The sequence below is a fragment of the Embleya sp. NPDC020886 genome (assembly GCF_044333915.1).
Lineage (GTDB): Bacteria > Actinomycetota > Actinomycetes > Streptomycetales > Streptomycetaceae > Embleya.
Map to the genome: position 1 here is coordinate 1 of NZ_JBIRRX010000009.1, position 55,429 is coordinate 55,429.

Consider the following 55,429-nt stretch of genomic DNA (forward strand, 5'->3'; position numbering starts at 1 on the left):
CAAGCAGCACGAACCGTTCGACGAACATGCGGCCTTCCCAACCCCACTCGCCGCTGTGGCTTGACGACTTAGCACCGTGAGGTGTCTGCGTGGGGACTTCGTCCCCTGGGGGAATTTCGGGAGTCGCGGGAGCAAGCCCGCACGCTCATCGTCCTCACGAACGGACAGTACGTCTTCCGTCTCGGCACAACCCCGTTCGTGGCGCGGCGGACAACGATCGTGCGCGCGGAAGCGGGCTCGGTCGTCGGCATGGCGTCGTGGCGGTCCGAAGGATGCCTTGCGATCACGTGAGGGGGCTGGTGAGGCTTGGGCGGATGCTCGCGAGATCACGTTGGTGAACGTCGCCCAGGACATCGGTGACCACGAGCCTGATGTCGACCACGGACAGACGCTCCCGGCCTTTGGCGTTCACCGCGAGGAGCTCCATGCCGTCACGCCAGTTGCTCGACATCGGTATTGCCGCACCGGCCCCGAGATGCAGGAGGAAGAAATCCCGATCCCGCTCGAGCCCGAGCGCCTCGAAGAAGTCGACAACGGCATCGACGTGAACCCACTCCGGTGGCTGTGTGACCCGACCCGCGTACGCCTCGGCCGCCCGCACCCGATACGACACGGACGACGAGTGTGAGGCCATCCTCGCCCGGCCGGCACAGCGACACATCCGCGCTCCGAGCCTGCCCACCCGTCCGATTCTCCAACGCGGTTCACCCCCACATGCGTGGGGACTTCCCTTGGTGAAGCCGGTATTCGAATGGTGGAACTTTTCATATGGAAAAGGGAGTGTCACGTGTGTGGGGTAGGGGTGCGGCGGTAGGCGTCGGGGGTTTGGCCGGTCCAGCGGTGGAAGGCTCGGCGTAGGGCTCGGGCGTCGGTGTAGCCGAGGCGGCCGGCTATGGATTGGACGGGGAGGTCGGTTTCGCGGAGCAGGGTGCCGGCGCGTTCGTGGCGGACGGATTCGATTTCGTCGCGCCAGGTGGTTTCCAGGTCGCTCAGCCGGCGTTGGAGGGTGCGTGGGCTCATGGCCATGCGTTGGGCGACGAGTTCGAGGCTGAGTTCCTCGCCGAGGGCTTGGGCGACTTCGGAGCGGAACCTGCCGTGCCAGCCTGCTGCGGGGCGGGCGTTCTCCAGGACGTTGTCCGCGTATCGGCGCAGGATCAGGGCGAGTTCGTCGTTCGGGCCGGCCGGGCGTGGTGGTTCGGTGTCAAGGTCGAGGAAGGTCACCGAGTTGGTGCGGGCGCCGAAGTCGATGGCGCGGGTGCCGAAAGCCTCGATCAGGTGTCGGTGGTTCTTCGGGGCCTCGTGGGCGAGGGCGACGTGGACGGGAACCACCCCCGGCCCGCGTGCGTCCCGGGCCCGCCTGAGCATGAGCGCCATCGCGAATTCGTCGATCACGGTCACCGCCGCCGGCGAGTAGGGCGCGATGCCGTACGTGATGGTCAGCCGCCGGTCCTCCTCGATCACCGTCATCTCGGCGCCCGGGTCGGTCATGGTCGGCAGGTAGCGGGCGGCGTCGCGGCAGCCGTCGGCGAACGTACCGCCGGTGGTGAACAGGTAGTCCCAGACGTGCAGTCGCCCCTGCGCGGCGGTCTCCGCGGCTCGGACGCCCGCGCCCGCCGGACTGCCGTGTGCGACCAGTTCCCAGAGTCGGACCAGGGTCGCGGTGGGCACACGCAACAGCGGATCCGCGAGCGTCTCCGGCTCCAGGCCCGGCAGATGCGCGAGTTCGCTGTGGGCCACCCCGGCCCCGAGCGCGGCATCTCGCACAAGGCGTGCCATGTGCGATGAAACCGTGTTGTCGATCACTGCCGGAGCATATCCGGATGGTCAAGCGCAATACAGATCCGGGAAGTGGCGTGGATGGTCCCCTGCTCGGCGTGAAGTGTCCCCCCGGTTTCGGGCAGCCGGATACGACTCGGCGGCGGTCGGGATCCGGGCCCGAAGGGCGGCTCGGATCCGCCGCCGCCGTGGGTCGCGCGGCCAAGGCAGGGCGAACGGGCCGACCGCGGCCATCGATGCCGCAGTCGGCGGGTGGGTCAGGGGCCGACCGTGCCGTCGATGCCCTCGCGGAGGAAGTCGGCGTGGCCGTTGTGTCGGGCGTACTCGTGGATCAGGTGCAGCATGACCAGGCGCAGCGACACTTCCTCGTCCCACTTGGCGTTGTGGCCGGTCACGTCGAGGGATTCGGCGGCGGCCTCGATCCGGCGCGAGTGCTCGATCTCGGCCTCCCAGGCGCCGAACGCCTCCGCGCGGGTGGACGTACTCGCGTCGTAGGCCACCTGGAAGTCGCCCTGGTCCGACCACACGAGCGGGATGTCCTCGCCGTTGATCACCCGTCGGAACCAGTTCCGTTCGACCTCGGCCATGTGTCGGACCAGGCCGAGCAGGGAGAGGGTCGAGGGCGGCATCGACTGGCGGCGCAGGTCTTCGTCGGAGAGGTCGTCACACTTCATCGCAAGCGTCGCCCGGTGGTAGTCGAGGAAGCTGCGGATCATCTCGCGCTCGCCGGCGATCACGGGCGGCTCGGGGCGTTGGGTGGGCATGGGGGTGGCTCGCTTTCGGTCGGGGCGGGGGCGTGGGGCGGGCTTTTGGTGGGTGGGCGCGCGTAGACCACGGTCGGGCCGCGCGGGAGCATTGATTCTGCGCGATGTGGTCGGCCGGGAGTAGGCGGGGGCGGCTCGGGCTTCGGCGTGGTGGGTTGTTACGGGGTGTACCCCTGGCCGAAGTCGCGCAGGATGCGCTCGACGGCGCGCCGGGCGTAGGTGTCGGTGGTACCGGCCGGCCCTCCTGTTCGCGTCGCCGAGAATCTCGCGCAGCGTCCGGGCCGTGAGATCGGCGTGTTCGGGACCCAGGGCCGCGATTCCCGTCGCGGCGTCGACCCGGGCCAGGACGTCCGTCGCAGCCGAACAGGCGGCGGTACGCAGGGCCTCGGTCGCCGGCGCGACGTGCTCGGGGCCGCACCGGGCCAGGGCGCAGACGGCCGCGATCCGCACGCACGGGTCCGTGTCGGTCGCGGCCGGCACGTCGTTTCGGCGGACAGGATGCGGACCAGGCGCGGGACCAGTGCGCTGCGATCGGCGGCGAGCCGGCCGGCCGTGACGCGAAGCGGCAACAGCCGTTCGGGGCGGACCGTTCGAGCGGCGCCCGTCGGGTCGGTCGCGGTGTCCGTTGCTCGCGTCGCGTCCGTCGCCCGTGTCGAGCCCGTCGCGTAGGCGGCGGCCGGCGACGCCGCCAATTGCAGACTCAGCGTCGACTTGCCCTGGCCGGCACCGCCGGTGATCAGCACATGGCGGTGCGGCCCGAGGGTCTCCTCGGCGGCCCGGGCCGGGGTCACCGGTTGTACGGCCGACTCCATCGGTACGAACTGTCGCCTGTGGCGCTCCGCGTCGGGGCGGTTGCGCTCGTGCTTCCGGAACTCCTCGCGGACTTCGACCGCGGTGCCGGTGGTCGGCGCGCTGCGGGCCTGTTGACGTACGTGGACGGTGGCCAGGCCGTCGAGTGGCGCGTCGACAGCCGGTAGGTGAAGTTGCGGGCGGCGATGCCCTGGGCGTGCAGCAACTCCCTTATGTGTGGCGCCAATCGAGGCGCCTTTTCGGTCGTCGCCGAGGGGTGTCGGTTCCAACCCAGCACGATCCGGGCACCGTGGTCGTCGTTGCGTCGTTGCGTCGTTGCGTCGTTGCGTCGTTGCGTCGTTGCGGTGCGGGGAAGCCCGACTCCGCCAACACGCGGTGCAGATGGGCGTGCACGGTGGCCAGGTCCAAGGCCCGCGGCCCGCCCGGGACACCGTGCTCCAGGACGTCGATCAACCGGCCGGTGAAGGCGGTGAATCGCTCGCCGACCGGGGCGACCGCCTGCCGGGTCGCAGACGCCGCGGCCAGGACGTAGGTGCCCTCCACCCGGGAGAGTTCGGCAAGTCGGCTGTCCTCCGTGCCCATTGCGCCGGTCAGGGCGCGGCCGGCGAAGCAGCAGTCCAGGATTACCGCCTTGGCGGGGACGCGACGGGCCGAGCGCAGCACGTTGCGCACGTCCTGGAACGGCAGTGTGGTGTAGGCGCGGTCGGGGCGGCAGTGCGGCAGGGACAGGAGCAGGTCCTCGGTGTCCGGCGAGATCAGGCCGTGGCCGGCGTAGTACAGCAGCACCAGGTCGGTCGCGGCGGCGGCCGCGTCGGTCAGCGCGTCCAGGACCTGGTCACGGTGTTCGGGTTGTTCGATCACCACACAGTTCTGCGCCGACAGCCCCCACACCTGCTGATCGGTGAGCAACTCGCGCAGGCGGGCCAGGTTCCGGGCCACCGCCGGCAGCGGTGTCAGGTGCGCGAAGTCGTGCGAACCGACCAGGACCACCCGGGAGCCGTGCGGATCGTGTGGCGCGGCACTCACGTTGCCCCGGCCCGGCCGCCGCTTCGGTCGCCGATCCGCACACGCATCCATCCCCCTTGGCCGGCCGAGCAGTTCGGCGTAGTGGGAGTGGGACGGCCGGCAGGTACGTTCGTGGGACCGGGCGGCCGAGGGCCCGCTGTCGACGACCGCTCCGCAAGCGCCGATTCGTCGGTCGGGGTGTTCGGCGGGCGGGCCGAGTCACCTTCCGCGGACTCCACTCGTACGGGTGGTCTTCCCCACGTTTGCGCAGGCTTCGGACGAAGTCGGAGCCGAGTCGGCCGGATGCCGCCGGAGAGTGCCGCCGAATCGGCGTGGGCAATGCCGGGCGAGGTCCGTCGCGAGTGTGTCCCGGGCATGCTGCGGGCGGGTCACAGGCCGGATCGAGGCGTGACGTCCGTCCGAAGGCGATCGTTTCTTCAACCGAACGTTTGCAGCCGCAAGCAGGCTCTTGTCCCCGTTCGAGTTGGAGGCTGTCGTGTGTGGTTCCCAGGTGCCCGGACCCCGCCCGTTCGCCGCGTCGACCTGGCCGGAGCGGTACGCGCAACCCGACGCCGGCGCCGGTTGTTCGATGTGCGCCAAGGACTTCACCGCGCCCGACATCGGCTGGGGGCTGTTGCTCAAGCGCGGCGTGTACGGCAACGCGTATCTGTGGCGCGCCGGTCGGGTGCGCGGCTACGTCGTGGTGGTCTGGACCGGGGGACACGTCGCCCGATTGACCGCGTTGTCCGCCCGCCAACTCGCGGGCTTCATGGCCGAGGTGACCTCGGCCGGCCGCGCGATCGAGGCGCACTATCGGCCGGTGCCCAAACTCAACGTGTCCCTGCTCGGCAACGACATCCCGCACCTGCACGCACACCTGATCCCACGTCGCCCCGACGAGCCGACACCGGAACGCGTCCCGGCCTTCGCCCACTTGGACCACGACCGGCAGGACGAGGACCGGATCCAGTCCGACGCCGCGGCGTTGCGCGCGCTGCTGGCCCATACCGGCGCAACCGATGCGGCCGGCCTGGCGGACGACGCGATCGGAGCCGACCCGCCCGACCCGGGCGCCGCCGATCGACCCTGAACGTGCCGGAGGCGGGTCGGCGCGGACCACGTACTGCGGCTCGCGTCGGACGAGGCCACCTCCCGACGCCGACGGCGCGAGGCGGCCCTGCCGTGACCTGGTCCGTCCCGTCGTCGGCGTCGAGCTGCCGCGGTGAGCATGGACGCCGGGCTCGCCTACTCCCTGGACACCCGGCCGCGCGGTACCTCCGGCGAACTGCGCCGCCGGGTCTCCCGACGCGACGAACCGAACCCGGCTCGGACGCCGGGCGGCCTGACCGACCTGCCCCCGGGCGACGCCGCCACACTCGGCTTACCCGTGGCCCGGGCGACGCCGCCGCGCTCCGCCTGCCCGTGGCCGCGCCGCGGTCGACGGCGAGTCTGCGCGCGTCGGCGTCGCTCGGGGCAGCCGGCTCACGGCGTACGCCCCGATGTCGTGCGGGCGGAGGGTCGCTGGTCGGAGGCTAGGGTCGGAGCGTGGACGCAACGCAGGTGCCGAAGGCGCCCTGCTCGCCGCGGTCGACGGATCCGGCGGGCTTTCCCATCCTCCCCGTCCCGATCAGGTAAGGACGTTCGCTCATGGGTGTTGTCGACGTGAACGCCTCAGGTGACGCAGGTTCCGGTGACGCAGGTTCTGCCGACGCAGGTGCCGCGGGCGCCGGGCAGGCCGGGTATCGGCGCTCGGCCGGCTCACCGCGTGGCGAGGCACGCCGGCGCGAGCTGCTCGATCGGGTGACCGAGGACCTCGCGGTCAACGGCCTCGTCGACTTCTCGTTGCGCCGGGCCGCCCGGGCGGCGGGGACCACGCACAAGGTGCTGCTCTACCACTTCGACGGTGCCGACGACCTGCTCAAGCAGGCGATTCTGCAACTGCGCGATCGGCGCATAGGCAAGTCGTCGGCCGCTGCCGGCGGCGGGTCGACCCGGTTGTCCCTGGGCGAATGGGTGCGCGTGGTGTGGCCCATCCTGGTCGGCGAGGAGGCGCGGGTCCTGGATCAGGCGATCGGCCTGGCGATGTACGACCCCGAGCGTTACGCGGAACTCGGTCGCGGCGCGTCCCGGCAGTATCTGCCCACCCTGCTGGCCGTCTGCCCCGAGCACTGGGCGGACCGACGCAAGCTGGAGGTGGCCGAGATGATCCTCGCGGTATTGCGCGGCTTCCTGGTCGACGCACGCACCAGCGGCGACCTGGACGGCGTCGCCGCCGGATTCGACGCGCTGACCCGAGCGCTGGAGCGCGAGGAGGCCGCCGACGCGTAGCCGCGACGGCCACCCGCGCAGCGCGCCGAAGGGCCGGGGAAGCGGTGTGGACAGTTTGCGAACCGCGTGGTTCACTTTTTCGAAGGATGAAGCGTCGTCCATGCGGAGGTCGGTGTGCCAACGTCCAGGGAACGCGAGAAGGTCCACTTCGTCAGCGGCGGGACACGGTGCGCCGCGTGGCACTATCCGGGAGACAACGGCGCCTGCGTGATCATGGCCGGCGGCTTCGCGGTGACCAAGGAACCGGGCACCGACCCGTTCGCGAAGCGGTTCCACGAGGCCGGGTTCGGTGTACTGGCCTTCGACTACCGCCGGTTCGGCGAAAGCGGGGGGCAGCCGCGCCAGGTGGCCTCGATCCGCGGGCAACTCGCCGACTGGCAGGCCGCGATCGAGTTCGCCGGGACGCTGCCCGGAGTCGACCCGGCCCGGCTCGCGGGCTGGGCGTTCTCCGTCTCCGGCGGCCACGTCCTGCGCGTCGCGGCCCGCTCGCCGCGCCCGGCCGGACCGGGCCTCGCGGCGGTGATCGCCCAGACCCCGAACGTGGACGGCCCGATCGTGCTGCGCGCCGCCGCGCGGTACCAGACGTCCCTCGCGTTGTTGCGCCTCGCCGGTCGCGGAATCCTGGACGCGCTCGGCGGCGCGGTCGGCCGCCCGCCGCTGCTGGTGCCGCTCGCCGGTGCACGGGGCACGGTCGCGCTGCTCGCGACGCCGGACGCGCCGGAGGGGGACCGGGCACTGAACCCGGACAACATCCACCCGGACTGGCAGCAGGCGGTCGCCGCTCGTTCCACGCTCGCCCTCGGCTGGTATCGACCCGGACGGGACGCCCACCGGGTACGCTGCCCGATCCTGATCGTGGTGTGCGACCAGGATCGCACCGCGCTCGCCGAACCGGCCGTCGCGGTGGCGCGTCGGGCCCCGCACGCCGAACTGCTCCGGGTGCCCGGTGGACACTACGCCCCCTTCACGAGCGCGCACGAGCAAGTGGTCGAGGCCGAACTGGCCTTTCTACGAGGGCACTTGTCGAAGGCCGTCCCAACGGCCGCCGATCCGGCCGCCGACTTCGATCCGGCCGCCGCCGAGTTCGCCCCGGCCGCCGCCGACCCGCGAGGCCGAGCCCGATGACCCTGCGCGAGATCGAGCTGTCCGCCGGGACGATCGAATATCGGGACACCGGTGACACCCGAAGCACCGGTCCCACCATCGTGCTATTGCACGGCCTGCTGATGGACGCCTCCCTGTGGGACGGCCCGATCGCCGCCCTGTCCGCCGAACACCGGTGCGTGGCGCCCACGTTGCCGTTCGGTGCGCATCAGCACGCGATGCGGGCCGACGCCGACCTGTCGCTGCCCGGAATCGCCCGGCTGGTCGCGGAGTTCCTCGACCGCCTCGACCTGGACGACGTCACGCTGGTCGGCAACGACACCGGCGGCGCACTTGTGCAATTGCTGATCCGCGACGGCGCGACCGAGCGGGTGGGCCGGATCGTACTGGCCTCGTGCGACGCGTTCGACAACTTCCCGCCCGGCCTGACCGGCCGGACGCTGCTGCTCACCGGGAAGCTCTCGCCTCGGCTGTTCGGGCTGTTCATGCAACAGATGCGGCTCCGCCCGGTGCGCCGCCTGCGGATCGCGTTCGGGTGGCTGACCAAGCGCGGCGACGCGGTGACCGCCCGCTGGCTCGCGCCGATCCTGACCCGGGCCGAGATCCGGCGCGACGCGGTACGGATGTTGCGCGCGGCGGGCGCGGACACCGACCTCCTGCTCACCGCCGCCGAGTCGCTGCCCGCCTTCGACCGCCCCGCCCTGGTGGTCTGGGCGAGCGAGGACCGCGTGATGCCGCCCGACCACGGCCGCCGTCTGGCCGAACTCCTCCCCCGGGGGCGACTGGTCGAGATCCGGGACAGCTACACCCTCATCCCACTCGACCGTCCCACCGAACTCGCCCGAGCCATCCACGAGTTCACCGACACACCCGAGACGGCCAGATGATCCCGCCCCGGCACCCGCGCGCACCGGCGGCGTGCCGGGCCCACCCCCGTCTCAGTGCCCGGCCGACAACGGCGACCGACCACGACCGTCGCCGCCCATCCCGGCGCGATCGCGGCCCCGATCCCCATCCCGACCTCGATCCGGCAGCGCCCCCCGCACCAACACGCGCACCATCGCCACCCCCGTCCCCACCGCGATCACGTGCAGGATCGCCGCAGCGGCAAGGTTCTCCGGCAACGTCGTGCCCGGCGGGCTCGCGAGCGCCACATACAGGGTGAGCGGCAATTTCCAACCGCTCCAGGCGAACAGCGAGCCCGACCCGATCCAGCCCAGCGCGATCGGGAGCCGGCGAGCGAGCCTGCCCGGTCGGCCGCAGGCGATCATCGCGGTGGCAACGGCCGCCACCAGGGCCCAACTTCCCCAGAGGCCGGTCAGGATCCGCCAATCCGCGTCCCGCGTCTGCGGATGCGCGATGCCCCACGTGCCGCCGATCGCCCAGTACAGCCACACCACGCCGAGCCCGCCGCCCGACACCGCCGACCATGGGACGTGCCGCAGGCTCGACCGGCCGGCCGCGCCCCGATCCCGGACCGCATCACCGACCCGCCCGGCGAATACGTCCGGCCGACGTCGACGCAGATACGCGGGCAGCGCGAGCGCCAACCCCAACCCCATCCCGACGAAACCGAGCTGAATCAGGGCCGCCTCCCACCCCGGCATCGTCGCATCACCCGCACCGTCACCGGCCCCCACCGCCGATCCGTCGGCCGACTCCGAGTCGCCACCCGAGGACGCCCACAGCGAACTCAGCACCGCATACGGCAACGCCGAAACCAGAAACCCGGTCCCCACCCACGCGCAGAACGCCAATGGAGCGCCCGGTACCCGCATTCCCCACGGGCGAACCAGCGCCAGGGCCACCGCGATCCCGATCGCCGCCATGCCCACCGTCGCCGTGTTGAGCACCACCCACTCGGCCGGACCGAACCCCGCGCCGGTCGGCAACACGCCGATCAGCGAACCGATCACCCACGACGCCTTGATCACCGGATAGGGCGTCATCGCGAGCGCCGCTCCGTACGCCGCGACCCGGCCCACCCGGTCCCACCCGATCCATCGCCACACCGGAATTCCCCCTTCGATGGCAGGAATTCCAGCCTCCGTCGCAGCGCCGGCCGTCGGCATCCCTCGGAGGTGTGCGGCCGTCCCCCGATCGGGGGACGGCAACGACCGCCCCGAGGACGACTATTCGCGAGGTTCCCCGTACCAGCGCCAGCTCGTGCGCCGCTCGTGGCCCGGCAGGTCCGCGCGGCCGGTGGCCCACAACATCGTCGGCCACGGGTCGGTGTCCTGCGGGACGTCCGGGAAGAGCCGGGCCAGGACGCGTGCGCACAGGTCGGCGGGCGGGGCCCAGGTCACCCCGACGTCCTCGGCCAGGTCGTGGGTGTGCACGAGCGTCTCCACGATGCCCATCGCGGCGAAGCCCTCGGGGTCGGCGGCACCGAAGGTGTGGTGGGCCCGTACGCTCGACGGCGTCGTCCGCACCATGGCGACCAGCAGCGCGCCGCTTGCCTCCAGCACCTGCAACAGCCCGTCCGGGCCCGCCGTGTGGTCCGCGTGGATCGCGTTGGCCGGGCCGCCCGGTCGCCGACTCGCCCAGACGAACGGCACCTCGCCGGACATCGGTGTGACCCTGGGGCCCAGTTGGGCGGCGTACGCGAAGAGATCGTCGCTCAGGTGCTCGACCGTCTCCCAACGATCCCACTCCAGCGCACCGGCCTTCGCCTCCCACGCCGCGGCCGGCACGCCCCGCAGCGCGGCCACCGCGAGTTGCACGGCCCGATCCAGGTCCTCGGCGGTGACCGGCCCCGGCCCGTGTTCGGGCGGCACGGTCCGGGTGCCCGGCGGGGTCGCGGGCGCGTCGTCTTCAGATGATTCGAACATGTCCGGACCGTATCGCCACGCACACCTCGAACCACCGAACCATCGAACCACCGACGGCGACATCGGCTCCGCGGTGGCGCACGAGCCGGTCGGCGGTGCACGGACGGTAGCGTGGCGACATGACCGTTGATCAGGAACTCGTCGATGCAGCGATCGAGTTGGCGCGCAACCGATTCCCCGGGCAGGACTGGTCCGGTGCGGCGGCACTGCGGCTGGACGACGGGTCGATCGTGACCGGTACCGCTCCGGAGGTGCCGAACAACGCGGTGCGGCTGTGTCATGAGACCGGCCCGATCTGCGAGGCGTACAAGCTGGGGCGGCGCGTGGTCGCCTCGGTCTGTGTGACCGCCGCCGACCAGGATCGCGGCTACTGGGTGTTGGCTCCCTGCGGGGTGTGCCAGGAACGTTTGTTCGCCTACGGGCCGGATGTGGCCGTCGGCGTACCGGAAGCGGCCGACCCGCGTCGTTGGCGGTCGCTGCGGCTGCGGGACGTGCAACCCCATTGGTTCGCGCGGGTGTTCTCCGACGACGTCTGGCCTTATCGGCAGCCGGGCGACACGGATCCGGCCGGGTGGTCGGGCGACACGGATTCGGTCGGGTAGTCGCGCGGCAGCGCCGCCCCGTGGCGAACGTGCTTCCGACGGTTCGGGCGTGACGTCCGTCCGTGGCCCGTCGTTGGTCCGGGCGGAGGTGTGTGTCCCGGCACGCGGGCCGGGTTCCCGGGTCGACGCGGGCCGGCGGGCGACACCGCCGTGCAGCCGGGGGCGACGCCCGAAGCACCCGGATCGACCATGGGGAGAGCGACACTTGAGCGACCACCGCCACAATGCCATCGCCTATGCCGCCATCATCCTCGAACGCGCGGACGGCGCGGTGTTGTTCATGGAACGCAAGGACACCGGCTTCGCCGACGGCCTGCTCGCCCTGCCCGGCGGACTGGCCGACCCGGGCGAACTCCTCATCGAGGCGTGCGCCCGGGAGACCAAGGAGGAGATCGCCACCGACGTCGCCACGGCGGACCTGCGCACGGCGTACGTGTCCCAGGTGCTCGGTGAGACCGGCGCACCGGTGATCGGCTGGTACTTCCACACCACCGCCTGGTCGGGCGACCCGGTCAACGCCGAACCCGACCAATGCGCCCGGCTGACCTGGCTCGACCCGGCCCACCTGCCGCCCGATGTGGAACCCACCGACGCCACCGCGGTCACCGCCTGGCATCGCGGTACCGCGCCGACCCGGTGGGCCTGACGGCCCTCGGATCCTTTCCACCGATCGACGACCGCTAGGCGGGGCCCAGGCCCGCCTGATAGGCGGTGATCACCAGTTGTACCCGGTCGCGGGCGCCGAGTTTGGTGAGCAGGTGACCCACATGGGTCTTGGTGGTGCCCTCGGTGATGTGCAGGGTTCGGGCGATCTCGGCGTTGGTGCGACCTGCGGCGATCAACACCAACACCTCGCGTTCGCGCGTGGTGATCGCCCGCAACGCCGCCGGCGGTGACGTCGGGTCGGGCGCGGCCGGTCGGGCGGCGAACTCGGCGATCAGCCGCCTGGTCACGCTCGGCGCGAGCAGTGCCTCGCCGGCCGCGACCACCCGGATCGCGGCGAGCAGATCCTCGGGCGCGGTGTCCTTGAGCAGGAATCCGGCGGCCCCGTTCCGCAGTGCCGCGTAGATGTGCTCGTCCAGGTCGAACATGGTCAGGATCAACACCCGAACCCCCGGCACCCCGCCCGTACCGGTGATCAGCCGGGTCGCCTCCAGGCCGTCCATGTCCGGCATACGAATGTCCATCAGCACCACGTCGGGCCGCTCCCGGCGGGCCAGGTCCACCGCCGCCGCACCGGTGCCCGCCTCGCCGACCACGGTGAAGCCCGGCGCCACGTCGATGATGCCGCAAAAGCCCGCGCGCACCAGAGCCTGATCGTCTGCGACCAGCACCCGCACGTTCATCCGACCCGCTCCCGCAACGGCAGCACGGCGGCCACCCGAAATCCCCGCCCGGGCAACGGGCCCGCGCTGAACTCCCCGTCGTAGAGCCCGACTCGCTCGCGCATTCCGGCCAGGCCGTGCCCGTACGGCGGCTCGTACGCCTCGACGCCCGCGGTCGCCGGACCCGAGCCCACCCCGTCGTCGAGGATCTCGATCGCCAACGCGTCCGCGCGGTAGTCGATCGCCACCCGGCCGGTCGTGGTGCGCGCGTGCCGAGCGATGTTGGTCAGCGCCTCCTGCACGATCCGATACGCCGACAACTGGATCCCGGCGGGCAACTCGCGCACGTCGCCCGACGAACTCGACTCCACCCGCAACCCGGCCTCGGCGGCGCGTGCCAGCAGGGCGGGCAGATCCGCCAGGCCCGGCGCGGGCAGCCGATCCGCCGGGCCGTCCGCACGCAGCACGCCGAGCAGGCCGCGCATCTCGCGGATCGTCTCGCCGCTGATCCGGCGGATCGCCGTGAGCGCCTCCCGGGCCTGCTCGGGCCGTTCGTCGAGCACGAATCCGCCGTACCCCGCCTGCACGTTGACCACGCCCAGGCTGTGTGCGATCACGTCGTGCAACTCGCGGGCCAGCCGCAGCCGTTCCTCGGCGAACTCGGATCGGGCCAGGTCGGCGTGATGCTCGCGCAGCGCGGCGGCGTAGGCGCGATGCCGCCCGACCGCGTAGCCGATCGCCCACGCGGTGCCCACGAACAGCAGCGCGAGCCACGCGTTGCGACGCAGGTCGGCCGAACCGAGCAGCCACAACGCGCCGCCGAACAGGCCGACGCCGAGCGCCGCGAGGCCGGCCCGGGGCGGGTAGGCCACCGCCGCGCTGTACACCGCGGCCATCGAGACCAGCACCACGAACGGGCCGCCCAGTGCGAGGGCGATCGTGGTCTCCCCGGCCGCGCCCACCACCACCGCCCACGCCGCGAGCACCAGGCCCACCGCCCACCCGGGCCGGGCGCGGCGCAGCACCAGGGCGACCGCGAGCACGGCGACCGCGAGCAGCGCGACGGTCGGCTGGGTCGAGGTCGGCTCGGGGTAGCCGCGCCGATGCGGGTCGTAGTCGTGGTAGGCGTTCAGCACTCGCATCGTGGCGATCCAGCCCCCGACCAGGGCCGCGACCACGTCCAGCGCGACCCAGTGTCGGGTGCGCAGCCTCTTGGTCAACGGGCGCAGCGGCTCCGATTTCATGCGTCGATCGTAGGGAGCGAGCCCGGTTCGGCTCATCGCCCCGGAGGTCTATGACCACGGTCGGAGACGGCACCCCGAATCGGGCCGCGCACTCGACCCGCGGTCCGACGACGGCGCGTCCGCGAACCGACACGGTGGAGCACATGGTCGGCGGCATCGGGTTCGTGCCGGTGTCGGCGGCGCGGATCGAGCGAAGGGCGGAGCAGGGCGGATGATCGAAGTGCGCGGACTCACCAAGAGATACGGCGCGCGGGTGGCCGTGGACGACGTGACGTTCACCGTCGAACCGGGGCGGGTGACCGGGTTCCTGGGGCCGAACGGAGCGGGCAAGTCGACCGTCATGCGGATGATCCTGGGGTTGGCCGCGCCGAGCGCGGGCCATGCCTGGATCGAGGGGCGGCCGTTTCGCTCGTTCGACCGGCCGCTGTGCCGGGTGGGCGCGCTGCTGGACGCGGGCGCCGTGCCGGGCGGGCGCGCCGCGTACCACCATCTGGCGAGCATCGCGGCGAGCAACGACCTCCCGCGCTCTCGGGTCGACGAGGTGTTGGTCCGGGCCGGTCTGCGGGACGTGGCCCGGCGGCGGGTGGGCGGATTCTCGTTGGGGATGAAGCAACGGCTCGGGATCGCCGCCGCGCTGCTCGGCGAGCCCGGGGTGCTGCTGTTCGACGAGCCGGTGAATGGTCTCGATCCGGACGGGGTGCGCTGGATCCGTACGCTGATGCGCGACCTGGCGGCCGAGGGACGCACGGTGTTCGTCGCCGGGCACCTGATGAGCGAGATGGCGCTGACCGCCGACCACGTGATCGTGCTCGGCCGGGGGCGGGTGATCGTGGACACCGACATGGCCGAGTTCATTCGGACCGGGTCGCGGGGCGACGTGCTGGTGCGTTCGCCGCACGGCGCGGAGTTGGCCCGGGTGCTCACCGGGCACGGCGCGACGGTGACCGCCGAACCGGACGGCGCACTCGCGGTCGCGGACCTCGCGTTCGCCCGGGTCGGCGAGTTGGCCGCCGCACACGGCCTGGTCGTGCACGAGCTGGGTGCCCGGCAGGGTTCGTTGGAGGAGGCGTATCTGCGGATCATCGGGGACGAGACGGATCATCGCGCGGTCGGCGCGATCGGCGAGGGGGCGGGCGCATGAGCGGCTTTCCGGTACCGCGTGGGGTGCTCGTGGCCGAGTGGATCAAGCTGCGCACGCTGCGGTCCACCTACTGGACCGCCGCGCTCGCCGCGGTCGCGGCGCTCGGGCTCGGCGCGTTCGACCTGGGGAATCTGGTCGCCGACTGGGACGGCATGTCGGCCGAGAAGCGTGCCGTGTTCGACCCGGTGCGGTTCGGCTTCAGCGGCGGGTACTACGTGGTGGTGCTCGCGGCGGGCACGCTGGGTGTGCTGGTGAGCAGCTCGGAGTATGGCTCCGGGCTGATCCGGACCACGTTCACGGCGGTGCCCCGGCGGCGTCGGGTGTTCGCGGCCAAGGTGTTGGTCACCGGCGTCGTGACGCTCGTGATGGGGGAGGCGATCGCCTTCGGCACGTTCTTCCTGGGGCAGGCGATCCTGGCGGACAAGCACCTGGACGTGGGCCTGGGTGCTCCGCACGTGCTGCGCGCGGTGGTTGCCACCGGCGCGTTCGTCACCGTGATCGCGCTGATCGGGCTGGCCCTCGGCACGATCGTGCGGCACTCGGCGGGCGCCATCGCCGGGCTGTTCGGGCTGTTCTTCGTCGCTCCGATGCTCACCGAGGCCGCCGGCGACGGGGTCCGGCGCGGCACCCTGCAGCCCGCCTTCCAGGCGCTGAGCAGCACCACCGGGGCGGCCGACGCGGGTCGCCCGTCGACGGTGACGGCGGTGGTGGCGTGCCTGGTCTGGCTCGGCGTCGCGCTGGCCGTCGCCGCGTGGTCGATCGAGCGTCGGGACGTGTAGCAGACGTGTAGATCTTTGGACGGGCAGCGGGCCGGGAGGGTTGGCGTGCGCGGGGAGTGTGGCCGGTCGTGTCGATTTCCACGTGGGCGGCCGTGCTGCCCGTGCGGGATCGGGTGCGGGTTCCGGTGCGGATTCCGCACGGATTGCCATGCAGTCGGCGATGCGTATGCTCATGCAGCTTTCCATGCAGTTCACCGTGCAACTCTCCGTGCAGTCTGCCATGCAGCTCGCCATGCAAGTACCAGGTCAGAGGGCCTTTTCGGCAATACTCCATCCCGTTCCACCGGGACCCACCGGGACGGACACGATGCTCTCACGGATGTTCAGGTCGATGCCGCCGCGCACCACCTCGTGCCACTACGGCAGATCGGCTTCGCCCACCATCACGCTTCGCCGCAGGGCGACGGCGGGCCGTCGGCGTGTCGGCCCGGTGGATCGGGCGTGATCGCCTCGTGTCGGCGGCCGGCACCGGCTCTAGAGTGATCATGACGGGGTGGCGCGACACGGTGTGCGGCGAGGGGCTTGGGGACGTGGCGATACGGGATCAACTGCGGGGCATCGGCGGGGCGATGGGGGCCGCGGCGGCTTCGGGGCGCGCGGCGGTGGGCGGTCGGATCGGAGCCGGTCGGGCCCGGGTCGCGTCGGGGGACTGGGTACACGGGACGCTGGACGCGCTGCCGGCGCCGGCCGCACCCGCCACCGCCGCCTGGGAGTTCTCGTTGGGTGCGCTGGTGTGTCGGCATCCCAAGGTGCCGGCCGTCACCGCCCGACCCCTGAAGCTGCTCGACGGCCTGGGCGCGGTGCGGTTCGGCCCGGAGACGGTCGGCTTCGACGGGGAGGACATCCCGTGGGAGAAGGTGCTCCGGCTCACCCTGCACGACGCGTTCGCCTCGATGACCACGGCCGCGCTCGATACCGAGGTGGACCGGATCCGTGACGTGTTGCCGCCGCTGCCCGGCCGCAAGTGGGCGGTGACCAAGGTGGTGGAGGGCCTGCTCACGGTGGTTCTCGCGTCGCTGGAGCAGGCCGACGATCGTCGCCTGGACAGCGCGGAGGTGGCCTGCGAGATCACCTACCGCGGGCTGCTCGGCCGGGAGAAGACGCTGCGCGCAAGCCTGTTCGCGACCGCCCTGCTGGCTCGGCAGACCGCCGTCGCGGACAGCCTGGTGGCCACCGCGCGAGCCCACGGCGTCGAGGTGGTCGCGGCCGTGCCCGCGGGCGGCGCCGGCGATGCGGCGGCGGCCGAGCGGATCCGCGCCCTGCGGGCCCGGACCGACGTGGTTTCGGCGAAGCTGCGGGCCCAGCGCGAGCAGGACGCGGCGGACCCGACGCCGGCGTCGGCTGCTCCCACCACCGGCCCCGGCACCTTCGTCCACCCCAGCGACACCGTGGATCCGACCGACCCGTTCGCCTGCTGATCGGCAGGGAATCCGACCCGGCGAACCGGCACAGCGTCCGAAGGTCCAAGGGCCTAGGCGTGCGCCTCCATGCCATAGAGACGCAGGCCCCGGGCGCGGTAGTTGACGAGGGCGTTGGGGTGGTCTTCGGAGGACGTGTGCAGCCAGACCCGACGGACCGGCTCGGTGCCAACGACGGGGGCGGTGTGCCAGGCCTGGCGGAGCAGCAGGGTCAGCGCGCAGCCGCCGAGACCCTTGCCGACGTATTCGGGAAGCAGGCCGAACGTGACCACCTCCACGTTTCCGGCGGGTTGTGGCTCCAGGTTGCCGATGCCCGCGGTTTCGCCCGTGTGCGTGATCAGCCAGGGTTGCCGCAGTGGGTGCGCGGCGTGAAGTTCGGCCCAGTCCTGCTCGGTTCGGGTCACGCTGCGCCAGCCGTACGGCGCGCCGATCCGCGCCTGGAGGTCCTGCACGAGGGGTGTGGCCGGGTCGACGCGGCGTAGTGCGAGCGACGGCACGGGGCGGGACGGCCGGAGGTCGTCGAGCGAGGTCATCTCCAGGTACATCAACGTCTTACCCATCGCGCCAGGCTATCCCCGACGACCGACACCCGCCCCGGCCCACCCCGCTCCGGCGCGGGGCGGGGGACCCGGGGTGGGTGTGGCGGTCTCGGCTAGACGACCTCGTTCAGCTTGCCGGTGGCCACGTCGAAGACGAAGCCGCGGATCCGGTCCTTGTGCACGACGAACGGATCGGCCTTGATCCGCTCGATCGACTGGCGTACGTCGGTGTCGAGGTCGGTGAACGCCTCGCTGGCCCAGGTGGGTTTGATGCCCGTCTCGGCCAGGATGGCGCCCTTGAATCCGTCGTCGTCGAACGTCAGCATGCCGCAGTCGGTGTGGTGGACGAGGATGATCTCCTGGGTGCCGAGCAGGCGTTGGCTGATCGCCAGGGAACGCAGTTCGTCCTGGGTGATCACGCCACCGGCGTTGCGGATGACGTGTGCGTCGCCCTCGTTCAGGCCGAGGATCGCGTATACGTTCAGGCGGGCGTCCATGCACGCGACGACGGCGACGTGTTTGGCGGGCGGGAGGGGCAGGGGACCGGTGAAGGCCGCGACGTAGGCGGCGTTGTTGGCCAACAGTTCATCGGTGACGGACATGCGAAGTCCTTCGGCTGGTGTGGCGAGGACCCACCCGGGATCGGGATTGCCGCGTGAACCGGGCGGGTTCGGACGCGGGACGGCCACGCACACGGCGACGACACGCGGCGTGACCTACCGACACGCCTCGTCGAACAGCCGGACGCGCCGGGTCGGCCAGAAGCCTTCCAGCGAAGTCGCGCCCACAGCGTCCCTGTTCCCCACGCGAACAGTGAACTCAAACCGACCCGACTGTGCAAGTGACGGCGGCGCCCCGATCGCCCGCCGGGCCCGTGCGGCCGGGTGTCGTCGGTGGTCGGGGGTAGGGTGCCCGGTCGTGATCGAAGCCGATTTCCTCCGCGCCACCCGGACGTCCTACGACGCCTTCGCCACCGAGTACCCCGAATACGTTCGGTCCGACCTCCCGAACAAGCCGATCGACCGGGCCCAACTCGCCGCCTTCGCCGAATTCGTGCGCTCGGCCGACACCGGACCCCGGTCCGTGGCCGACGTCGGGTGCGGGACCGGTCGGATCAGCGCGCATCTGCGTGACCTCGGGCTGGACGTGTTCGGGATCGACCTGTCGCCGGGGATGATCGAGGTGGCCCGCCGCGAGCACCCGGACCTGCGGTTCGAGGTCGGTTCGATGACGGACCTGGACCTGCCGGACGACTCCCTCGGCGGTCTGCTGGCGTGGTACTCGATCATCCATGTCCCGGTCGAGCGACTCCCGGGTGTGTTCGCCGAGTTCCACCGGGTGCTGGCGCCGGGCGGGCGCCTCCTGCTGGCCTTCCAGGTCGGCGACGAACCGCTGCGGCTGACCGAGGCGTTCGGCCGATCGGTGGACCTCGACTTCCACCGCCGCCGACCGGAGCGGATCGCCGACCTGGTGATCGACGCGGGCCTGACCATGCACGTGCGGACGATTCGCGAACCCGACCCCGGCGAAGGTGTACGGCCCACACAGCACGCCTACCTGCTGGCCCGCAAACCCTTGCCGGTGGAGCCGGAGACAGCGGCGGCGGAAACGCGGGCGTAGGCGCCGGGCGACCGGCCGGTGACGTCGAGGGGTCGGTTCACGCGTGCGGTCGGTATGGAGACCGCACGACCACCGACGCCCTCGGCGTCCGTACCGTGACCGGCCGGCTTCAGCCCAGCGAAGCCGTCAGGGTGATCTCGGCGCCCGGCGAAAGCAGCCGGGAGATCGGGCAGTTCTGCTTGGTGACGTCCGCGATCTCGAGGAACTCCGACTCGTCGATCCCGGCGGCCACGACGGCGGTCTCCAGGTCGATCCGGGTCACCGTCGGGGCGCCCTCGACCCGGACCAGGTGCACCTTGGCCGTGGTGTCCACCGAGCTTGCCGGGAAGCCCGCGTCGCCCAGGCCCTTGGCCAGGGCCATCGAGAAGCAGCCCGCGAGCGCGGCGCCGATCAGTTCCTCGGGATTGGTGCCCTCGCCCTCCTCGAACCGGGACTTGAACGAATAGGCCCCCTCCAGACCGCCCTTGCCGGTGCGGATGGTGCCCGCGCCGTCGAGGATGGTGCCCTGCCACAGAGCTGTCGCGCTACGAATGGTCATGGCCCGATGCTAGTGCCGTGGCCACCGCTCGGCGTCCGGGCACATGTGCGAGCCCCGCGCGGGACCGGCGCGCAACCTGCCCCGCGTCGGCGCCGGCCGCCGCCTCGGCGGAGCTCATCGAACCCTTGCCCCTGGGCATGAACAACACCGCGAACCCCAGCGCGACCGGGCCCAGGCACGCGGCGGACAGGAACGCATCGTGGTTGACCGCCGGTTGCGCCTCGCGGATGCGCCGCCCGTCACCACCGGCCGCGGCCATGTCGTGGCTGAGCCGCTGTACGCGATGGTCGCGACCACCGCCAGGCCCGGCGCGCCGCCCGCCTTCCGGCCGGATCCGCCGCCCGCGAAGGTCGGCCGCGCCGGACTTCGGGCCAACTCGCCCCGTCGGTCCGGAAGATCGATTGCCGGGCCGGCTGGGTACGTACCGCGACATGAGATTCCTCCACGACCAGGTACCGCCACACGACCTCACCTACAGTGACGTCTTCCTCGTACCGTCGCGTTCCGGCGTGGGCTCGCGCCTCGACGTGGACCTGACCACCTCCGACGGCACCGGCACCACCATCCCGGTGGTGGTGGCTAACATGACCGCCGTGGCCGGGCGCCGGATGGCGGAGACCATCGCCCGCCGCGGCGGCCTCGCGGTGATCCCCCAGGACATCCCGGTCGACGTGGTCGCCGAGGTGACCTCCTGGGTCAAACAGCGCCACCTCGTCTACGACACCCCGATCACGATGGCCCCCACCGACACCGTCGGCGAGGCGCTGAACCTGCTGCCCAAACGGGCCCACGGCGCGGTGGTGGTGACCGAGGGCGGGCGCCCGGTCGGCATCGTGGCCGAGGCCGACTGCCTGGGCGTGGACCGCTTCGCCCAACTGGAGCGGGTGATGTCCACCGAACTGCTCACCCTGCCGGACGGGGTCGACCCGCGCGAGGCGTTCGATCGGCTCTACGAGGGCCGGCACAAGCTCGCGCCGATCGTGGACCCCGACGGTCGCCTGGTCGCCGTGCTGACCCGCACCGGCGCGCTGCGCTCGACCCTGTACCGGCCGGCCCTGGACGCGGCCGGACACCTGCGCGTGGCCGCCGCGATCGGCATCACCAACGACGTCGCGCACAAGGCCGAGGGCCTGATCGAGGCGGGCGTGGACACCCTCGTCCTGGACACCGCGCACGGCCACCAGGAGCAGATGATCAAGGCGCTGCGCGCGGTCCGGGCGCTCGACCCGCCCGTACCGGTGGTGGCGGGCAACGTGGTCACCGTGCAGGGCGTGCGCGACCTGATCGAGGCGGGCGCGGACATCGTCAAGGTCGGCGTCGGCCCCGGCGCGATGTGCACCACCCGGATGATGACCGGCGTCGGGCGCCCGCAGTTCTCCGCGGTCGCCGAGTGCGCGGCCGAGGCCGCCCGGCTGGGTCGACACGTGTGGGCCGACGGCGGGGTGCGGCACCCACGCGACGTGGCACTCGCCCTGGCGGCCGGCGCGTCGAACGTGATGGTCGGTTCGTGGTTCGCGGCCACCTACGAGTCGCCCGGCGACGCCTACCGCGACGGCGAGGGCCGGCTGTACAAGGAGAGCTTCGGCATGGCGTCGGCGCGCGCGGTCCGGCTGCGCACCGCCACCGAGTCCGCCTTCGACCGGGCCCGGAAGTCCTTGTTCGAGGAGGGCATCTCGTCCTCGCGGATGTACCTGGACCCGAACCGGCCCGGCGTCGAGGACCTGCTCGACTCGATCGGCGCCGGCGTGCGCAGCGCCTGCACCTACACCGGCGCCCGCACGCTGGCCGAGTTCCACGAACGCGCCGTGCTGGGCATCCAGAGCCCGGCCGGGTACGCGGAGGGCAAGCCGCTGCCCGAGAGCTGGTGACGGTCCGGCGGCGCGGCCCGCGCGGGCCGCGCCGCCGGATGGGCGCGGGGACCGCCCGGGGCCGGCCGCGGCACCCGGTCGGCAAACGGTTTGACGGGTGCGGAACACTTTTCCCATGCCCACGCCCACGCCCGTACCGCCCGCCACGACCGGTACGCAGACCTGGACGATCTCCCCGAGCGCGGTGCACTCGTTCGAGGCGCTCGCGCTGCTGCGCACGTACTTCATCGAGGTGAGCGACCGCTACTACCGGCTGCACGAGGGCCGGGACTCGACCCCGACCGAGATCGAGGAGGGTCTCGCCGACGCGCCGAGCGACCATCTCGCGCCGCCGCGGGGGCTCTTCCTGATCGGCAGGTACGGCGCCGAGCCGGCCGCGTGCGCGGGGCTGCTGCTGCGGGACGAGCACACGGCGGAACTGACCCGCGTGTTCGTGCGACCGGACCTGCGCGGCACCGGCGGTGGCCGACGCCTGCTGGCCGCCGTCGAGGATGCCGCCCGCGCCCTGGGCGTGCGTCGGATCGTGCTCGACACCCGCCTCGACCTGATCGAGGCCCGCACGCTGTACACCAGGACGGGCTATCGCGAGGTGCCCGCGTACAACGACGGCAAGTACGCCGAGATCTGGTACGCGAAGGACCTGACCGCCGCCGAGCGGCCCGATCCGGCCTGACGCGGCGGCACTTCGCGGCATCCGGCGGGCGGCACGGCGCCGGCCCGAGACGGCTACGACGAACGGAAGCGGCGATGACCGACAGCGGCGAGCGCAAGACCTGGCGGACCATCGGCTGGGGGCCGTGGGAGGACGACGACCTGCCGGCCGGGCCGTTGGACGAACAGACACGGCAACAACGCGAGTTGCCGCGCACGCTGGTGTCGGTGGCCGACCCCGGGGTGCGCCGGCGGCCGATCTTCGACCCCGCGCTCAAGCAGTACGGCAGCGCGATGCGGGCCGGTGAACCACGGTTCGCCGCGCCGGGTACCGCCGAGCGCTGGCACGATGCCCGCCGCCGAGCGGTCGACCACGTGCTGGCGGCGGTGGCCGAATCGCCGTGGGCAGGCCACCTGGTGCTGCGCGGCAGCATGCTGCTCCGGGCCTGGTACGGCCCGGCCGCCCGCGAGCCCGGCGACCTCGACTTCGTCGTGGTGCCCGCCACGTGGGAACTGGTCGAACCGCGCACCGAACGCATGTTCGCCGACATCGCCCGCGGCGCGGACGCCCGCTCGGCCGCGGCCGGCGACGTGCGGATCGACGCGGCCGGCGCGGTCGACGACGAGATCTGGACCTACGACCGGGTGCCCGGGCGGCGCCTGGTACTGCCCTGGCGGGCGGCCGGGTTGCCGTCGGGCATCGTGCAACTCGACTTCGTCTTCAACGAGTCGCTGCCCACGGCGGCCGAATACACCGACGTGCCGTGCCGCGACGGCTCCGGGACGCACCGGATCCTGGCCGCGACCGCCGAGCAGTCGCTGGCCTGGAAACTGCTGTGGCTGCTCTCGGACTCCTATCCGCAGGGCAAGGACCTCTACGACGCGGTGTTGTTGGCCGAGTCGACGCCGCTGCGGGCCGAACTGCTGCACCGCACCCTGGTCGCCGGCGAGCCGCACTGGGCCGGACGGCGCGTCTCGGCCGCGACGTTCGTCGACCAGGACGCCGACTGGGACGAGTTCGTCAAGGAATACCCCGACATCGGCGGCACCGCCGAGGAGTTCATGGGCCGGCTGCTCACCGCGCTGGAACCGGTCTTCGCCGAGGAGAGCGCCGGGCCCGCCGTCGACGGCTACGCCTGGCGCCTGCGTTGGCTCGGGCAACTGCTCCCCGACGCACGTCGGGCGGCGGCCCGCGCCGGCATGCCGGCACTGGTGGAGTGGCTCAAGGGCCGTGGGCTGGGTCTGGCCGAGAGCATCGTGATCATCCGCGAGGTGGTCGGCCCGGACCGGTGCACCCTCGATCAAGCGGCCGACGCGTATGTCGCCGAACTGCCTTACACGTCGGGCGAACTGGGCTACTACACGCGCAACCCCGAGGTGATTCGGGACGCGCTGGGAGCATTGCGCGAAGCGGTCTGATCGGGGCCGGGCCGGTCGACGCGACCGACCACCGCACTCACCGCACCCACCGCACCCACCGCACCCACCGCACCCACCGCACCCGTCGCACCCGTCGTGTCATCGCACCGGAGGGATCCCGTGAACACCATCCATCCGTCCGTGGCCAGGGCCGTCTTCACCCTGGCCGATCCCGCCGTGGTACCCACCCTGGTGCGGCGGCTCGGCAGCGAACTCGCGCCGGTGTTGCGGCTGATGTCCACCGTGCCGACGGCCCTGACCGACGCGGTGCGAAGCTCGGGCCACGCCGAACTGATCGCCGCGATCGAGGAACGCGAGGAAGGCGAGGAACGCGAGCCGCGCGAGGATGGCGGGCAGCGCGAGCCGCGGCGCACCGGCGCCGACCGGCCGATGCCGCGCACCGCGCCGCCGCTTCCGCTGCCCGCCGTCGCGGAGCCCGATCCCGGTCCCGGGCTCGACCGGGCCACCCCCGGGGGCCCGGTCGAGCGGGCCGCCCGAGGCGACCTGACCGCCGCCGAGGTGGACACGCTCCTCGACCTGGACGATCCGCACGTGGACGCGCGGTTGTTCGCCGGTTCGCTGCTGTCCGCCAACGAACGGGCCCGGCTGCTGGCGGGCGTTCGCCGCGACGGCACCCGAGGCCCGGTGCCCGGACCGCTCACGACCCTGCTGTGGGACGCCGAGCTGGGCCGCTGCGCCGACTGGCTGACCGCGGGAATGACCTCGGGCGATCCGGAGGTGGCCCGGGTCGTCGTCAACCGGCTGCCGCTGCGCACCGAGGCCGGCCGGTTGCGGGTGGTCGTCGGGGTGTGGACTCGACACGGCCGCACCCGGGCGCGGCGGTTGCTGACCGAGGCCGAGTTCCCCCTCGCCACGTGCGAGGCGATCGAGGACGCCTTCGGGCGATCCGACGGCCTGGCCGTGCTCGGCGCGCGGCTGGCCGCCGAGGAGGATCCCGAACGGGTCGTGGCGCACCTGCGCGACGGCGATGACCGGGAACAGCGTGAGCGGGTCGACGACATCCTCGCCGACGGCGGCGACCTCCCGTGGGCGGAACTGCTCCGCGCGCATCGGGCCGCCGCGTTGCCCGCGGCGCTGCATCTTCGACTCGCGGAAATCCCGGACTGCTCATACGAGTTGTCGGTCGCGCTGCTGGCCCGGGGATTGCCCGAGCAGGCCCGGAACGAACCGTGGCTGCACGAGGCGCTGGTCGACGGCCGGCTGTCCGGCGCCGACCTGCTGCGGTATGCCCGTCCCGCCCGGGTGGTGTTGTCGATCCTCGCCGGCGTCGACGCGCGCACCTCTCCCGAATGGTGGGCCTCGGGCGTGCCCCGGGTCGAGGCGAACGCCCTGGTCGCCGAATACCTGGGCGGCGACGCCGAGGCGTGGATCGTGGCACTGCGCCTGTTCCCGGACTTCACCGGCACGATCGTGGAACTGCTGGCCACCGCACGGGCGGTGGCCGCCGATCGGCCCGGCTCAGCGACCGAGTGAGCCGCCGGCCGGCGCCGGGACCGCATCGGCGTCGTGGCCCGCGTCCGGAAGATCGCCGAGGCCGAGCAGGTCGAGTTGGGTGGGGCCGCCGGCCCGGTCGGCCCGGCCGGTCGCCTCGACGGCCGGCGTCCACGAGCCCCGGCAGGAGATCGGTGCGTCGTCGGTGCGGGCGTGGCCGGGATCGTCGTGCCGCCAGAGGGCGTGCGTCTCGGTCACCGCGACGCGGCGACCGCACACGCCGCAGGTGCCTCGTGGCCGATGCGTGTTCATCTCCCCATGATGTCCGATCGGGCGGACAACGACCGGTTCGAGGGCCGATGCGCCCGCCGCCGGCACGCGGGGGGCGGGCACCCGCAGGCGCGCCGGCGGGAAAGTCGTGGGCGCGGACCGGTCACATTCGTGGACCCGGAGCCGTCATGGGTGTGTCGGGTGACAACGAGTCGCCGCCGACACCGTCGAGGTCGACAGACCGCGAAATCGGAGCACACCATGACCGGCAAGACCTTCAAGAACGACATGTCGATGATGTACGCGTTCCACGACGCGCTCCGTCGGGAACTCGGGCGGATCGCCAAGATCACCGCCGAGGCGACCGACGACCCGCGCCAAGTGCTCCAGGCAGCGCTCGGCTGGGAACTGTTCAAGAGCTACCTGCATGTCCACCACGGCGCCGAGGACGACGTGTTGTGGCCGGTGATCCGGGCGGCGGTGCGGGACCTGCCGGACGAACTCGCCGTGATCGAGGCGATGGAGGCCGAGCACGCCGTCGTAGATCCCGGTCTGGACGCCGTCGACACCGCGCTCGCGGACCGCGAGGGCGGGCCGGAGCGGCTGGCGACGATCGTCGAGCGCCTGGTGGGTGGGCTGGGCGCGCACCTCAAGCACGAAGAGGACGAGGCACTGGTGATCATCGACCGGCACGCCACGCCGGAACTGCTCCAGCGCTTCGGTTTCGAGCACGGCCTCCGGATCGGCGACGACAGTCCCCGATACCTGCCGTGGCTCCTGGACGGCGCGAGCGCGGACACGGCCGCGACCGTGATCGGCCGACTCCCCGAACCACTGCGCCTGGCCTACCGGGACGAGTGGCAGCCCGCGTACGCCGGGCTGGACGTGTGGGGCCCCGAGCGCGGCTCGACCGAGGTCTGAACGGTTCCCACCGCCGCGCGTGGCGAACCCGCGCCCGCGCTCAGCGGCGAGCGCCGACCCGGGTGCCGAGCCGAGGAAGCCCCGGACTCGGTGGCCCCGGGCCGGCGCCGCCCCGGCGGCTACCAGCCCACTCGGAAGTTCTGCCCGGTCTGGCCGCCCTCGATCGAGCGACGGTAGGCCATCGCGGCCGTCGCCACGTCGACCGGCGGGAAGCCCGGGAAGAACGTGTCGTACGCCGCCAGCGATTCGGTGAACATCGTCGGGCTGACCGAGTTGATCCGCAATCCGCGCGGGAGTTCGATCGCGGCGCCGCGCACGAACGCGTCGATGCCGCCGTTGGCCATCGAGGCCATCGATCCGGTCGGGATCGCCTCGCCCGACAGGATGCCGGTGATCAGCGTGAACGAGCCGTTGTCCGCCACGAAGTCGAGCCCGCCCCTTACCAGTTCGACCTGGCCGAGCAGTTTGTCCAGCGCCGCGCGCTCGGTGTCGGCGCGGGTCAGCTCGCCGAGCGCCTTGAACGGCACACCCCCGGCCGCACAGGCGACCGCGTCGATCCGGCCGACCTGTGCGTACATCGCCGCCACCGACTCGGCGTCGGTGATGTCCACCGTGACATCGGCCTTGGTGCTCCGGGACGCGGTGACCACGTCGTGCCGCTCGCGCAACAGCGTGGTGACCGCCGTACCCAGCACGCCGGTGGCACCGACCACGAGAACCTTCACGACAACCTCCGCTGTGGACCGATATATCGCTGCTGTCGATACCCGCCGATCCTCGCCGGTCCGGTCGGGATGGGCAACCGACGTGTGCCGCAACGGTTGCCCGCGGTCGCCGACACCGCTCAGGTCATCCGCCGCAGCCACTGCTCGACACCGCTGATGTGCACCGTCGACCACGCGTGCGCCGCGCTCGCGTCCCGGCACTCCAACGCGTCCACGATCGCGTGGTGTTCGCGGATCGTGCGCTGCCACGAGTCGTCCTCGGTCAGGCCGCGCCAGGTCCGGGCGCGCATGGTCGGGCCGGACAACGTCTCCAGCAGCGAGCACAACACCTGGTTGCCGCCGAACACCGCGATCTGGTGATGAAAGCGCAGGTCCTGCTCGATCAACGCGTCGTGCCCGGCATCGGGACCCGGCGGATCGGCGAGCGCGCGCAGCGTCGCGACGCCCTCGGCGTCGATCAGTTCGGCGGCCAGCGCGGTGGCCGCCGGTTCCAGGATCCGCCGGACCTGGAGGAAGTCGAGCACGCTCTTGTCGTGGTGGAAATCCACCACGAACGAGATCGCGCCGAGCAACAACGTCGGCTCCAGGCTGGTCACATACGTACCGTCGCCCTGCCGCACGTCCAGGATCCGGATCAGCGACAGCGCCTTGACCGCCTCGCGCAGCGAATTGCGGGACAGCCCGAGCCGGGCCGCCAGATCGGCCTCCTTGGGCAGTTTCTCGCCGGGCTGAAGCTCCCCGGACACGATCATGCCCTTGATCTTGTCGATGGCCTCGTCTGTGACCGCCACGCCGCTGACTCCTCCGGAGATCCGATGACTCCCCAGTATGGCGGGCCTCGGCGCGGCACGCGGGGTGGACGCCGGCACGAATCAGTCGCCCTCGCGACCCAGCGCCGCGATCTCGGCCGCGGAGGCGTTGCCGCCCGAGCACACCACGGCGATCCGCCGACCGGCGAACTCGGTCGGGTGGACCAGTACGGCCGCCAACGCGGCGGCGCCCGCGCCCTCGGCCAGGGTGTGCGCGTGTGTCGCCAGCAGCCGCTGGGCGTGCGCGATGTCGGCGTCCGAGACCAGGAGGAAGTCGGCGAGCCCGGACCGCAGCACCCGCTGCGGGAGCTCGAACCCCCGGCCGGTGGCCAGGCCGTCCACGGTGGTGAGGTTGGCGCGGGTGACGCACGCGCCGGCCCGCCACGAGTCGTGCGCGGCCGGCGCGGCGCTCGACTGCACGCCGATCACCCGGCAGCCCGGCGCGAGTTCGGCGGCCACCAGCACCGCGCCGGCGGCACCGGTGCCACTGCCCACCGGGACCAGCACCGCGTCCAGGTCGGGCTCGGCGGTGAGGATCTCCAGGTACGCCGTACCCACCCCGGCCACCAGCGCGGCCGTGTCGCCCGGGCTGACCAGGAGCCGGCCCTCGGTCAGGGCGTACACCTCGGCCCGCGCCTGGGCGCCGGCCATGTCCGCGCCGTGCAGCAACACCTCGGCGCCGAGCGCGCGCACCGCCCGCACCTTGGCCGGATTCGCCCCGGCCGGCATCACCACCGTGCACGACGCGTCGAACGCGGCACACGCGTACGCGATCGACTGCGCGTGGTTGCCCGTCGAGTAGGTGACCAGCCCCCGGGCCCGCTCCGCCGGACTCAGGCCGGCCAGCATGGTCAACCCGCCCCGGACCTTGAAGGCGCCGACCGGCTGCACGTTCTCGTGCTTGACGTACACCTGCGCCCCGGTGGCCGCGTCCAGGGCGGGATACGACCACATCGGGGTCGGCGGCAAGTGCTCGGCGAGGAACTCGCGAGCGGCCACGACGTCGGCGAAGGTGGGGTCGGCTGCGGTGCGGGCGAGATCGGCGTTCATGTCGCCATCGTGGGGTGCGGACCGGTCATCGGTCCAATGCCCACCTGCCGGAACGCGGGCCCAAGCCGGTCGTCCGGGCTTCGGGTGGCCGGGGCCGGTGCTCAGTCCGTCGTGCCCTCCCCATGGATCCGGGCCAGGATCTGCGGATTGCTCACATGCACCGGGACGTTGTCCTCGTCGAACAGACCGAGTCGGTGCAACGCGCCGCCTTCCACCGGGATCACCGCGCCGGTGGTGTACGCGGACAGGTCGGAGATCAGGAACAGTACGGCCGCCGCCACGTCGGCCGGCGTCCCGCGTCGGCGCAGCGGGACCCCTCGGCCGGCGAGCGCCGGATCCGCCGCGGTGGTGGTCGCGCGCGGCGTGGTGATCGAGCCGGCCGCGACCCCGTTGACCCGGATCCCGTACCGGCCCCATTCCAGGGCCAGCGTCCGGGTCAACCCGAGCACCGCGGCCTTGGCCGTGCCGTAGCCCACGTGGTAGGGCGCCGCGACCACGCCGCCGGTGGAGTTGATGGTCACGATCGAACCGGGCGCCTCGTGCTCGACCAGGTGCCGGGCCACGGCCTGGGACAGCCACATCACATGATGCAGGTTCAGGTCGAAGGACTGGTCCCACTGCGCCCGGTCGAAGTCGAGCGCGGGCGCCCAGTGCGGCAACAGGCTGCCGCCGACGACGTTGACCAGCCCGTACAACTCGCCCGGCGCGGCGGCGGCCCGCTCCACCACGGCCGCGACGCCTTCGGCCGTCGACACGTCCGCACACACCGTCAGCAGCGTGCCGGGCGATCCGCCCAGGCCGGCCGTCTCGGCCAACTCGGCCTCGATCGCGGCCAGTCGCTCGGCGTCGCGATCCACGCCCAGCACGGTGGCGCCGGCTTCCAGCAGCCCTCGGGCGCAGGTCGTGCCGATCCCGCCGCCACCGGCGCCGGAGACGATCACCGTGCGGCCGGCCAACCTGATGCGTTCGGCTATCACTGCTGTGCTCCCTGTGCGGTCGTGGGGTTGCCGGGCGTCGCGTCGCGCACCGGAGTGTCGGTGGTCTCGATGGCGGTGTCACGTGTCGGATCGGTGCCGGCGGCTCGCAGCCGCGGGAGCACCTCCAGGCCCAGCGCGGCGATCTGCTCGCGGGCCGCATCGGCGGATACACCGGGCACGTGGATCCGCAGGTTGACGCAGGTGGCGCCGATCTCGGCGCGCAGGGCGGCTAGTTCGTCGGCCAGCGCGCCGGCGTCGGAGTGGCAGACGAAGCCGGTGCCGCGCCAATGGCGCAGCGCTGCCGCGGGGGAGTACCCGCGATACACGTGCAACTGCCGCTCGAACGCCTCGCGCGGCGGATCGCCGAGCCACACCCGACGGATCAGCACCTGCGGCCCGACCCCGCCGGCGTCGAGGTACCGGTCCGTCAGTTCGCGCAGCCGGGCGGCCTCGGAGCCGCCGTCGAAGAGGATCCCGGCACCGGCCTGCGCCGCGCGCCGCACCGCGCCCGGACTCATCGCCGCGGCGACCACCGGCACCGGCCGGGCGGCACACCCGAACAGGGCTCGGTCATCCGCCAGTTCGCCCAGCTCCGCACCACGCAGCAGCGCGGTCAGCCGGGGCAGCCCGGCCCGAAAGGCGGCGGTGCGAGCGGCGAAGTCCCGCTCCAGCAGCCGGAAGTCGAGTTCCAGGCCGCCGATCGCGACGCCGACGCCCACCCGACCGGGATGCAGCGCGGCCAGCCAGGCCACCTCCTCGGCGAGCAGCACGACCGGTCGCAGCGGCAACAGCACGGGCGCCGCGGCGGCCCACCCGGTCGGCATGCGATCCAACATCCAGCCGGCCACCTGGAGCGGATTGGGCAGGTATCCGGCGAAGCCGCCGTGGTGCTCGCTGGTCATCACGCCGTCGAACCCGTGGTCCGCGGCGAGTACGGCCTGGCCGATCGCCTCCGCGACCACGCCCGGGGCGTCGAGCCCGTCGTGCGGATAGATCCGCAGCGAGACGGACCCGGCCCCGAACGGCACCGCCGCCCGGGCCGCATCGAATCGCCGGTGCGATTCGACCGATTTCGTCGATTTTATAGGCTCCGCCGACACGCCACCACATCCCCTCGATCGGGTGCCGGCGATCATGGCAGAGCACTCGCGCCGATGAAACCATCACGAGATGTGCTAGGTGCGGGCCCGAAGGCGGTCGGTGTCGCCACATGGACACGGCCTCTATGCGGCCTCGCACGGGGTGGCCTCGATGGTCGGGCTCTGCGGGATCGCCGCGAAGGCGGTGCGGAGTTCGGCCGCGAAGATGTCACGGCCGGGTTCGTCGCGGCGAGGCGGCGGCCGAGGCGGACCCGGCGCGACCATGCCTCGTTGGTCATGCGGTCCACGGCGGCGAGCAACGCGTCCCGGAGGAAATGCCGCACCGTCCCGCCGGTGACGGGGCGGGTCTCCCACTCTTCGGTGAAGGCCGTCCACATGTCCTGGGTCGGCGCCATGACCACGTCTTCCTTGCCCGCGAAGGTGCGGAAGAACGTGCGCTTGACCGTGTGGCCCCGCCCCGACCCGGCCCCGGACACGACCTCGGCCGGGCCGGGGCCACCGCGCCCGACCCGCTGGGTCGGCCGACGGCTCGGCCGACTATTGGTTGCCGGTCGGTGTGTTTCGCTCCGACCGGGAATCGGCCTCCGACCCGGTACCGGCCGCCGAGCCGGATTCGGCGCTCGGCGTGGCCGGGCCGGCTGCCGGCGGCGGACTCGTGTCGGGGGCCGCGTCCGACCCGGCCTCGGTCCGGGGCCCCGGCAGCGTCGCGTCGGATCGGCCTCGACGGGCCCGGCGTTCGAGCCAGGCGGCCAGGGCGAGCAGCGCCAGGCCCAGCAGGAGCGCGGCCGACGGCGCCACGACGCCGAGCAGCCACAGCGCCTGTGCGCCGTCGGCCGCGGTGTCGGCCAACTCCGCGCGCGAGGCCGGCGTCGTGGTCATGTGCAGCGACAACACCGGGAAGACCTCGGCCTGCCCGCCGGACACCGACGCGGCGGTCGCGGTGACCCCCTGGGTCGACTCCAGGTCCACGGTGACGCCGGTCTCGCTGTCGACCCAGCCGGTCAGGTCGGTGGTCGCGGTGTAGGCCAGTGGGACCGGGTCGGCCTGCCCGGCCAGTTCCGGCGGCCGGCCCGGGAACGCGACGCCGGCCAGGCCCAGTACGGCCGCCCTGGGCATCGCCGGGGGCAGTGTGCGCAGCGACTCCGGGTCGGCGAGCGGGCCGCTGGTACGGATCCTGAAGACGTACGTCTCCCGACCGGCGCGCCGCTCGGTCCGTACATAGGTGGCCGGGATGGTGGTCTGGGTCGGCGAATCCCAGTACGGATAGTTCTTCTTCTTGGGCTCCAACGGGAAGCCCGCGGTCAGGCCCCGATGCGGTTCGGCCGGGACGCCCTTGGGAATCGGCCGGTCGAGCAGGGACTTGCGGTCCACCGACCACCGCTTCTCGATCGTGGTGAGCGCCTGTTTCTGCGGGCCGGACACCACGGTGCGATCACTCAGCACGACGGTCGAGCCGGAGGCGTGCACCGCGTGCACATGCCGATCCACGGTGACCGGCAGGTCGCGCACGATGGCTCCGGGCAGGTTGCCCGCCTGCAACGCCTGTGCATCCAGCAGGGTCATGCCGCCGGCGAAGTGCATCGTGAAGTCGGCGTCGTCGGGCACCTGATGCACGGCGGGCAACACGGCGAACCGGGTCACCGCGCTCGTCGCGACGAGCAACGTGGCGGCGGCGCCGAGATACCAGGACGACTTTCTCATCAGACCAGCCTCCGCAGGTCGCCGGTCGGCCCGGGAGGGCCGGATGTCCTCCCGTCGCGTCGGCGCACGCGACCTGATGGCCCGTACCCCACCAGGATTCGAAACGGATCGCGTCAGATACCACGATTCCCGTCCCAGCCGGACCCGGTGGTGGTATATCGGGCAACCACACGCGGCGTCACCACATGGGGAACCACCCACGCCGGCAACCGCGTTGCGACTCGCCGACGCAACGTTCGCGCCACCTTCGCGCCGATGCCGCGCACGACCGCGACCCGCCGACCGGGCCTCCCACACCGACGGAAGCGTGAGCCTGACCTCCCCGGACAGCGGGCACACCATCGAACCCGGTGAGCCGTTCACGTTCCGCGTCCGGATGTTGTACAAGTCCCGGTTCGACGCGGGCGACGGTCGGCCGCGCAACGTCCGGGCGATCGAGTCGACCCGGCGTAGTGCCGTAACCGGTCCGTAGCGCGCCGATCGGGCGCGTTCGGCGCGGGAGTTGCCCCGCCGAGCGCGCCCGGCGCCGTGTTGCTAGCGCACCGCCAAGCCCTCGATCTCGATCAGCATGTCCGGGTCGGAGAGTGCGGTGACGCCGACCAGAGCGGTCGCCGGGCGGCAGTTCTCCTGTTCCAGGCGGGCGGTGATCACATCGAAGTGGCGGGTGACGTCCGCGACGTCGACCGCGAAGTAGCGCAGTTGCACCACGTGCGCGAAGGTGAAGCCGGCCTCGGCCAGCGTCTCGGCGAGCCGGTCGAACGTGGTCTCGATCTGTCCGCACAGATCGCGCACGTGCACGATCTCGCCGTCGGGGCCCCGGGACTCGTGGCCGGCCAACACCAGCCAGCGGTCCGGGTCCGTCACCGACACGGCGCGGTTGTACCCGAGCCGGTTGCCGAACATCCGAGGTCCGATGTCCTGCCTGTGCATCCCGTCACCCTTCGTCGTGATCGGCTCCGACCCTTGGGCGAAAGCCACGAATCGGAACAAATCCCGCCGGTGACTCTAGCCAGAACAACCGCCGTCGGCGCAGCGAACACGCCGGGGCACGATGGATCGGCGCGGCGTGCCCCTGCCGGGCGACCTTGCCCGGCCCCGGTCGGCGGCGGCTCGCGACGCCTCCGCGCCGGCCCTCCGGGTCAGCTCTCCACCTTCACCGCCCGCGCATGCCGGACGGGCGGGACGGTCGCCTCCGACCGGATGCCGTACTGCGCCGCCTGGGCCGTGTACATCGCCCGATAGCGACCCGCCTCGAGTGCCATCAGGCCGTCGTGGTTGCCCTGTTCGATCAACCGCCCGCCCTCCAGCACGTAGATCAGGTCGGCGGTGGCGGTCGCGGCCAGCCGATGGGTAATCAGCAGTACCGTCGTTCCGTCCTCGGTCATCGAGCGCAGCGCGGCGAACGCGGCGATCTCCGCCTCCGGATCCAGCGCCGAGGTCGGCTCGTCGACGATCACGAACGGCGCGCCGCGATAGCGGGTCCGGGCGTTGCCGATCTTCTGCCATTGGCCGCCCGAGATCTGCGAACCGCGTTGGTAGCCCTTGACGATCAGGGTGTCCCACCCGTGCGGCAACGTGCCGACCAACTCGCTCGCATCGGCCCGGGCGACCGCCCTCTCCACCCGGGCCTGGTCGACCGGCCGGTCGGCGCGGCCGATGAAGACGTTGGCGCGTGCGGTCATCGCCCAGCGCGGGAAGTCCTGCCCGAGCACCGCCACCCGATCGAAGATGCGATCCCGATCGGCGTCGCGAACGTCCACCCCGCCCCAGCTCAGCGTGCCCTCGGTGGGCAACAGCAGGCCGGCGACCAGCTTGGACAGCGTGGTCTTGCCCGAGCCGTTCTCGCCGACCAGGGCGACCACCTTGCCCGCCGGGATGCGCAGGCTGACCCGGTCCAGCGCCGGCGTGTCGTTGCCGGGATAGCGGTACGAGACACGATCCAGCCGCACCTCGTCCACCACCGGCGGCAGCGGCAGTCCGCCGGTCGGGATCGCCCGTCGCTCCGACTCGGCGCAGGCGTCCTCCAGGTCGCGCAGATACAGGGATTCCTCGTACAGCCGGTTGACCTGCATGACCAGCGCGGTGAGGCCGCTGGTGCAGGTACGGATCGCGATCACCGCGGTACCGCCCGCGGCCAGCGGCATGCCGCCCTCGGTGAGCAGCAGCCACAACGCCGCGTACACCAGCATCGCGCCGACCCCGGACATCGCGGACGCGGTCGCCTGGGTCAGGCCCTTGGCGTGCGCGAGTCGGCGGTGTTCGGCCTCCATCGTGGAGGACATGTCCTCGAACGCGTCCAGTACCAACGCGCCCGCACGGTGCGCCCGCACCTCGGCCGCCGGTGCCGGCTCGATCAGGCTGCGCCCGAGAATCTCGATCGCCCGCCGGTGCTCCAGCCAGGCGTGCGCGGATTCGTGTCGGCGACGCGCGGACCGTACCGCGCCCCAGCCCTTGGGCGCCGCGACCAGGAACAACAACGGCAGCAGGATCGGGTTCAGCAGGGTCAACACGCCGCCGGTGGCGACCAGGCCGACCAGCGCGTTGATCACCGCCACCGAGGCGCCGATCATGTGCCGCACCGAGTCGGTACCGAACCGGCCCGCGTCCAGCATGCGATGGAAGCGAGCCTCCTCGAACGCCTGGAGTTCCACCCGGGCGGCGAGCCGGTAGTAGCGGGCCGTACAGACTCGTTCGACCTGTGGTTCGAGCCGGCTGGTCGCCCCCACCGAGACCGCCGCGAGCAGCGCCGACACGGCGGTGACGCCCACGATGAACAGCAGGGCCGGCGCGGCGTCGCGCAGCCGGTCGGTGGTCGGCACGTCGGCGAACAGCGCCACCAGCGCCCGATTGGTGGCGAGCAGGCCCAGCCCGGCCGCGAGCCCCTGACCGATCTCGGCCACCAGCAGGGCGAGCACCGCGGGCCGATCCACCGTCCAGGCGGCGCGGGTGACCACCGCGACCATGCTCGGCAGTTGCCGCGCCATCGCCCAGAACGACACGCGCAGCAGCGGTTGTTCGTGCTCGGTGAAGGACAGGTCGTAGCGCAACGCGCCGCCGAACAACAACTGTTCGGACTCCGACACCGGGATCTTCCGCCGCTCGGACGCGCGTCGACGGAACTTCATCGGCCCTCCTGGGGCGGAATGGGTCGGGGGCGGTGGACCGGCGGGTGGGCCGGTGTGGGTTCGTGCGGGCGCATGGGTGCGGATGCGGATGCCGGGCCGGGCGCCGGTGTGGGTGTGGGCGTGGGAGTCGGCGTGGATGCGGATGCGGATGCCGGGCAGGGTGCCGGTGTCGGTGTGCGGAGAGTCTCGGATCGTGGTGGTGTCGGGTCCAAGGTGACCAATTCCCTTTCGGTCCCGGGTTGTTGGCTGACGACCGCACATGCTGCCCCTCGGCCCGGTGGGTCGGACAGGGCGTATGGGTGTACGAGCCGGGCGCATCCCACCCATGGCGACCGCGGGCGCCCTGCGAGCGCCGCGGGCGCTCCCGGTGCCCGGGGATGCTCGCGGGTGCCCGGGCGCGGCGACCCGGACGTCGGGAATTCCGACCCCGACCTGCCGCTACCCGCTGCGGCCCGCCCGGGCCTGGGCGACGAACTCGGCCAAACCGCTGGGGGTGGCGCGTTCCAGGATCACCTTCGGCTCGACGGCGATGCCGTACCGCTTGCCGAGGACGTCCGCGAACTCGATCGCGAGGATCGCGTCCACTCCGAGTTCCGCGAAGGTGTCGTCCGGGTCGACCCGGGAGATGTCGAGCGAGACGAGTCTGGCGGTCTGATCGACGATCTCGTCGAGAAGGGCGGCGTTCACGGGCATGGTGAGGCTCCTTGACGGGTCGTGGATGCGTCCCGGGCGCGGGATGTCGATGTGCGCGGGATGTCCGAGGTGATCGGCAGCACGACGACACGAGCGATCCTGGGGCAGACGTGGGGAGTTCGCCCGTACTCGGCCGTCGGCCCGTGCCGAGGGTCGCCCACCGGCCCGACCCCGGCTCCTGTCGTACGGGAAACGCTAATGGGCGCCCGGGTTCCGGCGGTAGAACGGGACCGATCCGGCGCGGGTGGCGAAGCGTGGCGAATGCTTCGCGAGCTTTGGAGGCTCGGGGTGTCGGGGGCTTGGGGGGCTTTGGGACACGGCGGGCGCGACGGGCGCTACCGGAGCGCCGGCTGCGCGCCGGGTCCGCCCGTTGTCACAGCGGTGGGTTGAGGCCCTCGAAGAAGGCGAGGAGCGCCGCCTCGCGCAGGTGCGCCGGGAGGTGGTCCAGGAGCGCGTGCACCGGCGCCAGTCGACCGTCGGTCAACAGGCCCGCCTTGAACATGAGTTCGGTCAGCGCGTCGGCGGTCACCCCCGCCTCGGAGGCGGCCAGGGCGGTGAGGTCGTCGACCGCGAGCAGTTGCTCCGGAGTGGGCAGCGGGTCGCGGTCCCCGGCCGCGCGTACCGCCGACCGCAGCGCGGTGAGCAGTTCGGGTACGTGCGGGCCGTGCGTCGCGGTCATCGTCAGGTGGATCGTCGGCGGGATGCCGGTCTGGGAGAGCTGGGGTTGTACGGCCCAGCCCAGGCGCTCCAACTCGTCCAGGAACGCGAAGAAGTCCACGCCGTCCGTGGTCACCGCGACCAGACTCGTCGCGGGCGCACCGAGCACACGCAGCCCCTCGATGCCCGCGATCCCCTCCACCAGCTCGGCGGTGGCGGCCAGTGTCCGGGTGACCAGGTCGCGGTAGCCGGCGGCGCCGAGATGGCGCAGCACCGCCCACGCGGCGGCGATCAGGCCGCCGGACTTCGAGCTCTGCATCGTCGAGTTGACTACCGGATAGCCGGTCCAGTCGGATGCGACGAAGTACTGCGTCCGGCGCAGCGCCGCGGTGCGGTACAGCACGATCGAGCAACCCTTGGGCGCGTAGCCGTACTTGTGCAGATCCACCGAGATCGAGTCCACCCCCGGCACCCGGAAGTCCCAGGCCGGCACGGGATGTCCGAGCTGTTCGGCGAACGGCAGCACCCAGCCGCCGATACACGCGTCCACGTGGCAGCGCACGCCGCGTCGCGCACAGATCGCGGCGATCTCGGGGATCGTGTCCACGACGCCGTGTCCGTAGGAGGGTGCCGAGGCGACCACCAGGACGGTGTCGTCGGTGATCGCCCGTTCGATCGCGGCGACATCGGCGGTCATCCGGACCGGGTCGATGTCCACGATCACCGGGTCGAGGCCGAAGTACTTCGCGGCCTTGGCCCAGGCCGCGTGTGCCGAGCGGGCGAACACGATTTGTGGGCGCACGATTTCGGGCCGGGCGTCGCGGGCCGCCTTGGCCGCCAGCAGGCAGCTCTCGGTTCCGCCGCTGGTCCAGCTACCGGCCGCGCCGGCGGGTGCGTGCAGCATCTCGCCGACGGCCGCGACCACTTGGTGCTCCAGCGTCGCGATGCTCGGGAACGAGGTCGGATAGAGGCCGTTCACGTGCAGATACAGCTCGAACGCCCGTACGGCGACCGCTTCGACGGAAGCCGCGCCGGAATCGAACGTATTGGCCACTCCGGGCCGCCCCCGCCCGGGTTCGTCTCCGGCGTGCATGGCCGTCAACTCCGCCAGCACCTCGTCCACCGACCGGCCGTCCGCGAACATGCCCACGTGTGCCTCCCCGACTGCGACTGTGGTCTCGTCCCCGTCGGGCTTCGATGCGGCCCGGTCGCGGGTTCCGGCACCGTAGCGCGGCGGGCCGGCGATGTCTGTACCCGCCGCAGGTCGGGGCGGGTCCGGTGGTGGGTGGGTGTGTTGCGGCCGGGATGAATCGGGCCGCGTTGCCTAGGGTTGGCGGTACTTCAAGGACGCATCCCGAGCCGTCTCGAAAGGCACTCCGATGGCAATCGCGACCGCACGCCACCCCGACTCGGCCGAACTCCTCGCCTTCCTCCGCCCGCGTCATCGCGGGCTGCTCGCCACGACCCGCGCCGACGGGCGTCCGCAGATGTCGCCGGTGTCCTGCGGCGTGGACGAGGCGGGCCGGATCGTCGTCTCCACCTATCCCGACCGGGCCAAGACCCGGAACGCCCGCCGGGACGAACGGGTGTCGATGTGCGTGGTGTCCGACGACTGGAACGGCCCGTACGTGCAGGTGGACGGCCGGGCCGAGGTGTTGGACATGCCGGCGGCGCTGGAGCCGCTGGTCGAGTACTTCCGGTGCATCTCGGGTGAGCACCCCGACTGGGACGAGTATCGCGAGGCGATGCGTAGGCAGGGCAAGTCGCTGATCCGCGTGCACATCGAGCGTTGGGGGCCGATCGCCACCGGCGGCTTCCCGGTTCATCGGGCGGCGGGAGGATAGGGGGCGGGTGGGGGTGGTGTCCGGGCGCCGGTGGGGCGCCCGGAGGGCGCGCCGCCGATCGGCGCAATGCCCGCCGAAACCGGCTCGTGGGGGGTGGGCTGGTGGGATGACCGAGGAGACTGCGGGTACCGTCCGTCCATCCGTCGATGCGTTGCCCGGCCGGGTGGCCGCCCGGCGGCGCGAACTCGGGCTCTCCGTTGCGGACATCGCCCGCCGTACCGGACTGCCCGGAACATGGGTGCACTCCGTCGAGAGTGCGGCCACCGCACCCTCCGCACCCGGCTTGTCCCGACTGGCCGACGCGCTCGAAACCACCGTCGACGACCTGCTCTCCGCGCCACCGGCCGGCTTCACGCACCGGATCCCGCCCCGACCGCCGGGCCGGGACGCGGGCCCGGGGCGGGAGTTGGTGGAGATGACGGACGAGGAGTGTCAGGCCCATCTGCAGTTGCAACTGGTCGGCCGGATCGCCGCCTTGGAGGGGCCCGAGCCGTTCGTCGTGCCGGTCAACTACGTGATGCTCGGGCGCGACGTGATGTTCTGTACGGCCGCCGACGCGATGCCGGCCCGGGTCGAGGGCTCGGTCCTGTTCGAGGTGGACGACATCATCGACGCGGCCAAGATCGGCTGGAGCGTACTGATCCGCGGCACGGCGGAGCCGGACCAGGACCCGGCTGACTTCCCTGCGGCCGGCGACGCGCCTTGGCCGGCGGGGCGCCGGGACGTGTGCATCCGGATCCGGGCGGAGCGGGTGACGGGACGGCGGTTGCGGCCGGTGATGGGGGAGGAGGGGTCGGCGGGTGCGCAGGGCTCAGAGGGCTCACCGGGCTCACAGGGCTCACAGGGCTCACAGGGCTTGCAGGGCTCACAGGGCTCGCAGGGGTTGGAAGGCGATCGATAGGGGGACGGGCCGCCGCCGCCGATCGTCCCGGCCGCATATCGTGTCGATCATGAGTACACACTTTGACGTCGTTGTCCTGGGCGCGGGTCCGGGCGGATACACCGCAGCGGTTCGCAGCGCACAGCTCGGGCTGCGGGTCGCGGTCGTCGAGCAGAAGTACTGGGGCGGCGTCTGCCTGAACGTCGGCTGCATCCCGTCGAAGGCACTGCTGCGCAACGCGGAACTCGCGCACATCTTCACGCAGGAGGCCAAGACCTTCGGGATTCGCGTCGAGGGTTCGGTGACGTTCGACTACGACGCGGCGTTCAAGCGCAGCCGCAAGGTCGCCGACGGCCGGGTCAACGGCGTGCACTACCTGATGAAGAAGAACAACATCACCGAGTACGACGGGCTCGGCGCGTTCGTCGACGCACACACGCTCGACGTCTCGCTCACGGCCGGCGGCGTCGAGACCGTCACCTTCGACCACTGCATCATCGCGGCGGGGGCGACCACGCGCCTGCTGCCGGGCACCTCGCTCAGCGAGCGGGTGGTCACCTACGAGGAGCAGATCCTCACCGACCGGCTGCCGGAGAGCATCATCATCGCGGGCGCCGGCGCGATCGGCGTCGAGTTCGCGTACGTACTGCACAACTACGGCGTGAAGGTGACCATCGTCGAGTTCCTCGATCGGGTCGTCCCGCTGGAGGACGTCGAGGTATCCACCGAACTCGCCAAGCGCTACCGCCGGTTGGGCATCGAGATCCTGACCTCCACGCGAGTCGAGTCGATCGACGACGGCGACCCGAACGCCAAGGTCCGGGTCACCGTCACCCGCGACGGGCAGCAGCAGGTCCTGGAGGCGGACAAGGTCCTCCAGGCGATCGGTTTCGCCCCGCGGGTGACCGGCTACGGCCTGGAGACCATCGGCGTGCGCCTCACCGAGCGCGGCGCGATCGACGTGGACGGCCGGGGCCGTACCAACATCCCGCACATCTATGCGATCGGCGACGTCACGGCGAAGCTGATGCTCGCACACGCGGCCGAGTCGATGGCGGTGATCGCCGCCGAGACGATCGCGGGTGCCGAGACGATGGAACTCGACTTCGTGATGATCCCGCGCGCGACCTACTGCCAGCCGCAGATCGCCAGCTTCGGCTGGACCGAGGCGCAGGCCCGGGAGCAGGGCTTCGACGTCCAGGTCGCCAAGTTCCCGTTCACCGCCAACGGCAAGGCACACGGCCTGGGCGACCCGGTCGGCTTCGTCAAGGTGATCAGCGACCGCACCCACGGCGAACTCCTCGGCGCCCACCTGATCGGCCCCGAGGTCACCGAACTCCTCCCCGAACTCACCCTGGCCCAACAGTGGGACCTCACCGTCCACGAGGTGGCCCGCAACGTCCACGCCCACCCGACCCTCGGCGAAGCCGTCAAGGAAGCCATCCACGGCCTCGCCGGCCACATGATCAACATGTAGCAGTCGACTCCCGGAGCACTCTGCAATCCACCCCGGCCGTCGAGCGCGCCACAAAGGCGCGATCGACGGCCGCGGGTGAGCGCCGAGCGGCCGGTTGCGAGGGCCTCGACGTCGTCGGCAGGGATGATGTCGGCACTGTGGTCCTGTGCCGGGGTCGGCGGTGCACGTGGGGTCGGTGATTCGGTGAGCGGGACCAGTGGGGCGGGGCTGCCGTTCGTCCACTCGGGACCGATGGCGGCGAGAGCGTCGGCGGGCGCTGCGCCGCGCAGGAATGCCGCGCCGTGTCTGCCCACCACGCGGGCGCCGTCGCCGTCCCGGACGACGGGACCAGGCGGGTGATTCCGGGAGCCGGTCGCACCTCGCCGGTCACGGGAATTGGAGGCAGCCTCGGGGAAGGGCGTCCGGTCAGGCCGACCAAGAGGGGCGCGAGGAGGGTGTACACGGCGACGAGCGCGGCGTACGGGTTGCCCGGCAGGCCCACCAGCCGGCGGTCGGCTCCCAGCCGGGCCGGCAACTGCGGATGACCCGGGCGGCACGCCACGGTGTCGACGATCGCTTTCGCGCCATCGGTTCGGAGCAACCGCCGCCGTCGGTCGGTGCTCCCGACCGAGGTGGAGCCGGTCCCGACGACGTCGGCATCGTGCGATTCACGGACTGCGGCAGCGAGCGAGCCGGTCCACACGGCTCCCACCCCAACCGCTCCGCGGATCCGCCACAGCCCGCGTCCGACGACCGCGTACCCGTCCATCCATCGCGGCGGTGTCGAAGCCCGGAAGGGGCCGTCGGGTCCGGACCGCGTCGGCCGGCACCAGCCCTGCCGCATCCGACAGCGGTACCACGACGGCTGCCATCGGCCGTGCTGCGGCGTGAGCCGGTTCGCGCAACGCCCGCTGCCAGGGCGCTTCACGAGCTGCCGGGCCCGCTGCCGGCCTGTCGTCGATCGGGAGCACAGTCATGCGACCACGACGCCGTCACGGCTTTCCGCCCTGCGTACACGAAGTGTCCGATGCACATCGCCTCGTTCACGCCCACGGGCGGGCGGTCCGAGTCAGACGGTGGCGAGTGAGACCTCGGTCGACTTGAGCAGGGCCGTCACCGAGGAGCCGACCTCGAGGTCGAGTTCGCTCGCGGCATCGGCAGTGATGGCGGCGGTCAGTTCGCCGTCCTCGACGGTGATCCTGACGCCGGCCATGGCGCCGCCCGCAGCGATCCGGGTCACGGTGCCGGGGATCTTGTTGCGGATGCTGAGCCCGGAGACCGATCCGGTGGCCAGCGACACCTCGGTGGACTTCACCAGCGCCCGTACCTCACGGCCCTCGGCCAAGCCGAGATCCTCGACCGCATCGACGGTGATCGCGGCGGTGAGTTCACGCCCTGAGTTCAGGCGAACCTTGACGGTCGCCATCACCTCGCCGGCCGTCACGGAAGTCACGGTGCCGGGGAACTGGTTGCGGATGCTGAGCGACATCTGACACACCTGAATTCTCGATCGTCCGGGGGCGGATCCCCGGCGAGTGATCACCACGCTAATCGGGACGAATCCCCACGTCGAAACGCACGCGAACAGCGCCTCGCAGATGCGACCCGACAGCGTCGGACGCCCTGCGAATGCGGTACGCGGTTCCGCCTCGGCGCCGCCACGACGGTCCGCGACATACACCCGTGCCCGCCCGTCGGTGCTCACCTTCACCCGGGGCGCGCCGCAACCCGATCGCACCAGCGCCGGTGCGGGAGACTGGTCCGATGTTGACGATCGGCGAACTGGCCTCGTACGGAGGGGTGACGGTGCGCGCGGTGCGGCACTATCACGCCAAGGGGCTGCTGCCCGAGCCGAAGCGGGACCACTCCGGATACCGGCGCTACGACGGCGGCGCCGTGGTCGAGCTGATCCGGATTCGCACGCTAGCCGAGGCCGGGGTACCGCTGGGGCGCGTGCGGGAGTTGCTTCAGGCCGACGAAGCGGAGTTCGGCGCGGCGGTCGCGGACATCGACAAGCGGCTGCAGGCGGAGATCCGGGAGCGCCAACGCCACCGCGCGCGGCTTGCCCGCCTCGCCTCCGGGGACGACCTGGTACTGCCCCCGGAGGTGGTCGATTTCCTCGACCGACTGCGAGCGCTCGGCGTCGACGAACGGATCGTCCGGGTCGAACGCGACGGCTGGATCCCACTCGCCGCGCACTCACCCGACCGAATCCCGGAGTGGGTGGCCCGCAAGCGCGAACAACTCGCCGACCCGCAACTCGTCGACTTCTACCGCACCCTGTCCCAGGCCCTCGACCGTACCGACGACGACCCACACCTGATCGAACTCGCCGACAACCTGGCCGCCTACCTCACCCACCTCGCCGAAGAACAGGGCGAGCACCACCCCGACGACCCCGCCCCGGACCCCACGCTCGCCACCGTCATGGACACCCTGGCCTTCGACACCGCCCCACCGGCCCGCCACCTGACCACCCTCCTACACGAACGCGGCTGGACCGGCTGGACCACCCTCAAACGCACATGACGCCATCGAGGCAACGATGCCCCCACCGCGTCCGAACGGGCGATCCACTTGCGGAACTGTCCCGCTTCCGAAGGGTTTTCCACGGCTGTCCGACCGGCAGGCGCGACGCGCTGTTCGAGCCGACCAATGGGCTGCTGTGCACCGACGGGCCGGTGCGGACGCTGGTGGCTCCGGCGCCGGCGCCGGCGCCCGAGCACCGGCGCGGGCACGGAGCCCTGTACGCGGCGCCGAACAGGGCCGCCTGGACCTCGACCGGCTGCGGGCCGAGCGGGCCGGCCTGCCGTTGCCACGGCCGCCGACGGTCGCCTGGTGCTCGCAGTGGACGTCTCGCCGTGGCTGCGTCTGGACGCACAGACCTGCCCGGACCGGTTGTTCTGCCACCTACGGCCGCCCGGCGACGCAGAGCACCAGATGATCCCCGGCCGGCCGTACTCCTTCGTCGTCGCGCTGAAGATCGGGCGTACCACCTGGTCGGCGGTCCCGGACGCGGTGCGGCTGGAGCCCGGTGCCGACCTGGCCGCCTTCACCACCACCCGACTCCGCGACACGATTGACCGGTTGATCGACGCCGGGCACTGGAAGGCGGGCGTTTCGGAGGTCCTGGTGGTGATGGACGCGGGCTACGACGCCCCGCGCATCGCCCGCCTGCCGACCGACCTGCCGGTGCAAGTCCTCGGCCGGCTCCGTCCCGGACCGGGTGATGCGTCGCCCGGCGCCGACCCGCGCGGAGTTCGCTCCGGCCACCCCTGCCGGGGCCGACCACCCAAGCACGGGGCCAAGTTCGTTTTCGGCGACCCCGTCACCCGGGGTTACGAGACCCGCGACACGCTGATCACCACGATCGACACCCGGGACCACCTCGACGGCAACGAGGGCTGCGAAGCCGTCGCGGCAGCCGCCTTGATTGCGGCGCAGTGTTCCGACGGCGAGCCGGTCAGCCCCTTCTTCGGCCCCAAGGAACCGGTGCCGGCCTTCGCGATGGAACTGCGTTCGCTCGCGGTCGATGCCCTCGACCGGGTCCTGGCCCCCGAGTCCGAGCTCGCCGAACTCTGGGACGACACCCCCGACGGCCCGCGTTGGCGCCTGAGCATCGACCAGCTCCGATGGATCCTCGACCCCCGCCTCCGGCCGCAGGAAGACGTGCTGTTCGAGATCTGAACCGCGAAACACACCGTCGCAGCTCCACGCGAAGGGAGCGAGTCGGAGCCGAAAGATGGCCCTGTCGGTTGCCGAGAATTGGCCTCTTGGGGTGGTTGTTCTCAAGGGCGGGCATTCGGCCGGCGGGGACTGGGGGCTTGCTACAGTCGGCCCGGCCGACGGGGGCTGTCCCTGGTCGAGGCGAGTGAGCGAGCGCGCGGTCTTTGCGGGCCGTGACGCGGCTTCGGTGTTCCCGCGTGGTCTCTGTGCTGCGGTCTCGGTGCGAGCGAAAAAGGTGCGTGCGCGTGGCGGGAAGAGAAGAAGGTTTCGAGCGCCTGATCGAGCCGTTCCGGACGGAACTGCTGGCCTACTGCTATCGGATGCTCGGATCGGCCCACGACGCCGAGGACCTGGTCCAGGACACGTACCTGAGGGCCTGGCGGGCACGGGAGCAATACGACGCCACTCGCAGTTCGCTGCGCACCTGGCTCTACCGGATCGCGATGAACGTCTGCCTGACGGCCCTGGAGGCTCGCGGGCGCCGGCCGCTGCCGTCGGGGCTGGTGGCCGCGTCGGATCCGCTCGGGCCGCTGGTCCAGGGGGAGAACGCCGCCTGGCTCCAGCCGTTGCCGGACTCGTTGTTGGGTGCGGGCGATCCGGCCGGGGCCGTGATCGACCGCAGCAGCCTGCGCCTGGCGTTCGTTGCTGCTCTGCAGCATCTGTCGGCGCGTCAGCGTGGCGCGTTGATTCTGCGTGACGTGCTCGCCTTCTCCGCGTCCGAGGCGGCGGAGATCCTCGACACCACGGCCGTGTCGGTGAACAGTTCCCTGCAGCGGGCGCGTACCCGGATGACGGAAGTCGGAGTTCGACAGGAACGTCTCAGCGAGCCGTCGGCGGCCGAGCAACGTGCTTGGGTCGATCGCTACATGAAGGCGTTCGAGCAAGCCGATGTCGAGGCTCTCAAGCGGCTGCTCACCGAGGACGTGCTCATGGAGATGCCGCCGGTGCTCAACTGGTTCGTCGGCCGCGGCAACTATGGCCTGTTCATGGAGTGGGTCTTCGCGAAGGCCGGAACGGACTGGCGCCTGAGGGCAGTTGCGGCCAACGGCCAGCCCGGGTTCGCCGCATATCGGCGCGTCGGTGACGGATACGAGCTGCACACGCTCCAGATCTTTACGGTCACTGCCGTAGGCATCAGTCGGAATTCGGTGTTCCAGGAGGCCGAGGTCTTCGCGTCTTTCGGTCTGGCGCTCGAACTCGACGCCTAGCCGGGGACTTGTCGACGTGGGGGAAGGCGTGTGGCTGCGTTGGCGGTGGTGGAGTGGAGTGGAGGCGGTGGAGGCGGCCAGGGATCCATGGCGCTACGGCAGGTTTCTTGGCGCATGTGGCCACCCTTGAACCGATGCCCGTAGTGTCGGCCGAGTTTTCAAGGGATGTGCAGGCCTGGGGCATTGGAGCGCTCGGCGGTCCGTCGTCGACTCCCGCCCCGCGACCTGCATGTCTGCGGCTGACAGGGCCTCTGCAACGGTGCGCTCTTCCTGCCGGAGACGCTTTGGCATCTCTTGACCATGGGCGCGATGAGTTCGGACCTCGCCGTCGGTATGTAGTGGCGAGTTCGCCGGAATACCCCGGGCGGACCGGTCACAAGGGAGCATGCGATGTCAGACAGTCGTGCGGAAGACAAGGCCGCGATCCAGGCCGTGCTGGGTGACTCCTACAAGGCGTGGGAGGTCGGCGACGCCGAGGGCATGGTCGCCAACTACACGGCGGACGCGACCGCGATCATGACGGGCTCGCTCCGGGACAGCCGTGCCGTGATCCGCGAAAACATGGCCCTGGCCTTCGCAGGGCCGCTCAAGGGCAGTTCGACCTACAACAAGCAGCTCAGCATCCGCTTCGTCGGCTCGGACGGCGCGATCGTCGTCAGCGAATCCGGCATCCTGTTCGCCGGGCAGTCCGAGGTTCCGGACGCGGGCAAGGTGAACGCGACCTGGGTGTTCGAGAAGCGGGACGGCCGGTGGTTGATCGCCGCCTATCACAACAGCCCCGTGCTCGCGCCCGGGCAGTGAGCCGTGGCTGCGCCGCGGGGCACGGGGTGGGCCGGCCGCGGGATGTTCGCTACCGGGTTGGTCGTTGAACATTTCGATCACCGGTTCCGCATGCTGCGGCGCAGCTACGTCGGGAACGCATCGTGATCCACGCCCCCTTCCCCATGGGCAGCACGAGCATCCGTTTTCCGGGGGCGAGCTTGAGGCCCGCGTGGGTTCGCGCCGAGTACTGAGCACTGAACACTGGGCCCGTCCCGTCAATCGGGACGGCCCCAGTGGGCTCGGCGTCGCATCGCAGTCGGAGTGTTGTGTGGGCGTGGCGGGGTGCGCCGGCAGGGCCGGAGGCCGCCGGCACACCGAATGCCGGTTATAGCGCCGGGTTCTCTGCCGCCTGGGGGCGGCTGTGTCCGATCGTTGTCGTCGTCTCGGTCGATCCGGTCCGTGGACGGAGCGTGTAGATGCGCCCCGGGGCGGGGCGGCCTCCCTCGCGGAAAGGTGTCGCATCGGCACACCGGGGCGCACTGCCGTGCGCCGACGTGGATATCGAAGATCCGAAGGACCTTGGTCGGGCACGGGTATGACGCGCTGTCGCTGCACTATGAGCGCGCGTCCGGCTGCGAGGCGAAATACGCTTGCTGGAGCGAGGAGTTGCTCGGCCGGGATCCCTGGTTCGAGCACGGTCCTCGACGTGGGGGCTGCGGGACCGGTGTCCTGGTGGCCCGCGCGCTGCCCTGCGGCCGGCCACCGAGTCACGGCATCGACATCAGTGAGGTCCGGATCGAAGAAGCCCGGGAACCGGTGCCGCAGGCCGAGTTCATCCAGGCGGACGCCACAACCCTGGCCTTCCCGGCGCAGACGTTCACGCGGTCGTCTCGTTGTATGCACTCGGCCATATCCCGATCGAGGAACCGCGCGTGCTGCCGGACCGGATCGCCACCTGGCTACGCCGGCTACAGCCGGGTGGGTGGTTCCTGGCCGCCACTTGCCACGGGGCATGGATCGGCACGGACGAGAACTGGCTCGGGCGTGCACGCGACCCCCATGTCCGGAACACCCAGCCGGCCGCCGACGCGACGAAGTCGGCCAAGTCCTGCTCCACGCCCACCAGAAGCCGCCCGAGCTCGGAAGCGGACAACTCGATCACCGGGCTGTTGCCCCGTCCGACCCGACGGCCGGCCGGCCGGTGTCGCCGAACCGCTCGGCAGTCGGCTCGGCTGCGGATCGTGGCCGAGCCAGGGCCGATTGCTGCCGTCGACAACCTTGTCCCACGCACGCCGGCCCTCCGGCCCACAGCAACAACCGCGCGGCAACGTGACTCCCGCAGGGCCTTCCATCACCTCCGGAAGCCCGCGTCCGAAGCCGGAGAACTCGCACCCGAGTCACGCCCGGTCGACGCCAACACACAACTCCGGTAGAAACACGGCAAGTTGCGGAAGCACTGCCACGGTCTGGAGGAACGCCTTGCCCTCCATGCCACCACCATCAACAAACTCGCCCTCGAAAACCGGGCATTACAGGATCAAGCCATCGAACACCGTGCAACTGTTACGCCACTCCACCGGACGCAACGCAGCCGCGAGATGGCCGGGACTCCCGACGCTACGGCCAAGGCCAAAGTAGCGCGTTGCCGCTGGTCACGACCTTGTTGCAGGGTCCGTGAGGCGGAAAGGGGCCACTTCGGTCAGGCCCGGTCGGCCGACCGGCGACGGGATACCTTCGTGTCCGTTGCGAACGGCTTCGGGAGTCCTGGCCGACTCAGCGGGCCGTCGGAGCCGGCAGCGTGACCACCTCGCGCAGCTCGTCGGTGGCCTGGGTGATGAGTTGGGAGAGGGAGGCGTCCGGGTCGGTCAGCCAGCGGGACGTGGCGCGCCGGTGGATCGTCAGGACCACGTCGATGATGAAGCGTGCCTTGCCGGGCTCGACGCCGCGGCGCTCGAGCGCCCGCGCCAGCGCGTCGGCGATGTCGGCGAGCTTGATCAGATCGCGCTCGGCCAGTGCCGGGTTGGCGGCGATCACTCTGACGCGGCGCAGCAGGAACTCGCGCGGGCGAAAGATCTCCTCGGCGGCTTTCAGTGCGGTCAGCAGCGCCTCGAGCGGCGTGAGGCCCGGGTCGGTCGCCTCGAACTGGGCGACGAGGTGGGTTTCGAGCTCGTTGCCGGCGAAGAGGACTTCCCGCTTGTCGGGGAAGTAGCGGTAGAAGGAGCGCTCCTTCAGACCGGCGGCGCCCGCGATCTGCGCGACCGAGGTGCGCTCGAACCCCTGCGTCTCGAAGAGCTCGAGCGCCGCGCGTTCGAGCCGGCCCTGTGCGTCGGATTCCCATCTCGGCATGCCCACCAGAGTACGACAACAGAAGCTGTTATCAGCCTGCTATGGTCGATGACAACAGATGCTGTCATCACGAGGGAGATCGTCATGAAGGCTCTTCAATTCGACCGGTTCGGTTCCCCGGACGTGATCGTGCTCCGCGACGTCCCGCAGCCGGAGCCGGGACCCGGTCAGATCCGGATCGCCGTGCGGGCGTGCGGCCTGACACCGGCCGACTGGCACGTCGTCGACGGTCTCCTCGCCGACCGTCTGCCGCCGCTGCCGCGCGGGCTCGGCTTCGAGATCGCGGGCACTGTCGACGCGCTCGGCGAGGGCGTCACCGGCGTGCGGATCGGCGAGCGCGTATTCGGCCCGGCCACCTTCCACGGCCCGACGGCCGGCGCCGCCGAGTACGCGCTGATGCCGGCCTGGGCGCGCATCCCCGAAGGCGTCACCGCCGAGCAGGCCGCCGCGCTGCCGATGGCGGCCGAGACGGCGTGGCGCGCGCTCGACGACCTCGGCGTCCAGCCGGGTGAGCTGCTGCTCGTCCACGGCGCGGGTTCCACCGTGGGCGAGGCGGCGGTGCGCTTCGCGCTGCACCGGGGTATTCGGGTGATCGCCACCGCCGGGCCGACGCGGGCCGCCGCCCTGGAAGAGATCGGCGCCCGGGTGGCCGCCTACGGCGAGGGCATGGCCGAACGCGTCGGCGCCCTGGCCGGAGGCCGCGTCGACCGCGCCCTGGACACGGCGCCGACCGGGGGCCGGATCGACCGCGCCGACCAGCCCAGCCCCGCCGGCGGCTCGCTACCGACCCTGATCGAGCTGACCGGGGATCCCGACCGCGTCCTCACCGTCTCGGACTTCGCCGCCGCGGCCGAGCTGGGCGTCCGGATCACCACCGACATCCGCTACGACCGCATGGACGAGTTCGCCCGGCTCGCCGGCGAAGGCATCCTGGTCGTACCGATCGCCCGCACCTACACACTCGACCGGATCCAGGAAGCGGCCGAGCTCAGCCGGTCCCGCCGACCCGGCGGCAAGCTCATCCTCGTCCTGTGATCGCCCTGTCGGCCCGGTAAAGCGAGACCACCTCGACGAGGAGCGGGGGCCAGGCATCCCCTCCTCGTCCGGGGCGCCGACTCCCGCGTTGGCGCGGAGCGGCGAATTGCAAGAGCAACTTTCCTCACCAGCGGCCCAGGGCCTCGCAGCGGTGATCGATCACGAAGAGTGCGCCGGCGTCGGAACCGGAACTCCCCGGCAGATCCCGGACGATCACCACAACAGCCTGACCGCACGACCTTGAAGCCGGCCCTGCGCGTGTCTCACCACACCTCCGACCGACGATGGTCGCTGCTTGGCTTGGCACCTGGCCGTGGCTTCGGGAGTCCCGGGCCCGGATGCACTGTCGATGCTCTCTGCAACAACCGGACCTGCTGGTCACCGTCTGCATCCCACCGGCCGACCGACAGCCTCAAACCGGGCTGGAGAACCTTCTCGACTCCCTGTTGTCCACGAGATACGCGCGTGTCGGATATTCGCTTTCGCCGGCCGGAGCCGCCCCAACGTGGCCGGCCGGAGGACAGCCGCGAAAGCCTCGTCGGCCGCTGCGCCGCGACCGAACGCGCAGGCTGGGTGTGGCGAGGCGAGGTGGAAGGTTTTCGCGGCGTCGGCCCGGCCGGCGCCGAAGGCAAGCTCACTCGGATGTACCGATGCACGGTCGATGGCACGGTGATCACTCGCGGCGTGGCACGCACGCCCCCGGCTGAGCCCCTCCGGGGAGGAAGGAACAACTGCGCTGGGACAATCAGCGAGTGAGTACCAACGAGATCCTGTTCGACTGCCGGCAAAAGCAGCGTGGCGACGGCGGTGTGCTCGTGATCGTCCCCCACATCGACGGAGAACCACTGACCGAGCTTGTCGACAGCTTCGAGATCGACGCCGGGATGAAGCCCGCGGGCAACGCATATGGTGGTCTGATCCCGCAGTTTTACCGGTTCGGGCCGATGGAGGACCACTTCCGCGGGCAGTCCACCAACGCCATGGGGCCGGGGACGCCCCTGCTCGGATGTGAATGCGGAGACTGGGGATGTTGGCCACTCATGGCCCGCATCACCGTGACCGCCGATGTCGTGATCTGGGACTCCTTCGACCAGCCCCATCGCAAGTCCCGCGACTACACGGCGTTCGGCCCGTTCCGGTTCGAACGTCACCAATATGATGCCGCCTTGGCTGCTCTCATGTCGGCAATCAGCTCCGACACGTCGTGATTCGACCCTCTCCCACCGGCGCTGGTTCGGCGAAGCCTGCGTGGCGCCGTCCGATGCCTTGGGCCGATTCCGCCCGGCCCCACCGGACGGGTGATGGGGCGGTCGAGATCCGTGACAACCTCTTGGCCTGCGCCGCCGAGGACTGCGATGCGAGTTGCGACTTGGATCCGGCCGCGCTCAGTGGTCCGGCCCACTGCGCGTGAGCCGAGAAGGACCGCCCACCGGGCCTGATTGGTGACAGTGGCACCGGCCAGGTCCCGCTCGCCCATCGCGACGGGCACCGAGGCGGCGATGGCCGGCTGCCACGGCCGGTACCCCTCGGCGACGAAGCCGGTCGGCGAACTCGTCGAGGCAACGGCCCAAGACGTTCGCGGGCCCGCGTCCGAGCGCGGCGATCGTCGACCGCTCACCTTCGGCAGCCACATCATCGCGACCGGCACCGACTCCCCTGATCTGCGCAATCCGACGCCCTGCGGAACCGGCCGACAGCCGTCCGAGCATGAGCGTGGGCCTGGGCCTGAGCGGCCTTTCGGGGCCGGGCCGGCTGCATCCCGAGCCCGAAGCCCCCGGTCGTCGGCTCTCCAGGCGGCGCTTGACCGGCGGGGTGACCATCTCCGGGTCGTGGTGGTCGAAGAACAGCGTGGCCCCGGTGCCCAGCGCGGCGATCGCGGCCATCCGGTCGTCGGTGAGCACGATGTCGAAGACGTTGATGTTCTCGGCCATGCGGTCGGTGCGGACCGATTTGGGGATGGTGACGATGTTGCGCTGGATCAGCCGGCGCAGTACGGGGGCGAACCGGTTCACCCCCACCTGAGTGGGGTGGCTGCGTAGGTGAGAACCAAGCGCGCTTGTCGGTGGGTTCCGGCAGCGGCGGTCCGTTGATCGCGGTTCGAATATCGGTGAGGGCCGAGAGCACTCGCGTATGTCGCCGATCTCCGGCAGTACCCGGCGTTGACGGTGGGCAAGGTTCGGCTCGACGGTTGGGGCATGGCGAACTCGGGTGAGGACCGCGAGTGCGATAGGACGTGGCAGGAGGCGTTGGCGGGTGTGGCGGCCGTCGCATCGGTCCAGGGACTGGCTCAGTCCTGGAGTGTGGGCCGTGCTGCGGTTGGCGGCGGCGGAGCCGGTGCTGCGGAGGCTGTTCGTGTGGACCGGCATGAACCAGCAGGGGCGATGGCCGGCTTGCCGCCTGTTCCTGCCGGGCACGGGTGTTGGTGAGTCGGTAGGAGCCGGTGCCGGTTTCGATGATGGTGCCGTAGCAGGTGAGGCGATCGACGACGGCCGCGCAGAGGCGCGGGTCGGTGAAGGTCTTGGTCCAGCCAACCGGGGCCGGTACTTGATCCTTTGCGGAGGCCGCCGCTGCGTCCGGCCCGTATCCATCTCCGCAGTCCTCGATAGGTCGGGTGCGAGGAAGGCGTGCCTGGAGCGAACGCTGAACGCGCTGGGGCGGCCCGCCCGGGACGTCACTCCGGAGGACATCACCCGCGTCGTCGGGGACCCGGCCGTCGCAGGCCGGGCAGCATCGACTCGACGCGGAGTCGGCCCCGGCGCTTGACCGACATCGAAGCTGCGATCCCGTAGTCGGCCCGACCTCATGACAACGGCCGTGATCGTCTTGTCTCGACGAGGTGGGGCGTGGACGTCAGTCGCCGGATACGCCCCAGAAAGCGATCTCGTGCGGGATGCCGTCCCGGTAGAGCACCATGTAATGGCCGCTCCATCGGGGGGCATCATCCAGAGCGTCCAGAATCCCGAAATCCATGGCGTCGAAGTCGGCGCGGCTCGGTCGATCCGAGCCGAACCCCGCCCGGATCACGGACGCGGCCAACGGGCGCACCGTCCCGAAGTCGTGATCCTCGCCGGCGTCGATCACCCGGTTGACATCCAGCACCGAATGGGTCCCATGGGTGCCCATGAATTCCCAGTAGAGCTCGTTCTGCCACAGATCATCCGGCGAGGCAGGCGCGGGCAGGTCCCAGTCCGTGGGACTCCAGTTGTGGCCGGCCGCGAACTCCTCGGCTCGCAGAGCCTCGAGCGCGGCGCCGACGTCTTCCCGGTACGGCACGACGTAGCTCCAGCCCGATGCACCCACGTGTCGTCCCCTCCCTGCGGCACTGGTCGTCCTGCGACGTGAGGATGCCAGCGGCGCCTTCCGACACGACGATCGGCTCGTGAACCCGATGTCCTTCGGCGCTGCCTCAAACAGGTTCGCCGAACATGTGCGCTTTCTCGAACGACTTGTTGGAGGTAATGGCGACGCTGTTCTTCTCTCCCTGTTCGATCAACAGGTGGAGGGGCAACTCGGCTTTTCTGCGGCCGAGTTCCATGTAGTGAAGATCGTCGATGCAGAGCAGGTCGACGCGGCCGCGGGCGATGGTCCTGGCCGGCTGCTTCTCGTCCGCTGCCTCGACCAGCTCGTTGACGAGTTGGTGGTCGGCACGCATTCGACCCGGAAGCCGGCCATTGCGGCCTCGGCGCGCTCGTCGACGAGGCCGCCCGGCTCGGCGGACGCGGCGTCATGGTGCACGCGCACGGGGCGCGGGCGGCGGAACTCGCGGCCCGTGCGGGTGCACGCAGCGTCGAACACGGCACCTGGCTCGACGACGCGGCGGTGGGCGCGATGGCCGAGCACGGGACCTGGCCGGTGCCCACGCTGTCGAATACGCAGACCGACTCCGCAGCGGCGGCCGAGGGCGCGGCCGAGGCCCACCGGCACGCGGTCGGCCTGGCGATCGAGGCGGGTGTCCCGGTCGCGATGGGCAGCGACAACCCGGTTCGGCCGCACGGCGAAGTGCTCCGCGAGATCGAGCACCTGTCCCGGACCGGCCTCGGCCCCGCCGGCGCCTTCCGCGCCGCCACGCGCGGCGCGGCTGCTCGGCCTCGCCGACGACCGGGGCGAGATCGCCGTCGGCAAACGCGCCGACCTGGTCCTGCTCGCCGGCACCACCCTGGACCCGACCGCGCTGGACCGACGCATCCGAGGCGTCCGGCGCGACGGAGTCCGAGCCCGCTGACCCGGGATCCTCGGCGAAGAAGTCGAACCCAGGGGTGTACTCGGCCGTCGGCGGACCCGCGAACGAGCAGCAATCCGCAGGAGCCGCACCCGCATCCGCTGTGGGTTCCGCAGCCACTGTGCCCGATCGAAGCCGGCCCGCTCAGGTCGGCGCGGAGCCCGAGCCCGAGCCCGAGCCCGAGCCGGAGCCGGAGCCGGAGCCGGAGCCGGAGCCCGAGCCGGAGCCGGAGCCGGAGCCGGCGGCACCGGCGCCGGCGGTGCGCCGAGTCTCCTGGAGGTGCACCGCGATGGACCGGGCAAGGATCAACGGATCCTCGGGATCACCCGCCTGAAACGTGATGCGGCGCACCAGATCGACCCTGTCCAGGGCAACACCCTCGCGCGCCAGAACGAAGGCCAGGGCCAGGAAAGCGGAGCGAGCGTTGCCGTCCTCGAAGGGGTGGAAGAAGCACACGTCGAGACAGGCACGTGCGGCGCGTGCGGTCAAGGGAAGAACCGACGCGCGCTCCTCCGACGCAGGAGCGGACGCACCCCCCTCCAACGCAGGAGCCGACGCACTCTCGGCCAGGCAGGCATCGAGCCGCCCACGCGTGTCGGAACCGATGCCATAGCGTTCCCGACCCGCCTTGGCGAAGGCGGGCCGGGTCCGGAACGGCGGCGGCTGCGGGGCGCCCAGGACGTACTGCTGCCAACCGCGGAGCAACTCGAA

56 protein-coding genes and 3 pseudogenes (1 of these 59 cut by a window edge) are annotated in these 55,429 nt (G+C 71.6%); 28 read left to right on the forward strand and 31 right to left on the reverse strand.

The genetic code is table 11. The features are described 5' to 3' along the window. Positions 1-283: 283 nt before the first annotated feature. From ACH4U8_RS28335 to ACH4U8_RS28350, 4 genes are all read right to left on the reverse strand, one after another. On the reverse strand, positions 284-613 hold the full coding sequence (locus ACH4U8_RS28335) for a hypothetical protein (RefSeq protein ID WP_395781027.1): 330 nt from the start codon (positions 611-613) through the stop codon (positions 284-286). 170 nt (positions 614-783) lie between these two features. Continuing rightward, positions 784-1,776, reverse strand: a complete 993-nt coding sequence (locus tag ACH4U8_RS28340; protein ID WP_379988602.1) for a helix-turn-helix domain-containing protein — start codon at positions 1,774-1,776, stop codon at positions 784-786. 257 nt (positions 1,777-2,033) lie between these two features. Beyond that, entirely contained in the window at positions 2,034-2,540 is a 507-nt protein-coding gene (locus ACH4U8_RS28345; protein ID WP_360310870.1) for a DinB family protein, read from the reverse strand. Between the two features lie 1,020 nt (positions 2,541-3,560). Further along, entirely contained in the window at positions 3,561-4,376 is an 816-nt protein-coding gene (locus ACH4U8_RS28350; protein WP_395781029.1) for a caspase family protein, read from the reverse strand. A gap of 490 nt (positions 4,377-4,866) precedes the next feature. Between ACH4U8_RS28350 and ACH4U8_RS28355 the strand changes: the two genes are divergently transcribed. The 4 genes from ACH4U8_RS28355 to ACH4U8_RS28370 all read left to right on the forward strand — a co-directional run bounded on the left by ACH4U8_RS28355 (position 4,867) and on the right by ACH4U8_RS28370 (position 8,674). Then, a complete protein-coding gene (locus ACH4U8_RS28355) occupies positions 4,867-5,445 on the forward strand; it encodes an HIT family protein (RefSeq protein WP_395781031.1) in 579 nt (192 codons plus the stop codon). Positions 5,446-6,002: 557 nt separating this feature from the next. Beyond that, complete coding sequence (locus tag ACH4U8_RS28360) at positions 6,003-6,683, forward strand: TetR/AcrR family transcriptional regulator (RefSeq protein ID WP_395781033.1); 681 nt, start codon at positions 6,003-6,005, stop codon at positions 6,681-6,683. Between the two features lie 114 nt (positions 6,684-6,797). Next, positions 6,798-7,808, forward strand: coding sequence for an alpha/beta hydrolase (locus tag ACH4U8_RS28365; RefSeq protein WP_395781035.1), 1,011 nt, complete (start codon positions 6,798-6,800; stop codon positions 7,806-7,808). Then, entirely contained in the window at positions 7,805-8,674 is an 870-nt protein-coding gene (locus tag ACH4U8_RS28370) for an alpha/beta fold hydrolase (RefSeq protein ID WP_395781037.1), read from the forward strand. Before ACH4U8_RS28365 ends, ACH4U8_RS28370 begins: the two co-directional genes overlap by 4 nt. 51 nt (positions 8,675-8,725) lie before the next feature. On the opposite strand, the gene ACH4U8_RS28375 is transcribed toward ACH4U8_RS28370, so the two are convergent. Both ACH4U8_RS28375 and ACH4U8_RS28380 read right to left on the reverse strand, forming a co-directional pair. Next, complete coding sequence (locus ACH4U8_RS28375; protein WP_395781486.1) at positions 8,726-9,736, reverse strand: hypothetical protein; 1,011 nt, start codon at positions 9,734-9,736, stop codon at positions 8,726-8,728. A 183-nt stretch (positions 9,737-9,919) separates the two neighbouring features. Then, positions 9,920-10,618: a hypothetical protein gene (locus tag ACH4U8_RS28380; RefSeq protein ID WP_395781039.1), complete on the reverse strand. Its 699-nt coding sequence runs from the start codon at positions 10,616-10,618 to the stop codon at positions 9,920-9,922. Positions 10,619-10,737: 119 nt separating this feature from the next. On the opposite strand from ACH4U8_RS28380, the gene ACH4U8_RS28385 reads away from it, so the two are divergent. Beyond that, positions 10,738-11,220: a cytidine deaminase gene (locus ACH4U8_RS28385; protein ID WP_360310884.1), complete on the forward strand. Its 483-nt coding sequence runs from the start codon at positions 10,738-10,740 to the stop codon at positions 11,218-11,220. Positions 11,221-11,425: 205 nt separating this feature from the next. Further along, positions 11,426-11,866, forward strand: a complete 441-nt coding sequence (locus ACH4U8_RS28390; RefSeq protein ID WP_360310886.1) for an NUDIX domain-containing protein — start codon at positions 11,426-11,428, stop codon at positions 11,864-11,866. Positions 11,867-11,900: 34 nt separating this feature from the next. Here ACH4U8_RS28390 and ACH4U8_RS28395 read toward each other — a convergent pair whose 3' ends face one another. Next, entirely contained in the window at positions 11,901-12,566 is a 666-nt protein-coding gene (locus ACH4U8_RS28395; protein ID WP_360310888.1) for a response regulator transcription factor, read from the reverse strand. Continuing rightward, a complete protein-coding gene (locus tag ACH4U8_RS28400) occupies positions 12,563-13,789 on the reverse strand; it encodes a sensor histidine kinase (RefSeq protein WP_395781041.1) in 1,227 nt (408 codons plus the stop codon). The genes ACH4U8_RS28395 and ACH4U8_RS28400 overlap by 4 nt, the downstream gene beginning before the upstream one ends. Before the next feature lie 211 nt (positions 13,790-14,000). On the opposite strand from ACH4U8_RS28400, the gene ACH4U8_RS28405 reads away from it, so the two are divergent. From ACH4U8_RS28405 to ACH4U8_RS28415, 3 genes are all read left to right on the forward strand, one after another. Further along, the gene (locus ACH4U8_RS28405; RefSeq protein ID WP_395781043.1) at positions 14,001-14,930 is read left to right on the forward strand and encodes an ABC transporter ATP-binding protein; all 930 of its coding nucleotides are present in this window, start codon (positions 14,001-14,003) and stop codon (positions 14,928-14,930) included. Next, positions 14,927-15,709: an ABC transporter permease subunit gene (locus tag ACH4U8_RS28410; protein ID WP_395781045.1), complete on the forward strand. Its 783-nt coding sequence runs from the start codon at positions 14,927-14,929 to the stop codon at positions 15,707-15,709. The genes ACH4U8_RS28405 and ACH4U8_RS28410 overlap by 4 nt, the downstream gene beginning before the upstream one ends. 530 nt (positions 15,710-16,239) lie before the next feature. After that, on the forward strand, positions 16,240-17,127 hold the full coding sequence (locus ACH4U8_RS28415; RefSeq protein WP_395781047.1) for a hypothetical protein: 888 nt from the start codon (positions 16,240-16,242) through the stop codon (positions 17,125-17,127). A 53-nt stretch (positions 17,128-17,180) separates the two neighbouring features. Here the strand turns inward: ACH4U8_RS28415 and ACH4U8_RS28420 are convergent, their stop codons facing one another. Then, positions 17,181-17,687: a GNAT family N-acetyltransferase gene (locus tag ACH4U8_RS28420; protein ID WP_360310900.1), complete on the reverse strand. Its 507-nt coding sequence runs from the start codon at positions 17,685-17,687 to the stop codon at positions 17,181-17,183. A gap of 92 nt (positions 17,688-17,779) precedes the next feature. Then, positions 17,780-18,268: a beta-class carbonic anhydrase gene (locus ACH4U8_RS28425; RefSeq protein WP_395781049.1), complete on the reverse strand. Its 489-nt coding sequence runs from the start codon at positions 18,266-18,268 to the stop codon at positions 17,780-17,782. A 316-nt stretch (positions 18,269-18,584) separates the two neighbouring features. On the opposite strand from ACH4U8_RS28425, the gene ACH4U8_RS28430 reads away from it, so the two are divergent. Beyond that, the gene (locus ACH4U8_RS28430; protein ID WP_360310904.1) at positions 18,585-19,286 is read left to right on the forward strand and encodes a class I SAM-dependent methyltransferase; all 702 of its coding nucleotides are present in this window, start codon (positions 18,585-18,587) and stop codon (positions 19,284-19,286) included. A 109-nt stretch (positions 19,287-19,395) separates the two neighbouring features. Here the strand turns inward: ACH4U8_RS28430 and ACH4U8_RS28435 are convergent, their stop codons facing one another. Beyond that, the gene (locus ACH4U8_RS28435) at positions 19,396-19,824 is read right to left on the reverse strand and encodes an OsmC family peroxiredoxin (protein ID WP_360310906.1); all 429 of its coding nucleotides are present in this window, start codon (positions 19,822-19,824) and stop codon (positions 19,396-19,398) included. Continuing rightward, the gene (locus ACH4U8_RS28440) at positions 19,811-20,083 is read right to left on the reverse strand and encodes a hypothetical protein (protein WP_395781051.1); all 273 of its coding nucleotides are present in this window, start codon (positions 20,081-20,083) and stop codon (positions 19,811-19,813) included. The genes ACH4U8_RS28435 and ACH4U8_RS28440 overlap by 14 nt, the downstream gene beginning before the upstream one ends. Before the next feature lie 172 nt (positions 20,084-20,255). On the opposite strand from ACH4U8_RS28440, the gene ACH4U8_RS28445 reads away from it, so the two are divergent. From ACH4U8_RS28445 to ACH4U8_RS28460, 4 genes are all read left to right on the forward strand, one after another. Further along, positions 20,256-21,692 (forward strand): GuaB1 family IMP dehydrogenase-related protein, encoded by a 1,437-nt coding sequence (locus ACH4U8_RS28445; protein ID WP_360310908.1) that lies wholly within the window; start codon positions 20,256-20,258, stop codon positions 21,690-21,692. 115 nt (positions 21,693-21,807) lie between these two features. Then, a complete protein-coding gene (locus tag ACH4U8_RS28450; protein WP_395781053.1) occupies positions 21,808-22,365 on the forward strand; it encodes a GNAT family N-acetyltransferase in 558 nt (185 codons plus the stop codon). Positions 22,366-22,439: 74 nt separating this feature from the next. After that, a complete protein-coding gene (locus tag ACH4U8_RS28455) occupies positions 22,440-23,762 on the forward strand; it encodes a nucleotidyl transferase AbiEii/AbiGii toxin family protein (RefSeq protein ID WP_360310911.1) in 1,323 nt (440 codons plus the stop codon). A gap of 120 nt (positions 23,763-23,882) precedes the next feature. After that, positions 23,883-25,256 carry a hypothetical protein gene (locus ACH4U8_RS28460; RefSeq protein WP_395781055.1) on the forward strand — a complete coding sequence of 458 codons (1,374 nt, stop codon included), beginning with the start codon at positions 23,883-23,885 and terminating at the stop codon, positions 25,254-25,256. Here ACH4U8_RS28460 and ACH4U8_RS28465 read toward each other — a convergent pair. Further along, on the reverse strand, positions 25,242-25,526 hold the full coding sequence (locus ACH4U8_RS28465; protein WP_360310915.1) for a hypothetical protein: 285 nt from the start codon (positions 25,524-25,526) through the stop codon (positions 25,242-25,244). The genes ACH4U8_RS28460 and ACH4U8_RS28465 overlap by 15 nt on opposite strands. 219 nt (positions 25,527-25,745) lie before the next feature. Here ACH4U8_RS28465 and ACH4U8_RS28470 point away from each other — a divergent pair, with 219 nt between their 5' ends. Next, positions 25,746-26,405, forward strand: a complete 660-nt coding sequence (locus ACH4U8_RS28470) for a hemerythrin domain-containing protein (protein ID WP_395781057.1) — start codon at positions 25,746-25,748, stop codon at positions 26,403-26,405. A gap of 119 nt (positions 26,406-26,524) precedes the next feature. Here ACH4U8_RS28470 and ACH4U8_RS28475 read toward each other — a convergent pair whose 3' ends face one another. The 7 genes from ACH4U8_RS28475 to ACH4U8_RS28505 all read right to left on the reverse strand — a co-directional run bounded on the left by ACH4U8_RS28475 (position 26,525) and on the right by ACH4U8_RS28505 (position 32,767). Next, positions 26,525-27,130: a short chain dehydrogenase gene (locus tag ACH4U8_RS28475; RefSeq protein WP_395781059.1), complete on the reverse strand. Its 606-nt coding sequence runs from the start codon at positions 27,128-27,130 to the stop codon at positions 26,525-26,527. A 119-nt stretch (positions 27,131-27,249) separates the two neighbouring features. Continuing rightward, positions 27,250-27,921, reverse strand: a complete 672-nt coding sequence (locus ACH4U8_RS28480) for a FadR/GntR family transcriptional regulator (RefSeq protein WP_360310921.1) — start codon at positions 27,919-27,921, stop codon at positions 27,250-27,252. A gap of 81 nt (positions 27,922-28,002) precedes the next feature. After that, the gene (locus tag ACH4U8_RS28485) at positions 28,003-28,989 is read right to left on the reverse strand and encodes a threonine/serine dehydratase (RefSeq protein WP_395781061.1); all 987 of its coding nucleotides are present in this window, start codon (positions 28,987-28,989) and stop codon (positions 28,003-28,005) included. A 101-nt stretch (positions 28,990-29,090) separates the two neighbouring features. Next, on the reverse strand, positions 29,091-29,966 hold the full coding sequence (locus ACH4U8_RS28490; RefSeq protein ID WP_395781063.1) for an SDR family NAD(P)-dependent oxidoreductase: 876 nt from the start codon (positions 29,964-29,966) through the stop codon (positions 29,091-29,093). Next, positions 29,963-30,994 carry an LLM class flavin-dependent oxidoreductase gene (locus ACH4U8_RS28495; protein ID WP_395781065.1) on the reverse strand — a complete coding sequence of 344 codons (1,032 nt, stop codon included), beginning with the start codon at positions 30,992-30,994 and terminating at the stop codon, positions 29,963-29,965. The genes ACH4U8_RS28490 and ACH4U8_RS28495 overlap by 4 nt, the downstream gene beginning before the upstream one ends. 195 nt (positions 30,995-31,189) lie before the next feature. Then, entirely contained in the window at positions 31,190-31,330 is a 141-nt protein-coding gene (locus ACH4U8_RS28500; RefSeq protein WP_395781067.1) for a hypothetical protein, read from the reverse strand. A 273-nt stretch (positions 31,331-31,603) separates the two neighbouring features. Next, on the reverse strand, positions 31,604-32,767 hold the full coding sequence (locus ACH4U8_RS28505; RefSeq protein ID WP_395781069.1) for a porin PorA family protein: 1,164 nt from the start codon (positions 32,765-32,767) through the stop codon (positions 31,604-31,606). A 307-nt stretch (positions 32,768-33,074) separates the two neighbouring features. On the opposite strand from ACH4U8_RS28505, the gene ACH4U8_RS28510 reads away from it, so the two are divergent. Further along, a complete protein-coding gene (locus tag ACH4U8_RS28510) occupies positions 33,075-33,239 on the forward strand; it encodes a hypothetical protein (RefSeq protein ID WP_395781071.1) in 165 nt (54 codons plus the stop codon). 62 nt (positions 33,240-33,301) lie between these two features. Here the strand turns inward: ACH4U8_RS28510 and ACH4U8_RS28515 are convergent, their stop codons facing one another. The 4 genes from ACH4U8_RS28515 to ACH4U8_RS28530 all read right to left on the reverse strand — a co-directional run bounded on the left by ACH4U8_RS28515 (position 33,302) and on the right by ACH4U8_RS28530 (position 38,386). Continuing rightward, positions 33,302-33,697 (reverse strand): Rid family hydrolase, encoded by a 396-nt coding sequence (locus ACH4U8_RS28515; RefSeq protein ID WP_395781073.1) that lies wholly within the window; start codon positions 33,695-33,697, stop codon positions 33,302-33,304. 209 nt (positions 33,698-33,906) lie between these two features. Further along, entirely contained in the window at positions 33,907-35,892 is a 1,986-nt protein-coding gene (locus ACH4U8_RS28520) for an ABC transporter ATP-binding protein (protein WP_395781075.1), read from the reverse strand. A gap of 438 nt (positions 35,893-36,330) precedes the next feature. Continuing rightward, positions 36,331-36,585 (reverse strand): acyl carrier protein, encoded by a 255-nt coding sequence (locus ACH4U8_RS28525; protein ID WP_360310937.1) that lies wholly within the window; start codon positions 36,583-36,585, stop codon positions 36,331-36,333. 373 nt (positions 36,586-36,958) lie between these two features. Beyond that, positions 36,959-38,386, reverse strand: a complete 1,428-nt coding sequence (locus ACH4U8_RS28530) for a pyridoxal phosphate-dependent decarboxylase family protein (RefSeq protein WP_395781488.1) — start codon at positions 38,384-38,386, stop codon at positions 36,959-36,961. A gap of 235 nt (positions 38,387-38,621) precedes the next feature. Between ACH4U8_RS28530 and ACH4U8_RS28535 the strand changes: the two genes are divergently transcribed. The 3 genes from ACH4U8_RS28535 (at position 38,622) to lpdA (ending at position 41,443) form a co-directional block, all read left to right on the forward strand. After that, positions 38,622-39,086 carry a PPOX class F420-dependent oxidoreductase gene (locus tag ACH4U8_RS28535; RefSeq protein ID WP_395781077.1) on the forward strand — a complete coding sequence of 155 codons (465 nt, stop codon included), beginning with the start codon at positions 38,622-38,624 and terminating at the stop codon, positions 39,084-39,086. 106 nt (positions 39,087-39,192) lie between these two features. After that, on the forward strand, positions 39,193-39,987 hold the full coding sequence (locus ACH4U8_RS28540; RefSeq protein WP_395781079.1) for a helix-turn-helix domain-containing protein: 795 nt from the start codon (positions 39,193-39,195) through the stop codon (positions 39,985-39,987). A gap of 49 nt (positions 39,988-40,036) precedes the next feature. Further along, positions 40,037-41,443, forward strand: coding sequence for a dihydrolipoyl dehydrogenase (lpdA, locus tag ACH4U8_RS28545; RefSeq protein ID WP_395781081.1), 1,407 nt, complete (start codon positions 40,037-40,039; stop codon positions 41,441-41,443). On the opposite strand, the gene ACH4U8_RS28550 is transcribed toward lpdA, so the two are convergent. Beyond that, positions 41,433-42,266, reverse strand: coding sequence for a molybdopterin-binding protein (locus ACH4U8_RS28550; RefSeq protein ID WP_395781083.1), 834 nt, complete (start codon positions 42,264-42,266; stop codon positions 41,433-41,435). The genes lpdA and ACH4U8_RS28550 overlap by 11 nt on opposite strands. Positions 42,267-42,491: 225 nt before the next feature. After that, the gene (locus tag ACH4U8_RS28555) at positions 42,492-42,911 is read right to left on the reverse strand and encodes a molybdopterin-binding protein (protein WP_395781490.1); all 420 of its coding nucleotides are present in this window, start codon (positions 42,909-42,911) and stop codon (positions 42,492-42,494) included. Between the two features lie 275 nt (positions 42,912-43,186). Here ACH4U8_RS28555 and ACH4U8_RS28560 point away from each other — a divergent pair, with 275 nt between their 5' ends. The 5 genes from ACH4U8_RS28560 to ACH4U8_RS28580 all read left to right on the forward strand — a co-directional run bounded on the left by ACH4U8_RS28560 (position 43,187) and on the right by ACH4U8_RS28580 (position 48,756). Continuing rightward, positions 43,187-43,951: a MerR family transcriptional regulator gene (locus ACH4U8_RS28560; RefSeq protein ID WP_395781085.1), complete on the forward strand. Its 765-nt coding sequence runs from the start codon at positions 43,187-43,189 to the stop codon at positions 43,949-43,951. A gap of 309 nt (positions 43,952-44,260) precedes the next feature. Continuing rightward, positions 44,261-45,109 (forward strand): transposase, encoded by an 849-nt coding sequence (locus ACH4U8_RS28565; protein ID WP_395781087.1) that lies wholly within the window; start codon positions 44,261-44,263, stop codon positions 45,107-45,109. A gap of 284 nt (positions 45,110-45,393) precedes the next feature. Beyond that, complete coding sequence (locus ACH4U8_RS28570) at positions 45,394-46,356, forward strand: sigma-70 family RNA polymerase sigma factor (RefSeq protein ID WP_395781089.1); 963 nt, start codon at positions 45,394-45,396, stop codon at positions 46,354-46,356. A gap of 390 nt (positions 46,357-46,746) precedes the next feature. After that, complete coding sequence (locus tag ACH4U8_RS28575) at positions 46,747-47,157, forward strand: SgcJ/EcaC family oxidoreductase (RefSeq protein WP_360310953.1); 411 nt, start codon at positions 46,747-46,749, stop codon at positions 47,155-47,157. Positions 47,158-47,496: 339 nt separating this feature from the next. Continuing rightward, positions 47,497-48,756 (forward strand): class I SAM-dependent methyltransferase, encoded by a 1,260-nt coding sequence (locus ACH4U8_RS28580; protein WP_395781091.1) that lies wholly within the window; start codon positions 47,497-47,499, stop codon positions 48,754-48,756. A gap of 135 nt (positions 48,757-48,891) precedes the next feature. Here the strand turns inward: ACH4U8_RS28580 and ACH4U8_RS28585 are convergent, their stop codons facing one another. Next, positions 48,892-49,464 carry a TetR/AcrR family transcriptional regulator gene (locus ACH4U8_RS28585; RefSeq protein ID WP_395781492.1) on the reverse strand — a complete coding sequence of 191 codons (573 nt, stop codon included), beginning with the start codon at positions 49,462-49,464 and terminating at the stop codon, positions 48,892-48,894. Between the two features lie 84 nt (positions 49,465-49,548). Between ACH4U8_RS28585 and ACH4U8_RS28590 the strand changes: the two genes are divergently transcribed. The 3 genes from ACH4U8_RS28590 to ACH4U8_RS28600 all read left to right on the forward strand — a co-directional run bounded on the left by ACH4U8_RS28590 (position 49,549) and on the right by ACH4U8_RS28600 (position 52,521). Further along, the gene (locus ACH4U8_RS28590; protein WP_395781093.1) at positions 49,549-50,499 is read left to right on the forward strand and encodes an NADP-dependent oxidoreductase; all 951 of its coding nucleotides are present in this window, start codon (positions 49,549-49,551) and stop codon (positions 50,497-50,499) included. Positions 50,500-51,251: 752 nt separating this feature from the next. Further along, positions 51,252-51,707 (forward strand): hypothetical protein, encoded by a 456-nt coding sequence (locus ACH4U8_RS28595; RefSeq protein ID WP_395781095.1) that lies wholly within the window; start codon positions 51,252-51,254, stop codon positions 51,705-51,707. Between the two features lie 499 nt (positions 51,708-52,206). Next, entirely contained in the window at positions 52,207-52,521 is a 315-nt protein-coding gene (locus ACH4U8_RS28600; RefSeq protein WP_395781097.1) for a hypothetical protein, read from the forward strand. Between the two features lie 369 nt (positions 52,522-52,890). On the opposite strand, the pseudogene ACH4U8_RS28605 reads toward ACH4U8_RS28600, so the two are convergent. From ACH4U8_RS28605 to ACH4U8_RS28615, 3 genes and pseudogenes are all read right to left on the reverse strand, one after another. Next, positions 52,891-53,028, reverse strand: a pseudogene (locus ACH4U8_RS28605) (ATP-binding protein); the annotation flags it as partial. 321 nt (positions 53,029-53,349) lie between these two features. Then, the gene (locus ACH4U8_RS28610) at positions 53,350-53,799 is read right to left on the reverse strand and encodes a hypothetical protein (RefSeq protein WP_360310957.1); all 450 of its coding nucleotides are present in this window, start codon (positions 53,797-53,799) and stop codon (positions 53,350-53,352) included. Between the two features lie 139 nt (positions 53,800-53,938). Beyond that, a pseudogene (locus tag ACH4U8_RS28615) lies at positions 53,939-54,183 on the reverse strand (ATP-binding protein); the annotation flags it as partial. Between the two features lie 30 nt (positions 54,184-54,213). Between ACH4U8_RS28615 and ACH4U8_RS28620 the strand changes: the two are divergent. Next, a pseudogene (locus tag ACH4U8_RS28620) lies at positions 54,214-54,519 on the forward strand (amidohydrolase family protein); the annotation flags it as partial. Between the two features lie 343 nt (positions 54,520-54,862). On the opposite strand, the gene ACH4U8_RS28625 reads toward ACH4U8_RS28620, so the two are convergent. Beyond that, positions 54,863-55,429, reverse strand: the final stretch of a protein-coding gene (locus tag ACH4U8_RS28625) for a Fic family protein (protein ID WP_395781099.1). 939 nt of this gene lie beyond the right edge of the window; the window shows 567 of its 1,506 coding nt (coding positions 940-1,506); its start codon lies beyond the right edge, outside the window; it ends in the stop codon at positions 54,863-54,865.

Bases quoted from the DNA above. Each gene is read 5' to 3' on its own strand.
- ACH4U8_RS28340 (WP_379988602.1), bottom strand. From the start codon at position 1,776: ATGGCACGCCTTGTGCGAGATGCCGCGCTCGGGGCCGGGGTGGCCCAC.
- ACH4U8_RS28345 (WP_360310870.1), bottom strand. From the start codon at position 2,540: ATGCCCACCCAACGCCCCGAGCCGCCCGTGATCGCCGGCGAGCGCGAG.
- ACH4U8_RS28360 (WP_395781033.1), top strand. From the start codon at position 6,003: ATGGGTGTTGTCGACGTGAACGCCTCAGGTGACGCAGGTTCCGGTGAC.
- ACH4U8_RS28370 (WP_395781037.1), top strand. From the start codon at position 7,805: ATGACCCTGCGCGAGATCGAGCTGTCCGCCGGGACGATCGAATATCGG.
- ACH4U8_RS28375 (WP_395781486.1), bottom strand. From the start codon at position 9,736: ATGACGCCCTATCCGGTGATCAAGGCGTCGTGGGTGATCGGTTCGCTG.
- ACH4U8_RS28380 (WP_395781039.1), bottom strand. From the start codon at position 10,618: ATGTTCGAATCATCTGAAGACGACGCGCCCGCGACCCCGCCGGGCACC.
- ACH4U8_RS28385 (WP_360310884.1), top strand. From the start codon at position 10,738: ATGACCGTTGATCAGGAACTCGTCGATGCAGCGATCGAGTTGGCGCGC.
- ACH4U8_RS28395 (WP_360310888.1), bottom strand. From the start codon at position 12,566: ATGAACGTGCGGGTGCTGGTCGCAGACGATCAGGCTCTGGTGCGCGCG.
- ACH4U8_RS28400 (WP_395781041.1), bottom strand. From the start codon at position 13,789: ATGAAATCGGAGCCGCTGCGCCCGTTGACCAAGAGGCTGCGCACCCGA.
- ACH4U8_RS28405 (WP_395781043.1), top strand. From the start codon at position 14,001: ATGATCGAAGTGCGCGGACTCACCAAGAGATACGGCGCGCGGGTGGCC.
- ACH4U8_RS28410 (WP_395781045.1), top strand. From the start codon at position 14,927: ATGAGCGGCTTTCCGGTACCGCGTGGGGTGCTCGTGGCCGAGTGGATC.
- ACH4U8_RS28420 (WP_360310900.1), bottom strand. From the start codon at position 17,687: ATGGGTAAGACGTTGATGTACCTGGAGATGACCTCGCTCGACGACCTC.
- ACH4U8_RS28425 (WP_395781049.1), bottom strand. From the start codon at position 18,268: ATGTCCGTCACCGATGAACTGTTGGCCAACAACGCCGCCTACGTCGCG.
- ACH4U8_RS28435 (WP_360310906.1), bottom strand. From the start codon at position 19,824: ATGACCATTCGTAGCGCGACAGCTCTGTGGCAGGGCACCATCCTCGAC.
- ACH4U8_RS28440 (WP_395781051.1), bottom strand. From the start codon at position 20,083: ATGGCCGCGGCCGGTGGTGACGGGCGGCGCATCCGCGAGGCGCAACCG.
- ACH4U8_RS28445 (WP_360310908.1), top strand. From the start codon at position 20,256: ATGAGATTCCTCCACGACCAGGTACCGCCACACGACCTCACCTACAGT.
- ACH4U8_RS28450 (WP_395781053.1), top strand. From the start codon at position 21,808: ATGCCCACGCCCACGCCCGTACCGCCCGCCACGACCGGTACGCAGACC.
- ACH4U8_RS28455 (WP_360310911.1), top strand. From the start codon at position 22,440: ATGACCGACAGCGGCGAGCGCAAGACCTGGCGGACCATCGGCTGGGGG.
- ACH4U8_RS28465 (WP_360310915.1), bottom strand. From the start codon at position 25,526: ATGAACACGCATCGGCCACGAGGCACCTGCGGCGTGTGCGGTCGCCGC.
- ACH4U8_RS28470 (WP_395781057.1), top strand. From the start codon at position 25,746: ATGACCGGCAAGACCTTCAAGAACGACATGTCGATGATGTACGCGTTC.
- ACH4U8_RS28485 (WP_395781061.1), bottom strand. From the start codon at position 28,989: ATGAACGCCGATCTCGCCCGCACCGCAGCCGACCCCACCTTCGCCGAC.
- ACH4U8_RS28500 (WP_395781067.1), bottom strand. From the start codon at position 31,330: ATGGTCGCGCCGGGTCCGCCTCGGCCGCCGCCTCGCCGCGACGAACCC.
- ACH4U8_RS28505 (WP_395781069.1), bottom strand. From the start codon at position 32,767: ATGAGAAAGTCGTCCTGGTATCTCGGCGCCGCCGCCACGTTGCTCGTC.
- ACH4U8_RS28515 (WP_395781073.1), bottom strand. From the start codon at position 33,697: ATGCACAGGCAGGACATCGGACCTCGGATGTTCGGCAACCGGCTCGGG.
- ACH4U8_RS28520 (WP_395781075.1), bottom strand. From the start codon at position 35,892: ATGAAGTTCCGTCGACGCGCGTCCGAGCGGCGGAAGATCCCGGTGTCG.
- ACH4U8_RS28525 (WP_360310937.1), bottom strand. From the start codon at position 36,585: ATGCCCGTGAACGCCGCCCTTCTCGACGAGATCGTCGATCAGACCGCC.
- ACH4U8_RS28530 (WP_395781488.1), bottom strand. From the start codon at position 38,386: ATGTTCGCGGACGGCCGGTCGGTGGACGAGGTGCTGGCGGAGTTGACG.
- ACH4U8_RS28535 (WP_395781077.1), top strand. From the start codon at position 38,622: ATGGCAATCGCGACCGCACGCCACCCCGACTCGGCCGAACTCCTCGCC.
- ACH4U8_RS28540 (WP_395781079.1), top strand. From the start codon at position 39,193: ATGACCGAGGAGACTGCGGGTACCGTCCGTCCATCCGTCGATGCGTTG.
- lpdA (WP_395781081.1), top strand. From the start codon at position 40,037: ATGAGTACACACTTTGACGTCGTTGTCCTGGGCGCGGGTCCGGGCGGA.
- ACH4U8_RS28550 (WP_395781083.1), bottom strand. From the start codon at position 42,266: ATGCGGCAGGGCTGGTGCCGGCCGACGCGGTCCGGACCCGACGGCCCC.
- ACH4U8_RS28555 (WP_395781490.1), bottom strand. From the start codon at position 42,911: ATGTCGCTCAGCATCCGCAACCAGTTCCCCGGCACCGTGACTTCCGTG.
- ACH4U8_RS28560 (WP_395781085.1), top strand. From the start codon at position 43,187: ATGTTGACGATCGGCGAACTGGCCTCGTACGGAGGGGTGACGGTGCGC.
- ACH4U8_RS28575 (WP_360310953.1), top strand. From the start codon at position 46,747: ATGTCAGACAGTCGTGCGGAAGACAAGGCCGCGATCCAGGCCGTGCTG.
- ACH4U8_RS28580 (WP_395781091.1), top strand. From the start codon at position 47,497: ATGCCGGTTATAGCGCCGGGTTCTCTGCCGCCTGGGGGCGGCTGTGTC.
- ACH4U8_RS28585 (WP_395781492.1), bottom strand. From the start codon at position 49,464: ATGCCGAGATGGGAATCCGACGCACAGGGCCGGCTCGAACGCGCGGCG.
- ACH4U8_RS28590 (WP_395781093.1), top strand. From the start codon at position 49,549: ATGAAGGCTCTTCAATTCGACCGGTTCGGTTCCCCGGACGTGATCGTG.
- ACH4U8_RS28600 (WP_395781097.1), top strand. From the start codon at position 52,207: ATGAGCGTGGGCCTGGGCCTGAGCGGCCTTTCGGGGCCGGGCCGGCTG.